Origin of the sequence: Paraburkholderia sp. GAS333, assembly GCF_050435665.1 — a bacterium.
GTDB classification, from domain to species: Bacteria; Pseudomonadota; Gammaproteobacteria; order Burkholderiales; family Burkholderiaceae; genus Paraburkholderia; species Paraburkholderia fungorum_A.
Genome location: NZ_JBNDKS010000004.1, coordinates 634,004 through 691,674, shown reverse-complemented (window position 1 = coordinate 691,674; position 57,671 = coordinate 634,004). Strand labels below are relative to the sequence as shown.

Genomic DNA, 57,671 nt, shown 5'->3' with positions numbered 1-57,671 from the left:
TTCCATCAGGATCTGACGTAGAAGACGGGTGCGCGTCAGGCCGAGAACGCGCAGCATCGCGAATTGCGCACGACGTCGCACGACGCTCAGCGCCTGGGTCGAAAACACCAGAAACGCGCCGGTGAACAGCGCCACCAGCGCAAGCACGTTCATATTGATCCGGTACGCGCGAGAGAGCCGGTCGGTGCGGCTTTCGGCATCGCGCGTCTCCGATACAACCCACTGATTACCAAGCCGCGTCTGCAGATCGCGTCTGAACCGCTCGCGATCCACGCCGCGTTTGAGCAGCAAATCGACGCGCGACAGCTTGCCGAGCCGGCCGAATTTCCACTGTGCGGCAGCGATGTCCATCACGGCAAGCCGTTGACCTGGTCGCGTCCTCACGAGGCCGCCCGCCACTCGAAAATGGACGTTCGAGGTGCCGCTTTGCAGCGCCAGGTCGTCGCCGGTTTTGACCTTCAGCCATTGCTGTGCGGCCGCCGAGAGAAACAGCGTGTCGGATGCGAGCGTGTCGAGAGGACGATCAGGCGAAGGCACGCCGGTCAGATCGGGCGCGATGCGGCTCGCCTTGAACACGTCGATGCCGAGCAGGGGCAGCGCGGCGCCATGCTCCGGCACGGTGGCGTCGAGCGTGAGCACTGGACTGGCCAATGCCACGGCCGGGTCCGTCGCAAGCTGGGGATAAATGGATTCATCGATTAGAGGCTGCGCGCCGTGCACCTGCAGATCGGCGTCGCCGGAAAGACTGCGGGCCGCCGCCGAGAACTCGTTGAAAGCGGCACTGTTGATCAGTTGCACCGCGTAACCGAGCGCCACGCCAAGCGCGATCGTCGCGACGGCAACCAGTGCGCGTCCGCGATGGCTGCGCCATTCTGCGCCGAGCAGCCAGCGCGCGAGAACGCGATGTCCGCGTGAGCGAAGCAAGGGGCGGGCATCAGCGCGCATTATCGGCGGAGCGGGCGGTGGAATAAGCAGCCTCCGTCGCCGAGGCGTGCAGACCGCCGTCACTCAGAATCAGCACACGATCCGCGACCGCCGCCGCGGCTTCCGAGTGCGTGACCATGATCGTCGCCGCGCCGGTCGCCTTGCTTTGCGCACGGAACAGGCTGAGGACGTCGTGCGCGGTATCGGGATCGAGGTTGCCCGTGGGTTCGTCCGCGAGAATCAGTTTCGGCCGATGCACGAGCGCCCGCGCAATCGCGACGCGCTGGGTTTCGCCGCCCGAGAGTTGCCGTGGGAAATCGTCGCCGCGGCCGTTAAGGCCGACAGCCGCGAGCATCTCGAGCGCGGCGTCGACGGGCAGATCGTTCAGCAATAACGGCAGCGCCACGTTCTGCGCGAGCGTCAGATGAGGCAGCACGTGAAACGCCTGGAACACGAACCCCAGCTTCTGCCGACGCAACCGGGTGGCAGCGTTGTCGTCCAGACGCGCCACGGGGCTGCCGTCGATGATCACCTCGCCGCTGTCCGCGTGGTCGAGCCCGGCTATGAGGTTGAGCAGCGTGGATTTACCGACGCCGGAATCACCCATGATCGCGATGAATTCTCCGGGCCGCAGCGTGAAATCGAGCCGTGCGAGCACGATGCGACCTTGGCCGTACTGCTTGCTCAGTCCGCGGCATTCGAGTGCGGGAACGACAACTTCGTCGCGAAGCGTCATGCGTTATCCGAAAAAGGGGGCTGCCGGGAGGGGATCGGCGCGGCAACTTCAGTGTGCCTTGCCGGACGAAATTTCGCTCGCATGGCCGCATTGCATGTGAATTTTGTAATGCAATAGAAAGGAATTCCCGGCGATCTGCCCGGAGTCGGCGGTCATCGCAACAGAAGGAAAGCAGGATTTTTAAGGTACTTGAAAGCGCCTGATTTAGAGTGCCGGACCAAAATTTATTTTTGCCTGAAAACGCGAGAAATTTTATCGACGCGTCTGAAATCGGCGTTCATTAGAGATGGGCTGTCAGCACTAACCATTCCCGTGCAAAAAGCGACTCCGGCAATTTTTGCAAGAGTCGCTAAGTAGCGGTCAAAATGTTTTCTTCTGTTTGTAAAATTCGGCACGCATATTACGCGGATACAACTTTGTGCAGGTGCACATTTTTTGATCTTCTGCAATGGCACGTGTGGCAACAATGTATTGTCCGCCGCCCCGGTGCGCTGTTGCGCTGCAAAAGTATTCGTATCTTGGTAATCTCCCACCCTTGGTCACTTGGCTGCGGGTAAACGTGTACGGGCCATCACCGCTTACACGTCCATTTCAGCGCAATCCAACTTACATATCCATTTCAATGCTTTCGGGCCTGAAGGTATTGACGTGGCGTTTTGTACTTAAAGTTTTCGACAGAGCACAATGCCATTGCCTCTTCTTAGCCTACTCATCTGGATCCCTATTGTCGCCGGACTCGTGGTTTTGCGTGCCGGATCTGACGCGGCACGTGGTCGCACCCGCTGGATCGCGCTGATCGGCGCGGTAGCGGGGTTCCTGCCGGTGATCCCGCTGGTCGCGAATTTCCGCAACGACGTCACGTCGATGCAGTTCGTCGAGAACATGCGCTGGTCGCCCACGTTCGACATCGCGTGGCATCTGGGAGTAGACGGGATTTCGCTGTGGCTGGTGGCACTGACCGCGCTCACCACGATCATCATCGTGGTCGCGTCGTGGGAATCGATCACGCAGCGCACCGCGCAGTACTACGGCGCGTTCCTGATGTTGTCGGGCTTCATGCAGGGCGTGTTCACGTCGCTCGACGGCATGATGTTCTTCGTCGCCTTCGAAGCCACGCTGATCCCGCTGTACCTGCTGATCGGCACGTGGGGCAACAAGAACCGCACGTACGCGGCGGTCAAGTTCTTCTTCGTCTCGCTGCTCGGCTCGCTGATGATGCTGATGTCGATGCTGTACCTCTACAGCCAGACGCACAGCTTCGACCTCGCAACATGGCGTGAGACGCACCTCGCCACGATCCCGCAGATCCTGATCTTCCTGGGTTTCCTCGCCGCGTTTGGCGTGAAGGTGCCGATGTGGCCGTTGCACTCGTGGCTGCCGGACGTCCACCTCGACGGTCCGACGGGCGCTGCTGTGATGATCGGTATGTTGAAGCTGGGCGGTTACGGTCTGCTGCGTTTCGCGCTGCCGATCGCTCCGCAGGCCAGCCACTTCTTCGCGCCGATGATGATCACGCTGTCGCTGATCGCGGTGGTCTATTCGAGCCTGGTCGCGCTGGTGCAAACCGACATGCGCCGCCTGCTCGCATATTCGACGATTTCGCACATGGGCCTCGTCACGCTGGGCCTGTTCGTGTTCAACCGCATCGGCCAGGCCGGCGCGATCGTGCAGATGCTGTCGTACGGCATCGTGTCGGGCGCGATGCTGCTGTGCACGGGCATGCTCTACGACCGTACCAAGACGGCTGCCATCGCCGAATACGGCGGCGTTGCCAACACGATGCCGCGCTTCGCCTCCTTGCTGATGCTGTTCTCGATGGCCAACATCGGCCTGCCGGGCACGTCGGGTTTCGTCGGCGAGTTCATGGTGCTGATGGGCGCGATCCGTTTCAACTTCTGGATCGGCGCAATGGCCGCCACCACCCTGATTCTGAGCGCCGCCTACACGCTGTGGATGTACAAGCGCGTGATCTTCGGCGCGATCGCGAATGCGCGCGTCGCCAAACTCAAGGACGTCAGCCGCCGCGAATTCGCGCTGCTCGGCGTGATGGCGCTGCTGGTGCTCGCCATTGGTCTCAACCCGAAACCGTTCACCGATGCAATCGATCCGTCGGTCGGCACGCTGCTGGCCCAGTCGGAGCGTTCCGTTCACCCGGAAGATGCGCCGGCAGACGGTGGCGAGCATCTGCAGGCAGCGGCGCCCGCGCCGGTCGTCGCTGCTGCGGTTCGCACGCCGGGTTGATAGAACGAGGCGCGTCGCAATTGCAACATCCGTGTGCGCGGATGCAACGCTCGCGACGCGCTTTGTCGCATCGACAGAATCTCTTTCAGATACATGCCGCGCGATGCCACCTTCCAGGTCGTGTCGCGTTTTTAGCGTTTATTCAAGGGGGTTTTGCGATGCGCCAAGTTTTCGATGCTTCCCGATGAGGCATTGCAAACCTACCGCTTGCACAAAGGTGTGCGGCAACGTGTCGCAATGCGCTGCGGCGCAATAGATCGTTGCAAATTCGAGGGTTTATTACAACTCGTCGTGCCCCTATTATGCGAGCGCTTACTAATGGAGAGCGGTCGAATGACGTTCGTGAAAGTCGTAAAAAAGAGGCAATGGATATGAAAGGAAAGACTCTGCGTGGGTCGGTAAGTTTCCTGTCTGCCGGCCTTGCGTTGTTGCTTTCGGGTTGCAGCAACCTCGATATTTTGAATCCGAAGGGTAGTGTGGGTCTGGCGGAACGCGATCTGATCGCGACCTCCACCTGGGCCATGCTGATTGTGGTCGTTCCGGTAATCGCGCTTACGCTGCTGTTCGCGTGGCGTTATCGCGCATCGAACAAAAACGCTGAATACCGTCCGGGGTGGGTTCACTCGACCGGTATCGAAATCGCCATCTGGACGATTCCGACGCTGATCATTCTGTTCCTCGCCGTACTCACGTGGAAAACCACGCACGAGCTGGATCCGTACAAGCCGCTCGAGTCGCAGGTCAAGCCGATCAACGTCGAAGTCGTCGCACTCGACTGGAAGTGGCTGTTCATCTACCCGGACCTCGGTATTGCGTCGGTGAACCAGCTGGCGATTCCGGTTGGCACGCCGGTGAACTTCGTTATCACGTCCGACTCGGTGATGAACTCGTTCTTCATCCCGCAACTCGGCGGCCAGATCTACGCGATGGCAGGCATGCAGACGCGTCTGCACCTGATCGCTGACGAAGCCGGTGATTACGCAGGCACGTCGGCCAACTTCAGCGGCAAGGGCTTCTCGGACATGAAGTTCCGCACGCTCGCGAAGTCGCCGGAAGAGTTCAACGCGTGGGTCGCGAAAGTGCGCGCATCGTCGGACAACCTCAGCATGGACCGCTACCACACGGTATCGGCGCCGAGCGAGAAGGATCCGGTGCGCTACTTCTCCGCAGTCGATCCGAAGCTCTTCCACAACATCATCGCCCGCTACAACAACGGTAATGTCATGGACAACATGAAGGACGCCAACTGCGCGCCCAAGGTTAAGGGGTAACGCATGTTCGGAAAACTCTCACTAGACTCGATTCCGTACCACGAGCCGATCATCATGGTGACGGCCGCGGGCATCGCCATTGGCGGTGCTCTGGTACTGGGTCTGATCACCTATTTCGGCAAGTGGAAGTACCTGTGGACCGAATGGCTCACGTCGGTCGACCACAAGAAGCTCGGCGTGATGTACATCGTCGTTGCGCTCATCATGCTGTTCCGCGGCTTCGCGGACGCGATCATGATGCGTACCCAGCTAGCGCTGTCGTATAACTCGCCTGGCGTCCTGCCACCGCACCATTACGACCAGATCTTTACCGCGCACGGCGTCATCATGATTTTCTTCATGGCGATGGCGTTCATGGTCGGCCTGATGAACATCATCGTGCCGCTGCAGATCGGTGCCCGCGACGTCGCGTTCCCGTTCCTGAACTCGCTGAGCTTCTGGATGACCGCAATCAGCGCCATCCTGATCAACATCTCGCTGGTGATCGGTGAATTCGCGCAAACGGGCTGGCTCGCTTATCCGCCGTTGTCCGAATTGCAGTTCAGTCCAGGCGTCGGGGTCGACTATTACCTGTGGAGCTTGCAGCTCTCCGGTATCGGCACCTTGCTGACCGGCGTGAACTTCTTCGTGACGATCGTGAAGATGCGCGCTCCGGGCATGACGTTCATGAAGTTGCCGGTGTTCACGTGGACCGCGCTGTGCACGAACGTGCTGATCATGGCTGCGTTCCCGATCCTGACCGTCACGCTCGCGCTGCTCGGCCTGGACCGTTACCTCGGCATGCACTTCTTCACGAACGATGCCGGCGGCAACGCGATGCTGTACCTGAACCTGATCTGGGCATGGGGTCACCCTGAGGTGTACATCCTGATCCTGCCGGCGTTCGGTATTTTCTCGGAAGTCGTCGCCACCTACGCCAAGAAGCCGCTGTTCGGCTACAAGACGATGGTGTGGGCAACCTGCGCGATCATGGTGCTGTCGTTCCTCGTGTGGCTGCATCACTTCTTCACGATGGGCTCGGGCGCTGACGTGAACTCGTTCTTCGGTATTGCAACGATGGTGATTGCGATCCCGACCGGCGTGAAGGTGTTCAACTGGCTGTTCACGATTTACAAGGGCCGTCTGCAGTTCACGACGCCGGTTCTGTGGACCCTGGGCTTCATGGTCACGTTCACGATCGGCGGTATGACCGGCGTGATGATGGCGATTCCGGGTGCGGACTTCGTGCTGCACAACTCGCTGTTCCTGATCGCTCACTTCCACAACGTGATTATCGGTGGCGTGCTGTTCGGCTACCTCGCCGGCTTCAACTACTGGTTCCCGAAGGCCTTCGGCTTCAAGCTGAATGAGAAGTGGGGCAAGGCATCGTTCTGGTTCTGGCAGATCGGCTTCTGGGTTGCGTTCACGCCGCTGTACGTGTTGGGCTTCATGGGCATGACGCGTCGTCTGAATCACTATGACAACCCTGCGTGGCACCCGTGGCTGCAACTGGCGTGGGTCGGTGCGGTTCTGATCGCAATCGGTATTGCCTGCCAGGTGATCCAGATCGTGGTCAGCCTGCGTGACCGCAACAAGCCGGAAAGCCTCGACCTGTCGGGCGACCCGTGGGATGGTCACACGCTGGAATGGGCCACGAGCTCGCCGCCGGCGTCGTACAACTTCGCGATTATTCCGGAAGTGCGTGAACTCGACGCTTTCGCTGAAATGAAGTCGCGCAAGAACCAGCCGAAGCCGGTGTACACCGACATTCACATGCCGTCGAACACGTCGGCAGGTGTGGTGGCAGCGATGTTCTCGCTGGTGCTGGGTTTTGCCGCTGTGTGGCACATCTGGTGGCTCGCTATCGTCGGTCTGGTCGGCGCGATCGGAACGGTGATCGTGTACAGCTTCCAGAAGAACGAAGGCTTTTACATCCCGGCCGCTACGGTCGCGGCGATTGAAGAGAAACGCTCCGGCGCCGGTGCGCAGGTCGCGTTGGAGGTGGATTGATGTCAAACACTACGCTTACGGCCGACGCGCATCATCACGATGACGCGCATCACGCCGATCACCCGCCGTCGCATTCGGTATTCGGCTTCTGGCTGTACCTGATGACCGACTGCATCATCTTCGCGTCGCTGTTCGCAGTGTTCGCGGTGATGAGCCACCAGTTTGCCGGTGGTCCGACCGGTAAGGATCTGTTCGAGATTCCGGGCGTCGCGCTCGAAACCACGATGCTGCTGCTGTCCAGTATCACGTACGGTTTTGCGATGCTGGGTGCGTACAAGAACCGCAAGGGCGCTTTGCTCTTCTGGCTCGCCGTGACGTTCCTGCTGGGTCTGTCGTTCCTCGTGCTGGAACTGCGCGAGTTCTCGCACCTGATCGCCGAAGGCGCAGGTCCGAGCCGTAGCGCGTTCCTGTCGTCGTTCTTCACGCTGGTCGGCACGCACGGTCTGCACGTGACGTTCGGCCTGATCTGGATGGTGGTGCTCGCCATTCAGGTGCTGCGTCACAAAGACCTGACCGAACGCGACATGATCCGTCTGACGTGCCTGAGCCTTTTCTGGCACTTTCTGGACGTCGTGTGGATCGGCGTCTTCACCTTTGTCTATCTTGCGAGCGTGATCTAAATGGACCATAGCCATAACGCACACTCGGGTGGAAGCCACGGCAGCTTCGGCAGCTACATGACGGGCTTCGTGCTGTCGGTCATTCTGACTGTCGCGGCATTTGCTCTCGTCCTGACGGGCACGTTGACGGGGCAGGACGCTTTGTACGCGATCTCGGGCCTCGCGCTCGTGCAGATCGTCGTGCATCTGGTGTTCTTCCTGCACATGAACACGTCGTCGGAACAGCGCTGGAACGTGACGGCATTCGCGTTCACGGCGTTGACCGCGGTGATCGTGATCGGCGGCACGTTGTGGGTGTTGCACAACGTCAGCATGAACATGATGTCGCGCTAAAGCGTTTAACGCTTCTAGCTTGAAAAAAGCCCCGCAAGACGGAAGTCTTGCGGGGCTTTTTGTTTGTGGTCGCTGGAGTAACTGGTTTCTTTCTTCAGATGCCGCCACGCTGCTGCGGCGAGGCAGAAGGGCGAGCAGGCTTTTCATCGTGTAGATCACGATCAGTGTTCCGAGCAGATCGCCGGCGAACGAGCGGAATGTATCGTTCGGAAAGAAAGAGAAGAAAACGACCAGCCAGCTCGCGCATAGTAAGCCAGGTGCGCTATCACCGCCGAGTAGCAGTGCGGTGAGAAGGCAGGTGCCGGCGCGCAGATAATCCAGTTCACGCCAAGCACGAATCCGCTGTGCGTAAAGATTTTTCTGATTAGCTCACAGAGAGAAGATGGATACCTTGGCGGTGTCGACAACAGGCAAAAAATGCAGACTCACGCCTAACATCGATTTGCTCAGGGCAACATCGTTGAGCTTTAATTAGTGAGCATCGCTATGCTAATGCACGCCTTTTTTATTCAGTTTGAATAATCTGACGGCGCAATAATCTATGGCCGCGCCCTGCGGATACCTATCTTCGCTTCCATCAATTAACCGATGCATTGCGCGGCTACCGTCGCTAACGTCGCTCGATCCGCTGGAGGAATGTGTTCTTGCGCTGGTCGCGCGAACCAGTCAGACGCGTACGCGGTTGTCGATCAAGAACATGATGGCGAAAAGCAAGTTGGATTCGCCCACCATGCTGCATGCGCGTTTGAAATCGATGCGGGAAAAAGGATGGCTCGTTCTCAGCGATAGCGAAGATGCGCGGCGCGAGCAGATCGAACTCTCACAAGCAACATTGCGGCATTTCGATCAGCTCTCCGAGTGCTTTTTTAAAGCGGCAAAAAGCAGATAGTGCGATGCATTTCTCTTCGTTGCAGGACCGCGAAATGCCGATCACGCAGCCTCCCTGATAAGCCCGGCAAGCCGACCCGTGCCCGCCAAGTCTCATCCGAATCATTGTATTTTTTATAGCAAAAAATAGAACCTAAAAGATTCAACAGGAAGGCGCGAGTAGACCGAGCGCCGTCGAAGTGTCTTTAGCGACGCTTCGGCGGTCTCTCTTTTTCGGGGAGAGAAATGCGGTGCCGCTGCGGTTGAGGCGAGAGCATCTGCGCGACAAAACAGGCACATTAGAAGAGTACCCAGCGTGGAATATTTTGCAAGTTTCTTGTGGTGTCGAGTAAGGGGCGACAGCGAAAAGAATGGCTGCTGTTATTTGTCGTAATACTACAGTGGTGAGAAATCAAGGGCTTGCGGGTAGCGCCTGAGATTCACGATGATGTAAGATTCTGAAATAGCGATGTAAAAAAGGTGGTGTAGCCGTGTTGTGCATGGCGTTTGTTTTTGCAACTCCGTAGTCCGGTAATACATACATTCGTTGCATCTGCAACGAATATTTCACCGTATTTGTCTCATCGCACATGTCATTCAGTGAGTGACGGCGAACGTGATCCTATCCACTGCAAATCATTGCATGACGGGCGATGGCCTTCCCATTTTCTGCCTGACTGGCGTACCCGGCGGCATATGGTATTTGCGGCTTTTCGAAAGCGATGGATAAATTGATTTAAACATTGGCCGATTGTATTTATCGACCATGAGATACCGAGAATGTTGTTTGCAAATGGGGAAATGAGGTGAGCGTAAGCGGGCCACGCGTGGTCGTCGTTACGGGTAGCAGCGCCGGACTGGGGCGTTCGCTGGCCTTGTCTTATTCCGCGCCCGGCGTCACGCTGGGCCTGATCGGAAGAAACCGCGAACGCCTCGAGGCTGTGGCCGGCGAGTGCCGTGCGCGAGGCGCCCAGGTCGAAACCGGTTGCGTCGACGTACGGGACGCGGCCGCCATGCAAGCCTGGCTGTTCGAGTTCGACACCCGTCATCCGCTTGATCTGCTCATCGCGAACGCAGGCGTTGCCAGCACCATCCAGTCGCTCGACGATTGGGAAGGTGTCGAGCGCACCGCAGAAGTAGTCGACATCAATCTATACGGCGCACTGCATACGGTGCTGCCCGCTGTCGAACGCATGCGCGCGCGCCGACGCGGTCAGATCGCGGTGATAAGTTCGCTCGCCGGTTTGCGCGGGATGGCGATTTCGCCGGCTTATTGCGCGAGCAAAGCCGCGCTGCTCGCCTATTGCGATTCCGTGCGTCCGCTTCTCGCGCGCGATGGCATTGGCATTTCAATGGTGATGCCAGGTTTCGTGCGCACGGCGATGAGCGACGTTTTCCCCGGTAACAAGCCGTTTATCTGGAGCGCCGACAAGGCCGCGATCTACATCCGCAAGCGACTCGCGCGCCGCAGCGTCGAAATTGCATTCCCGTTCAGTCTGGCATTCGGCACAAAACTGTTGCGTCTGTTGCCGCCCGCGATCGCCGATTTCATCCTCGGGCGCCTGTTCTACATTCCCCATCAGAAGACCTGACGTGCAGCCCGGACCCACACTCCCGATTGCTGCGCTCGTCTGCTCGTTTGCAGCCGAGGCAATCGCGGTCACCCGCTCATCGCCGCGTCGTCCGTTCGCCGCGCTGATGTTGCACTGCGCGGCGTTCACGGCGATCGCGCTCGCGTGCGTCGCTCTCACCGGCAGGCCGCTTTTCTCCGCGTGCGCGACGCTCGTGCTGATCGTGTTGCTGGCGGTGGTCGGCAATGCCAAATACGAGTCGCTGCGCGAGCCGCTGGTATTTACCGACCTGAGTCTTTTCAGCCAGGTATTCGCGCATCCGCGACTGTATTTGCCGTTTCTCGGCGCCGGCAAGATTGTCGCGGTGATCGCTGGTATTTCGTTGGCCGTCGCAGGATTTCTGTTCGAGCAGCCCGTGGCGTTCCCACAACGTGGCATCGCGGGGTTGCTCGTGGTGCTCGCTTTGCTGCCCTGTTTTGTTATCGCGCGACGTTTGCCGCTTACATTGCAGCCATTTTCGGATCAGCGGCGCTTTGGCTTTTTCGCGGCCTTCGCCGCTTATCTGATCCAGGGGCTCAGCGGCTCGCAGGTGCGTGCGTTTGCGCGTGCGCTCGGCGCGGGGCCGTTCGCGTCCGGCACGCCGCAAGCGCGGCCGGACGTCATCGTGATCCAGAGCGAATCGTATTTCGATGCGCGGCGCCTCAGCGCATGCGTGCGTCCCGAACCGTACGCGCAATTCGAGCGCATACGGCGCGAGTCTTTCGAGCAGGGCGAATTGAGCGTGCCGGCGTGGGGCGCGAATACCATGCGCAGCGAGTTCGCGATGCTCACCGGTCTTGCCTCCGCCGAACTCGGTTATGCACGGTTTTATCCGTATATGTTTGTGCGCCGCGCGTGCGCTTCGCTGGCGGGTTATTTCCGGCGCGGCAAATATCGCACGGTGGCGGTGCATCCGTATTACGCCGATTTTTTCGGCCGTGACCGGGCCTTCGCGCACATGCAGTTCGATCGCTTTCTCGACATTCAGAGCTTTAAAAGTGCCGCGCGGGTAGGTCCATACGTCGGGGATGACGCGGTAGCGGATGCGCTTATCTCGATCCTTGAGGAGCGTGACGACAACCCGCTTTTCGCGTTTGCGATCACGATGGAAAATCACGGCCCCCTGCATCTGGAGACGGTTTCTCCAGGTGAATCCGGATCGCGGCACACGCTCGGCGAAGACGCGCAATGGCGCGACTTGACCGCCTACCTCCGGCACGTGGAAAACGCGGACGCGATGATCGGCAAATTGACCGGTTACCTGCGCGAGCGTAATCGTCCGACCATCCTGTGTTTTTATGGTGATCACGTTCCCGCGCTGACCTCCGTGTTCGACGCGCTCGGCGCGGAGCCGGTCAATAGTGACTATTTTATTTGGCGCAATTTCGGAACCGGTTCTGGCGAACGGCGCGACGTTCCCGTCGAAAGCCTCGGTTCCGCAATACAGCGGGCGATGAGCGGTGCGAATTCACCTCGCGCCGAATCGCGAAACGAATTGCGGCAGATGCCGGCATAAAAGATGGATAAGAAAATAGCAATTGTGGGGATGGCATGTCGCTTTCCCGGTGGCGTCGAGAAACCTGAAGATTTCTGGCAACTGCTCTGTGACGAGCGGGACGCAGTCACTGCGATTCCGCCAGAGCGTTTCGGAACAGCTTTCTATCAACACCCGTCGAAGCGCGAGCCGGGCAAGAGCTACACCTTCGCGGCGGGCGTGCTCGACGACGTCGCCGGTTTCGATGCGTCGTTTTTCGGTGTGTCGCCGCGCGAAGCCACCCAGATGGACCCGCAGCAACGTCTGCTGCTCGAACTCGCGTGGGAAGCATTCGAAGACGCCGGCGTGCTTCCGGCGGACATGCGCGGCCGTAACTGCGGCGTGTTCGTCGGCGCGGCGAGCATGGACTACGCCAATCGCAGCATGGACGACCTGAACTGGATCGATCCGTATTCAGCGACCGGTAACGCGCTCAGCATCGCGTCCAATCGCGTGTCGTATCTGTTCGATCTGCGCGGCCCGAGTATGTCGGTCGATACCGCGTGCTCGTCGTCGATCGTCGCGCTTCATCAGGCAGTGCAGGCGCTGCAGTCGGGCGAAACGGACATGGCGCTGGCCGGCGGCGTGAATCTGCTGCTTCATCCGTTTGGCTTTGTGAGTTTCGCGAAGGCGTCGATGCTGTCGCCGCGCGGGCGTTGCCGTGCGTTCGACGCGAGCGGCGACGGCTATGTGCGTGCCGAAGGCGGTGCATTCGTATTGCTCAAGCCGCTTGATCGCGCGCTCGCTGACGGCGACACGATTCATGCTGTGATCGCCGGTTCGGGCGTGAACTCGGATGGTCATTCGCAAGGCGGCATCAGCGTGCCGACCACGGCCATGCAGACCGAACTGCTGAAGGCCGTCTACGGGCGCGCGGGCGTCGATCCGCATGCGCTGGCTTATCTGGAAGCGCACGGCACGGGCACGTCGGTCGGCGATCCGATCGAAGCGCGTGCATTGATCGACGCGCTCTCGAACGGCCGTTCCGCCGACGATCCGCTGTTGATCGGTTCGGTCAAGACCAATATCGGGCACCTCGAAACCGCATCGGGTATGGCTGGCCTTTTAAAGGCTGTCCTGTGCCTGAAGCACGGTGCGGTGCCGCGCTCGCTGCACTTCGACACCCCCAATTCCGCGATTGATTTCGACGGCGGCCGCCTGCGCGTGGTCGACCGTTTTACGCCGCTCGTGCGCCGCGAGAATGAACCGCTGATGGTCGGCGTCAACTCGTTCGGTTTCGGCGGCACCAATGCGCACGTGGTGCTTGCCGAGGCAACGCCGTCCGCGACCGCGACGGACCATGCTGCCAAGTTTCCCGAGACCACTTATAACAACAACGCAAGTCTGCCGCCGCTTGTGCTCACGGCACGTTCGTCGGCCGCGCTCGCGGCGCTGGCCGCGCACTATCTCGCGCGCCTCGAAGACGGCGCCGATTGGGCGGAACTCGCGGCGAGCGTCGCGCGTCGCCGGCAATGGCTTGAGGAGCGCGCCGTGATTGCGCCGCGCAATGCCGCCGAGGGCTGCGCCGCGCTCAGACTGCTGCAGGAGTCGTCCGATCAGCCGCTGCCGACGCACGTCGTGCGCGACCGGGCGGTGGAGGCGGGCGCCAAGGTGGCGTTCGTCTACGCGGGCAATGGTTGCCAGTGGGCAGGTATGGGCCAGCAGCTCTATGCCGAGGACGATGTGTTCCGCGCCGCGCTCGACGAGGTCGATGCGCTGTGGCGCGCGGACGGCGACGATTCGCTGGTCGACGTGCTGCGCGCAGGAGCGAGCGCCGAATGGCTGGCATCGACCGAGAACGCGCAGCCGCTGCTATTCGCGATCCAGGTCGGCATTACGCGCGTGCTCGAAGCGCGCGGTATCGGTTTCGATGCTGCATTCGGCCACAGCGTCGGCGAAATCGCGGCCGCGTGGGCCACGGGCGCGCTGACGCTCGCGCAGGCAGTGCGGGTGATCCGCATTCGCAGCGGCGCGCAGGGTCTCACGCGCGGTACTGGCAGGATGGCGGCGGCGGGCATCGGCGAGGCCGACGCCCGCGAACTGATCGCGCGTCTCGGTTTCGAGTCGACGGTCGAAGTGGCCGGTACTAATAGCCCCGAAGCTGTCACGCTCGCGGGTTCTTTTGAAGAACTGGAAGCGATCGACGCGTCGCTGGTCGCGAGCGGCAGCTTTTTCCAGATGCTCGATCTCGATTACGCGTTCCACAGCAGCCGCATGGACGCGATCGAGCCGGTCGTGCGCGACGGTCTCGCCGATCTCGCGCCGGGCGACGGTGACAAGCACTTCGTGTCCACCGTGACCGGCGGTACGCTGTCTGGCAGCGCACTCGACGCGGGTTACTGGTGGCGCAACATCCGCGAGCCGGTGCGTTTCAGCGATGCAGTCACGTGTCTGGCCGAAGCCGGAGTACGCGTCTTCATCGAAATTGCGCCGCATTCCATCCTGCGCCACTACGTCAAGCAGACGCTTTCAGCGCTCAAGCTCGGGGGCGCCGTCGTGTCGACGCTCAAGCGTCATCACGACACGGCGGAGATGCTCGCGCATTCGATTCTGTTGGCCGTCGCGCAGGGTGCGCGCGTCGATCTCGAGCGCTTCGTTCCGCGCGCGCCGGGCAACGGCCCGGTTGCGTTGCCGACTTACCCGTGGCAGCGCGAACATCACTGGCAGAAGGCGACCGTGGAGGGCTATGACCTCACGAACCGCCGCGTCGATCATCCGCTGCTCGGCTACCGTCTGCTCGAACACGCGTTTGCGTGGGAAAACCAGCTCGATCCGCAACGCGTGCCGATGCTGGCCGATCACGTCGTCGACGGCGGCGTCGCGTTTCCTGGCGCGGGCTATGTCGAGATGGCGCTGGCTGCGGCGCGAGTGTTTTTCCGCACCGCGTCCGTCGCGCTCGAAAACGTCGAGATCCGCATGCCGGTCGTGTTCCAGCCGCAGCATGCGAAGCTGTTCCGCTTCGTGATCGACGCACGCACCGCGTCGTTCAGGATCGAGACGCGCGACAGGATGACCGACGGCCCGTGGAATCTCAACGTGACGGGGCGTCTGCTCGAAAGCGGCAGCACGCTCGATTCGCAAAGCACGGTCGACGACTCGGTGCTGGCGCGTCTGGAAGCGCAACCCGCAATGCGCGGCGACGCGCTCTATGAGAGTACGGCCGGGATCGGCCTGAGCTACGGCCCGGCGTTCCGTTGGGTGCGTCGCGTGCAGATCCACGGCGACGACGCGCTCGCCGATGTCGAAACGCCGCAAGCGCTCGGCGGCGCCCAGGCGCTGGCCGGCTGGCTGCTGCATCCCGCGTTGATGGACAGCGGTTTTCATCCGCTCTTTGCCGTGCTCGGTCAGGCCGGTGCCGCGCTGAATACGGCACGCGCGGCTTTCGTGCCGGTGCAGATCGGCCGCGTCGATTTCCTGCGCGGCGATACGGTGCGCCGCGTGCTGGCCCGCGTGCAGCGCCGTAGCCCGCATTCGATCGTGGCGTCGTTCGAGTTTCTCGATGCCAACGACGCCGTCGTCGCGCGTCTTGCCGTGTGCCGTTTCCGCCGCGTGGATTTGATCAGCCGGCGTCACACCGCACCTGCCCGCTATGCGTACGCGCTCGAGGCGCGACCGCTGCCGGGTGACTTCACGGCGGCGGCGTTGCCTGCGCCCGAAGCGCTCGTCGAGCGTGCCAGCGCGCGGCTCGGGTCGCAGATGGACGGCGCGCAACGCTCGCGTCATCTGACCGAAACGCTGCCGTTGCTCGACGTGCTCGCCGGTCTGTATGCGTTGCAGGCGTTCGATACGCTCGGCGCGTTCGGCCAGCCGCGGCTTCCCGCATCGGCTCAGGCGCCGTTGCTCGCGCGCCTGGCGCAGATCGTCGTCGAAGACGGTTTCGCACGTTTTGACGGCGAGCGTCTCGTACGCGACGACGCGGCGTGCGCCGATATGCCTGCGCTCGGCGACGTCTGGTGCGACGTGCTGGCCGCGTCGCCCGCGCATGTCGCCGAGCTGACGTTGCTCGCACATGTCGGCGCGGCGTTGCCGCGTGTGCTGACCGACGCAGCGTCCGCTGATGCTGGTGCTGCCGTGACTGCGTTGCTGTCGTCGACCGGTCGCAGTCTCATCGAACAATTTTTCGACGCGTCGCCGACGTGGGCGCATGCGCGCGCGATGCTGGCGTCGTGCGTGACGGAAGCGCTCGCTGCGTGGCCGCGTGCACGCCGTCTGCGCGTGCTCGAAATCGGCGCGACCACGGGCGACGTGTTGCAGCCGCTCGACATCGGCGTTCCGGCATCGCAGTGCGAGCATGTGCTCGCGGGCACGCATCAACAACTCGCCGCGCTCGATGCCGACGCGCAAGCGCATGTGCAAACGCTGCTGCTCGGCGAGAACGAACCGCTGTTCACGCATTGCCGCGACGCCGCGCCGTTCGACTTGATCGTCGTCAATCGCATGATCGGCGAACAGGCCGATCCGCACGCGGCGCTCGAAGCGATTGCCGAACGGCTCGCGCCGGGCGGCCTCGTCGTGCTGGCGGAAGCGTCCCGGAGCCGTTTCTCGGACATCGTGTTCGGCGTCGCAGGTCATGAAGTCGGCGCGCAGACTCACGGTGCGCTCACGCCGGCTGCGCTGCAGTCGCTGTGCGAGCGTGTGGGGCTGCACGATGTCGTGCGTCACACGGAACAGAATCTCGATCTCGAAGGCACGCCGACGCTGATCGCCGCGCGCAAACCCGCGCGCGATCCACTTGCCGCGCCGCAGCCGCAAACGGCGCTGAATCCGCAGCCCTGGCTGATCGTCAGACATGGCGACGACGCTTTCGCTGCCGCGCTTGCGGATTCGCTCGCGCAACTCGGCTGCGAGGTCGAAACGTCGTCCGCATCGAAGGCGGCTGCGTGGCTCGAACGCCGCAAGACAGCATCGCAGATCGTGTTTGTCGCGCCGGTCGCGCAACTCGATCACGCAAGCGGTGCCGACGTCATGCGCGCGCAGCAGGGTGGCGCGCTTGCGCTCGCCGCGCTCGTGCGCGAGATCGACGCAGCCGGACTCGCTGCGCAGGCGCGTCTGTGCGTGGTGACGCGCGGCGGTGCGCCGTTCGCGCTGGGTCAAGCGGTGCAGCCCGACCAGGGCAGCCTGTGGGGTCTCGGTCGCGTGATGGCGAACGAGTATCCGGCGCTTGCACTGCGTCTGATCGACCTCGCATTCGCGGAAGATGAAGCGGTCGCACAACTTGCACACACGCTCACCCACGACGACGGCGAGGAAGAAGTGCTGCTCGGCGCGCAAGGCCGCTACGTGCCGCGCATGTTGCCCGCGCAGATCGCCGAACGGCAGTCGCCGCGCGACGACGCTGCACCTGCAACCGGAGCTGCAACCGCACCCGCCGTGCTGGCGTTCGACATGCCCGGCTCGCTGCGCAACCTCGAATGGTTCGCGTTGCCGACACGGCAATTGCAGCCCGGCGAAGTAGAGATTGCGCCGATGGCGACCGGCCTGAATTTCCGCGATGTCATGTATTCGATGGGCCTGCTTTCCGACGAAGCGGTCGAGACTGGCTTCGCGGGTGCGACGATCGGCATGGAACTGTCGGGCCGCGTCGTGAGCGTCGGCGCGGGCGTGGAAGGTTGGGCGCCCGGCGACGCCGTACTCGGTTTTGCACCGGCGTCGTTTGCGACGCGCGTGGTCACGCGGGCGAGTGCAATTGCGCGCAAGCCCGAGGCCATGTCGTTCGAAGAAGCAGCCACGATTCCCACCACGTTCTTTACTGCCTACTACGCGCTGTGCGAGCTTGCACGGCTGCGTCGCGGCGAGCGCGTGCTCGTGCACGGCGGGGCGGGCGGCGTCGGCATTGCGGCCATCCAGATCGCGCGGCATCTCGGCGCGGAAGTGTTCGCCACGGCTGGGGCAGCGGAGAAGCGCGAATTCGTGCGCCTGCTCGGCGCCGATCGCGTGTTCGATTCGCGCAGCCTTGCTTTCGCCGACGACGTGCGCGCCTGCACGAATGGCGAGGGCGTCGACATCGTGCTGAACTCGCTCGCGGGCGAAGCGATGGTGCGAGGCATCGACACGCTGCGTCCGTTCGGCCGATTCCTCGAACTCGGCAAGCGCGATTTTTACGAAAACAGCCAGATCGGTCTGCGTCCGTTCCGCAACAACATCAGCTATTTCGGCATCGATGCCGATCAGTTGATGGGCATCCTGCCCGAACTCACCACGCGTCTGTTCACGGAAGTGATGGCGCTGTTTGCGGACGGCGTGCTGCATCCGCTGCCGTATCGCGCGTTCCCGGCCGCGCGTGCGGAAGAGGCGTTCCGCTACATGCAGCAGGCGCGTCAGATCGGCAAGGTGCTCGTCACCTATCCGTCGGGCACGCCCGCGCCGACGCGCGGCGTCGTGCAGCCGGAGTTGCGTCTCGATGCGCAGGCGGCGTATCTGATCGTCGGCGGCACGGGCGGTCTTGGTTATGCGAGCGCGCGCTGGATGATCGCGCGTGGCGCGCGGCATCTCACGCTGGCCAGCCGCGGGGGCAAGCTCGACGCGGCGAAGCAGCAGGAACTCGAACGTCTGCGAGTTGAACACGGGGTGCAGGTGACGCTGGCATCGTGCGACGTGGCCGATGCCTCGGCAATCGAACGCCTCATCGACAGCATAGAAGCGCGCGGTACGCCGCTCAAGGGCGTGCTGCACTCGGCGATGCGAATCGACGACGGCCTGCTGAGCAATATCGACGACGCGCGGCTCCTTGCCGTGCTCGAACCGAAGGTCGCGGGCGCGTGGAACCTGCATCGCGCGACGCAACGCTGTGCGCTCGACTTCTTTGTGCTCTATTCGTCGGCGACGACCTATCTCGGCAATCCGGGTCAGGGGGCTTACGTCGCCGCCAACACGTTCCTCGAAACGCTCGTCGCGCATCGCCGCGCGGCTGCGCAGCCGGCCACCTTCATGGCATGGGGGCCGATCGAGGACGTCGGTTTCCTCGCGCGTAACAGCACGACGCGTGAAGCGTTGCAGGCGCGCATCGGCGGTGCGTCGATCACGTCGGACGAAGCGATGGCCGCGCTCGAACGCGCACTCGCGAACGGCGTAACTGGTGAAGCCGTGGTGCGGATGGACTGGGCGGCGATCGCGCGCGGCATGCCCGCCGCGCGTGCGCACCGGTACATGTCGCTGCAAGGCGGCGCGACCGAAACGGCGAACGAAGACGGCGCGCTGCTCGAACAATTGCGCTCGCTGGCGAAGGTCGACGCGGTCGGGCTGGTCGAGACCGCATTGCGAGGCCATATCGCGCGAATTCTGCATATGTCGCCGGAACGGATCGCGCTCGACCGCTCGGTCCTTGATCTCGGCATGGATTCGCTGATGGGCATGGAGCTCGGCATGGCGGTGCAGGAATCGTTCAACGTCAAGTTGTCGATCATGGCGATTGCCGAGGGCGCGACCGTGCACACGCTGGCCGTGCGCATCGTCGACATGCTTGACGACAGTAATGCCGACGGCGAGCAGGCCGCGTCGAACAGCGTGAGCGACCAGGTCGCGGCGCTCGCCGCGCGCCACGCACTCGACGAAGACGAGGCGCGCGCGTTGCTCGAACGCGACCGGAACGCTGGCAATCACAACGAAGCTCAACAGGGGGAGGAGCCATGTCAGTCGACACCGGCGTTTGCGGAGTGAAGCTGCCAGCCGGCTGGCAGGCAAGCGAAGGCACGCTCGCGCGTCCTCTCGAACTGGCGGGCCATGGCCTGCATACCGGGCGACGCGTGAACGTGCGCATTCTGCCGGTCGAGTCGGCGAGGGTCGAGGGTGAGCGGCACGGCATCGTGTTCCGGCGGATGCAGCGCGGACACGAACTCGGCACGGTCGCCGCGCATCCGTCGTTGCGGCGCGGTCAGCCGCTCTGCACGATGCTGCGCGCAGATGAAGGCCCAGGCGTGCGCACGGTCGAACATCTGCTCGCGTCGCTGCTGGCGTGCGAGATCGATCACGCGATCGTCGAACTGGATGCCGAAGAGGTGCCGATTCTTGATGGCAGCGCACGACCGTGGATCGATGCGATCCGCGCGTGCGGGCGCACTGCGTTGCCGCAACCGAAGCTCTTTTTGCGTGTGCTCAAAAGCGTGAGCGTGGCCGACGGCGAGGGTGCCGCGCGCCGCGAGATGCGCGTCGAACCCGCCGATCACTACGCGCTCAGCGTGCACAACAACGATCTCAAGGGATTCGGCGACATGGAATGGCACGGCCATCTCACGCCGCGCGCTTTTGCCGACGAAATCGCGTCGTCGCGCTCGTACGGACAGATCAAATGGGCCGTGCCCGCGATCGTCGTCGGCTATCTGCGCGGCTGGCCGATTCTGCGTGGCGCGCGGTTGTCGTGCACGGCGGCGATTGTCGGCAAGCGCGTGGTCGGCGGACTGCGTCAACCCGACGAGTTCGTGCGTCATCGCGTGCTCGATCTGGTCGGCGATCTTGCGCTGGCTGGTGCGCCGCTGCTCGGGCACGTGACCGCCCGGCGGCCCACGCATGAAATGAACTACCGGCTGCTCGCCGCGTTGCTGGGCACGCCCGGCGCGTACGAATGGGTCGAGGCGCACGCGTAACGCGTGCCGCACACAAAGGTTAAACAGACAGATGGGACTCGGGGAAACACTACGTCAGCAGCTTGCGGCCAAGGCGCTGAAGCGTCAACTGGAGCGCGCGACCGATGCGGCTTCAGCACCAGGCGTGCCGATCGCGGCTGAGCAGCAGAGCGCGCAGCCGCTGTCCGCGCGCAGCCGCTTCGAGGCGATGCCGCAATTCCAGCAGGTCAGACTGATGCGCGAAATGGGCGAGACGCTGCGCGTCGAGTCGCCGTTCTTCCGCGTGCACGACGGTATTGCGGGCGCGACGACGCAGATCGGCGGCCGCGAGTATGTGAACTTCGCGAACTACAGCTACTTGGGTTTCGCAGGCGACGCCACGATTGCCGAACGTGCGAAAGCGGCGATCGACCGCTATGGCACGTCGGCATCGGCGAGCCGCATCGTCGCGGGCGAACGGCCCGTGCATCGCGAACTCGAACGCGCGCTTGCGGCGTTCTACGAAACCGACGACTGCGTCGCGTTCGTGAGCGGCCATGCGACGAACGTGACGGTGATCGGCGCGCTGTTCGGACCGGGCGATCTGATCGTGCACGACACGCTCGCGCACAACAGCATCGTGCAGGGCGCGCAACTCAGCGGTGCGAAACGTTTGAGCTTCGCGCACAACGACTGGCGCGCGCTCGACGAACTGCTCACGCGTGTACGTCGCGAATATCGGCATGTGCTGATCGCGATCGAAGGTCTATACAGCATGGACGGCGATTTTCCCGATCTCGAACGCTTCTGTGAAGTGAAAGAGCGGCACGGTGCGTTCCTGCTCGTCGACGAAGCGCATTCGCTCGGCGTGCTCGGCGCAACCGGACGCGGCATTCGTGAACATTTCGGCGTGGCATCGGATCGCGTCGATTTGTGGATGGGCACGATGAGTAAAACGCTGGCGGGGTGCGGTGGTTTTATCGCCGGATGTCAGCCGCTTGCGGATATGTTGCGTCATCTGGCGCCGGGTTTTTTGTATAGCGTGGGTCTGGCACCGGCGCTTGCGGAAGCGTCGCTTGCTTCGCTAGAGGCGTTGATTGCGCAGCCTGAGCGTGTTGCGCAATTGCGCGAACGTGGTCATCAGTTTTTGTCGGAGGCGCGCGCGGCCGGACTCAATGTCGGCACGAGTGCGGGGTATGCGGTGGTGCCGGTTATTACGGGTAGTTCTCTGAAGGCCGCGCAGTGGGCGAATGCGCTATTCGAAGAAGGGATTAACGTACAGCCGATTTTTTATCCGGCGGTTGAGGAGAAGGCAGCACGGTTGCGGTTCTTTATTTGCTCGACGCATGAGGCGGAGCAGATTAGTCGGACGGTGGGGGCGGTGGCGCGGTTGGCTCGCTAAGCCGCTTTAACTGATGCATTGAGCGTAGCTAGCTCGATGGAGTTGTTTTCGTACTGTGTAGACGGTTGGCTGTAACTGATTCATTCCTGCGCGAAATTTTGTGGTGTTGTCGCCGCGTTTTTCACAGCAATGACTTTCACGAGGACAAAGAAAATGTACTCTATGCGATAATCTGAAGCTAGGGTACGCGCGATTCATGACATCTTTATGTATGTCGTGAAAGAGGGTCGAAGGTGAGGAGCACACACCGGTATTCGCGTCCAGGATAACAGCCATTCGGGCAATTAGAAGAACGAAAACAATAGTCGCAGAGCTTTCCGCAGGCGTGTCGCGAACGACTGCCAGGTTTTCTGTGGTGTTGTTGACCAATCGCAGGCCGGGTCCACGAATAGCGTAACCCGGTCGGTTCAAGCTCCGAAAAATTTATTAAAAGGCGCGCTCACCAAAGCGGGCTTGCCATGTGCATGCGTCGGCCGAAAGCGGTTGCGCATCGTCAAAGTTGTGGCAGACCCCGGCGGGAAAATATCGCCAAATTGAGATTTCAAGTTTAATGAAGAAGAGTCTTTTAGTAAGTTGCCTTTCGACGGTGTTGACGCTGTCGGGGTGCGGGACATTCCCGGGCTGGATTCCGTCGTCGGGCGCGAGCCGCGAGCAGGTTCTTGAAAAAAATGATTCCGGCCGCGTCAAGGGCATTCAGGTCGTCGACGTGAACGACGCGATCGCGCGCAAGCTGGCCGCCGGGAAGCAACTGGATCAGTTCTCGAATACCTTCACGAGCAAGACGGCGAACAATTATGTGATCGGTCCGGGCGACGTGATCGAAGTGACGATCTGGGAAGCGCCTCCGGCCATGCTGTTTGGCTCGAAAGTGGACTTGTCGCAGACCAGTTCGGGCGCATCGAGCGTCACGTTGCCGACGCAGATGGTCGCCGCCGACGGCACCATTTCCATTCCCTTTGCGGGACGTGTGAATGTCGCGGGACGTACTACCGAGCAGATCGAGTCGAGCGTAGTCGCCTATCTCAAGGGCAAGGCGAATCAGCCGCAGGTACTTGTTGCTGTGGCAAAAAACAACGCGTCCAATGTCACCATTGTGGGTGAGGTCAACAACAGCAGAATGATGCCGCTCACGCCAAAGGGCGAGCGTCTGCTTGACGCGCTGGCATTTGCTGGTGGTCTGAAGCAGACCGTCAGTCACATGGCGGTGCAGCTGTCGCGCGGCGAGACCACGGCAACCATGTCACTCGACTCGGTTATTCGTGATCCGAAGCAAAACGTCATGCTCAAGCCTGGTGACGTCGTGACGGCGCTATTCCAGCCGCAGACGTTTTCGGTGCTCGGCGCGACCGGGAAAAACGACGAGATTCCGTTCGAGGCGCAGGGTATTTCGTTGGCGCAGGCTCTGGCGCGCTCGGGTGGTCTCAATGACAACCGCGCGGATGCGCGCGGTGTTTTCGTGTTCCGTTTCGAAGATGCGAAGCTGGTGGATAACGTTGATCCTTCGGTCAAGGCGGAGAACGGTAAAGTGCCGGTGGTGTACGAGATCGATTTGCGCGACCCCGCAGCGTTTTTCGTGACGCAGAATTTCCCGATTCAGAACCGCGACGTGGTTTATGTTTCGAACTCGCCGGGCGCGGAGTTCAGGAAGTTCCTCACGTATGTCGTGATGGTGGCAACGCCGGCTGCGGCTGCCACTTACGATGTGGGGCGTAGCGGGTTATGACGGTAAGAGTTCGTTCGCCGCTTGAGGTCGCCTACTCGGTCTGGCGGGCTCTATTCGTGCGAGAGGCGCTCGACCGTCTGTTCGAGGCGCGGGCCGCATGGTTGTGGCTGCTCGCCGAACCTATCATTTATATCGCGCTCCACGCTTTCGGGCTGGAGACATTCCACATTCATCAAGTCGGTGGAATGGCGATCAACATGTGGATCATTGCTGGATTCATCGGCTTTCTTCTCTGGCGTCACACTTGGACACAGGTGATGTACGGAGTCGAGTGCAACAAGGCGTTTTTTGCCTATCGGCAGGTTAAGCCGTTCGATGTCGCCATCGTGAGAGCGCTGATCGAATTCTTTCTCATGATTCCGATTTCGATTGTGATTATCGCGGTGGCGATTCTGGCCGGGCACGGCGTTACGCCCGATACCATCAATCCGTCCTGGCTGCCTTCGGACCCGTTTCTGGTTATAGAGAGCCTGTTCGGCCTCTGGGTGCTTGGCTTCGCGCTCGGCTTGATCACGTCGGTGGCCATGCATGCCGTTCCGGAAGTGGGCCATATCTTCAAGCTTCTGTACCTGCCGCTTTACTACATCTCAGGCGCGCTGCTTCCACTTTCGCTTTATGTGCCGGAGCCTTACCAGTACATATTTCTGGCCAATCCCGTGGTCAACGGGCTCGAAACGATGCGGCAGGGATTCATGCCGACCTATCACGGGCTCCGGGGGGCGAGTCTGGCCTATCTCTACGTTTGGGCATTGGGCACATTGCTCCTCGGTCTGGCGATGTATAAGCGCTCCTCTAGAAAGCTGGTGATGCAGTGATAGTGATTGAAGACGTTCACAAGCGTTACATGACCGACCATGGTGTTGGGAAGTGGGTCCTGAAGGGAATCAACATGACGATTCCAGCGCGCCGCAGTGTCGCCCTGATTGGGCGCAACGGTGCGGGCAAGTCCACGTTGCTGCGGATCATTGGCGGCATCGACTTCCCCAACAAAGGTCGCGTGGTACGCCAGTGCCGCGTGTCGTGGCCGATGGGGCGGGGCGGTCTGGAAGGAACACTCACGGCACGCCAGAATGCCAAGTTCGTCTGCCGGATTCACGGCTGCCATCGGAAGGAACTGGCAGAGCGGCTTGCGTTCATTCAAAGCTTTTCGGAGTTGGGCGATGCGTTCGAGGAGCCGGTGCAGACATATTCCTCGGGTATGCGCTCAAGACTCCAGTTTGCCTTGTCACTGGCATTCGATTTCGATGTCTATATTTCCGACGAGGTGACTGCGGCGGGCGATGCCCGTTTCAGAAAGAAAGCGGCTGATGCCTTCAAAAGCATGGCCAGCAAAGCGAGCGTGATTATGGTGTCGCACGATGAAAGCACGCTCAAGCAATTTTGTCAGTCGGCGATCTGGATTGACGAGGGCCAGGCATACTGGTTCGACGATCTCGCTGAAGGACTGGAAGCCTACAAGACCAAAACCCTCCCATGAAAGAACTGTCGGCAACTGAATTTACACGCTCGGGTGGCAGGTGGACCGCTGCCTACGAGAAAACCAGAAACACTCTGCTTTCCATCAGGATATTCAAGCTGATCATACGTCTCATGGTCATCTTTGCGATCCTGTCCGTGCCGTATTGGCTGTTCGTAGCGTCCGATCGTTACGTGTCGCAAGCCACTGTGCTCGTCCAGAGAACCGATCAGGTGGACGGTCCGACTGTGGCGCTGCCGGCCGGCGCCGGAGCTCCGAATAGCGCCGATCAGCTATTGCTGCGCGAATATCTGCTGTCGGACGACATGCTCGATAAACTCGACGCAAAATTCGATCTCCGCTCGCATTTCAGCAACGCGCGCCGCGATCCCATCTCGCGTATGTGGTTCAAGAGCGCGCCGCACGAGTGGTTCTATCAATACTGGCTGAATCACGTCGATATTGAATACGACGATTACGCTGGAGTGTTGCGCATCAAGGTGGAAGCGTACGACGCTGCAACGGCGAAATCCATTGCGGATATGCTGGTTCAGCTTGGCGAAGCGCACATGAACGCAATGGGGCACAAGCTGGCGCAGTCGCAGGTGGACTTTCTTTCGAAGCAGGTCGCGTTCGCGCACGACAGTATTTTGTCGGCATCGCAAGATCTGATCAATTTCCAGAACGCAAAGGGGCTGGTAGCGCCGGCTTCGACCGCGGATAGCATCAACGCGATCATTGCGAAACTCGAAGGCCAGAAAACGGACCTGCAGACACAGCTTGCGTCGTTGCCGGCCAATATCAATCGGGATCAGCCGGTGGTGGTCATGCTTCGCAAGAACCTTGCAGCGGTCCAGCAGTTGATCGAAGAGAAGAATGCCGAACTGGCATCCCCAAAAAGCCGCACGCTCAACTACACCGTTGCGGAATACAAGCGCCTGGAAATGCAGGAGCAGCTTGCACAAGATTTGTATAAAACGGCGCTCCAGACTTTGGAGCAAGGCCGGATGGATGCCGCTCGCAAGCTCAAGATGGTGTCGATTCTGCAGGAGCCGACCATGCCGGGCTATCCGACGCAACCGCAGCGCTTCTATAACGCGTTTGTCACGCTGCTGATCGTGTTCTCGCTGATTGGCGTGATCAAGTTGCTGGAAAGCATCATCCGCGATCACGTGGATTAAGAGCGCACGACAGTGAGATTCCTGCGTGTTATGGGAGCGCGTCTTTGGCCGTATGCATTGAGAAAAAACTCCGCATGACGGCACGTCGCCTGGCGGCAGACGCGTTCGTTGGTTGCCCTGGCTGCGACCCCGGCATCCTTGCGCTTAAACAGACGCTGCTGGCTACGGCCAGCAAGACGCGGGCCGCGTTCAACACAATGTGGAGCGAGGCAAGGCCTCTAAACACATCGGCGATACTCTGGTGAGTGAATGCAAAACACAATTTCAATTATCGGTCTTGGCTATATCGGGTTGCCGACGGCAACGCTATTTGCTTCGCGCAAGTTTCGGGTGATTGGCGTCGATATTTCGCCGTTTGTCGTCAACACCATCAACCGTGGCGATATCCATATCGTCGAACCCGAGCTGGATATGCTGGTTCAGGCGGCGGTCAGTGCCGGATATCTGCGCGCCACGATGCAGCCGGAGTCTGCCGATGCGTTTGTCATCGCAGTGCCGACGCCGTTGACCGACGAGCATGAGCCGGATGTCAGCGCCATCGAGGCCGCAGCGCGTTCGATTGCGCCAGTGTTGAGGAAAGGCAACCTGGTGATTCTTGAGTCGACCTCGCCGGTTGGCACTACGGAGAAACTGGCGAACTGGCTCGCCGACATGCGTCCGGATCTGACGTTCCCGCCGAGCGCCGGAGAAGAGTCCGACATTCGCATTGCGTATTGTCCCGAGCGAGTGCTCCCAGGGCGCATCGTGCATGAACTCGTCGAAAACGATCGCGTGATCGGCGGTATGACGCCGCGCTGTTCCGAAGCGGCGGTCGCGCTATACAAGTCGTTTGTGCAGGGGGGCTGTATTGTCACCGAAGCACGCGTGGCGGAGATGTGCAAGCTGGCAGAGAACAGCTTTCGCGACGTCAATATCGCGTTCGCTAATGAACTGTCGGTCATTTGTGATCGTCAGGGCATCAATGTATGGGAATTGATTCGACTTGCGAATCGGCATCCGCGCGTGAATATCGCCCAGCCGGGTTGCGGAGTGGGGGGGCATTGCATTGCCGTCGACCCGTGGTTCATCGTGCATGGCGCGCCCGCGGACGCCAGGTTGATTCGCACTGCCCGCACGGTGAATGACGCAAAGCCTGAGTGGGTGATTCGTCAGGTTGAACAGATCGTTGCCGAGTTGGTCGATGCGGGTAAGCGGAAAGAAGATATCCGGATCGCCTGTCTTGGCATTACCTACAAAGCCGATATTGACGATCTGCGAGAAAGCCCGGCGCTCCATATCACGCAAGAGCTGGCCTTGCGCTATTCCGGCAATGTCGATGTCGTCGAGCCGAACCTTGAACGTCTCCCTGACAGGCTGGTCGATGCGAACGTCGTCCTGGCCGGCTTGGAGTGGGCGCTCGAACGCGCGACTGTCCTCGTTCTGCTAGTCAATCATGCGCAGTTCAAGGATGTGCGTCCACAGTTGTCCGGCTTCCAGCGCCTTGTCGATACATGCGGCGGATGGGAACGAAGTATGGCGGGAAACGCGTCGCCACTGGGAGTTGCTCGCCGAGAGGTCACTCGAACTGAGCACGTCTAAACGATGAGGTAAAACCGGCATGGTGCCGCGAGCCTGCAGGCACCTGGCATGATGTTTTTTTCCATCGATAATCGTGGTACCGGAATGAACTATGGTTAATCAAATTAACCTCATGGCAGATGAGGGGGACGACGATAAACTGATCAACGCGATAGCGGCGAATGAGCGGCTGGGCGCAATGCTCAGAGTGCGACAGATGCCAACTAGCAAGGCACTGAACGAGGTACTCGGGGATCTCTTGATCACGGGCGTTCGTTCGCCTTGGGCACTGCTGTCTTTGCCAGCGAAACTGATCAAAGCCGCATTGCTCCACTGCCGCACCACGCCACCAAAATCTCTGGGTGGAGAAGGTTTCGATAAAGTAACCGCAGCTTATGACCGAGGTGGATTCGGTGCGGTAGATCAATTACTGTCGTCCCGACCCATTTCTCCCGTCTTGCACGCCAACGCGTATACGGCCTTGGGTAGGCATCTACTCGCTACTGATAGCGCCGCAGCGTCCGAAGCGGCAAGCCGTGCATACCGGTCCGATCCAAAGGCTTATCGTCTGAAGTGGCTCGCCTTCGTACTCTACAAATCCGGTAATTCGATTGACGCAGCGGCAGTGCTGGATCTTCTGTCGTTGGACATCCCGTTTAGCGAGTCCGAAGTTCGTCTGGCAAATCAGTTGCGCATCGACGCGCGGCTTGCGTGCCAGCGAGAAGCAAAGAAAAAGATCGGCCACCCGGAGGAGCGGGCAAAGAGTGCGAGAGCGCTCGCCAACTCGAATAGCGAACGCGATGACACTGACCGCCCGGTTGCCGATGCAGCGGAATTGACGCACGAAAAGGTTCCAGTCGTTCCTACAGTCTCGATCATCATGTCGGTTTTCAACGCCGCTGAACATCTCGATGCAAGTATTGCTTCGGTCCGGTATCAGACCTATCAGGATTTCGAGTTGATCATCGTAGACGATGCGTCTACCGATGCCAGCCGAGAGATCATCGCCGCGCACGCAAATCTGGATAAGCGCATTCGCGCCGTATATCTGGAATATCACACGCCGGGCGGAAGCGGAATTCCGCGCAATATTGGCATGGATATCTCGAGGGGAACTTATATTGGCTTTATCGATGGTGGCGACTGTTTCGCGAAGACTGCCATTGAAAAGCTGATTGCGACCGCCGACGAACATCAGGCCGATATTGTTCTCGGTGACGGCCGAACCTTTATCGAGGATGCCCGTGATTTCGAAGCGTTAGACACGTTGCCAACGGGGGAGGTGTTTTCGGCCACAAACTACCCGGACGTGTTCCATACTTCGGCACTGGTATGCCAGAAGCTGTATCGACGCAACTTCCTCTCGGATAACCGGATTGCATTTCCCGATGGCGACTACGGCCATGAAGACAATGCATGGCATTGGTTCGTGCTTGCGTCGCACGGCAGGATTGTCAAGATAAACGACATCATTAGTTATCGCCACGTGTCGTGTGCAGATCAACGAACCGGCGTGGCGGACTACAAGCTTGTGTCGATATTCTTCCAACTTAACACTATTGGAAGCTTTTTGATAAACTCCGTGGCTTTTTCGAAAGATCAATCCATAGTCGACGCGTTTTACGACTATTGCTATCGAAGCAGATCGGTATGGCAGCGTCAGGAGCGGGGTGATGTCAAAGCGATCCTCGGCAAGCGGCTCGCTCAGATTGTCGAGAAGGGTTGGAAGACGCTTCCGGCAAAGAAAATTCCTGCGGATTTCCCCCATCTGATCAAGGAATTGTCGGGCGGATATCCGCAGCACGATCTGACCATTGTCATCCCGACATTCAATTGTGAGGCTTTCATCGAGAAGGCCGCTCTCTCTGTTCTGCATTTGCCCGGCGTGACGACGAATGTACTTGTCATGGACGACGGTTCAGATGATCGCACAGCGGACATCTGCCGGAAGATAGAAGAGACTTATGCCAATTTCCATTTCTTCCAGCAGAAGAACAGTGGTGCAGGGCCGGCGCGTAATGCATTGATTCCGCTTTGCACCGGAACGTATACGTTTTTTCTGGATTCGGACGACGTGGTAGATGGCGTGCAACTCGCCAGAGCCGTGACGGACGCGAAGGCAAAAGATCACGATCTTTACTTCATGAAATACCAGATCGAATTCTATGAAAAACATAGGGTTGGGGGAATGTTCGGTCAGGACGAGGTCGTGTGGAACGGCTTTCCTGCGGCGAAAGATATCGAGGAGTGCCGCGGGCTGGCGTTGGCGTTGGTGAATTATCCGTGGAACCGGATCATCAAGACGCAGTTGTTGCACGACGCCGCACTGTGTTTCGGCGCGGGCTCGTTTTCTGAGGATGTTCTGTTTAACTGGGAGAGCGTGTTGAGTGCCACTCATATCGGATACGGCAACGAAGTCGTGGTGACACATCGGAAATTCGAGCAGCGGCCACAGCTCACCAATGTGAAAGATCGTCGTCGACTCAGAGCGTTCGACGTGTTGGAGTTCGCCCATAGTCGGGTAGTCAGGCATCCGAACAGCGCAGTTTTGCTAGATACCTGGAACGAAGCGATGAAAAAGCGGATGCACTGGCTTAAAGGACTGACGCCAGACGAGTGTCTTCAGGAGTTTGAAGTTAGAAGGGTGAAGTTGATGGATCTGTTGGTCGGCTCTTGCAATGAAAGAATGCACAGTATATGACGTTGCTGGATCCCTTCTGCACGGCAGAGGACAACAGTCCGACAGCAGGGATATTGTGCTTCGTCCTGTTTTTGAAAAAATGCAGCAATTGATAGGCTTAGCGCTTTCCCGGGTAACCGGTGTTACTGTTTTGAGCGTATTTAGAGTAAATAATGACAAAATTCGTAAATAAATTTCAAAACTTGCGCACCAATTCGGGTAGGTTTTTCGCAGAGTTCATCAAAAACCGGAAGCAACAGATGGCGGTATTTCGGGGCAAACCTAAAACAGCACTGGGGCCGGGGTCGGTGAAGAGCACCCAGCAGTACTCTGTTGTGAGTGCTATTTACAACGTCAGTCCTTATCTGGACGAGTTCTTCAAAAGCCTGTTCCGGCAAACGCTCGACTTCCGCAACTGTATTGAGTTCGTGATGGTGGACGACGGTTCCACGGACGATTCGGCACGGATCATTAAAGAGTGGCAACGTAAGTATCCGAATAACATCAAATACGTTCGAAAGGAAAATGGAGGCCAGGCGTCTGCACGTAACCTTGGATTGCAACACGTCACCGGTCGTTGGGTGACGTTCATCGATCCGGACGACTTCATTGCGGCAGACTACTTCGCGGAAGTCGACGAGGTGCTGGCGGCGTCCAAAGCGCCGCTTGGCATCGTGTCGTGCAATTTTATTTTTTACTTTGAGGACGACAAGCGTTTCTCGGATACGCATCCGATGAAGTTTCGCTTCGCTAAAGGTACCCAAACGGTCGATTTCTCCAAGCCGACGTCTCATCTTCAACTGTCGGTGAATTCAGCGTTCTTTGATGCGCAAATCATCGAACGTCATGAAATTCGATTCGATGAACGGGTCAAGCCGAATTTCGAGGATGCGCAGTTCGCCAATCTTTATCTGATGTATGTCAGGGACCGCAATTCCGTCTTCTGCGCGTCGGCCAAATACTTCTATCGGAAGCGCTCCAATGGCACGTCGTCGCTCGATACGGCGTGGGAAAAAGAGGGGCTTTATGGCGACGTACTCGAGCATGGTGTGCTGGCGCTCTTGCGTGCGTGGGCGGAACATACCGGCAGTGTGCCGGTATTCGTGCAGCGCGTGGCGCTTTACCATTTGACCTGGTATTTCAAACGCCTGATAAACAAGGACGATGGTCTGTCATTCCTTGACGATCGCGCGAAGGTGCGCTTTGTTGACCTCGTGCACCTGATTTTTGCCTATATCGACTTCAGCACGATTAACGCATTCGAATTGGCCGGTATCTGGTTCATGTACAAGGTCGGCATGATGTTGACCTTCAAGGGAGAAGAGCCGACTTACCAGATCGTCTATGTCGAGTCGGCCGATTTGCCGAGAAAGCTGGTCAAGGTTCGCTATTTTTCGAAATCTGTTGGCTTCGAGTCGTTCAAATTCAATGGCGCCGAAATCCAGCCTGTTTTCACGACGAGCCAGATCCACACTTTCGCGAACTCGCCGTTTGTGCAGGAGCGAATTGTATGGCTGCCACTTCAGCAGCATGCAACCCTATCGGTCGAGCTTGGTTCTAAAAAAGTCACGATATCGTTTAACAAGAAACAGCATTCGTCTGTGCCGATGGCCGATATCGCCAAACACTTTGCATTGGTTAGCCGGAGCCTGTCACGCGCTGCGAGCCTGTCCGACAAGTCGGTGGCGCGACTCGCGACGCGGCGCAATGTGCAGGAGAAATATGGCGATGCGTGGGTGTTCGTGGATCGAGATATTCAGGCCGATGACAACGCCGAACATCTGTACCGATATCTCCAGAGCGCACGGCCGGACGTGAATGCGTGGTTTGTTCTGAGGCGCTCGTCGCACGACTGGAAACGCCTCAAACAGGATGGCTTCCGGCTGGTTCCATTCGGCAGCGTTCGTCACAAACTGCTTATGCTGAATGCAAAGCACCTGATCTCATCGAACATTGACAACTACATTGTCAACGCCGTAAAAAAATCTGTATTTGGTGGTCGCTTGAACCATCGGCTGATTTTCTTGCAGCACGGTGTCATTCTGAATGACCTTGCTGACTGGCTGAATAGTAAGGACCCTGATCTTTTCGTCACCACTGCGCCCCGTGAGCGCGATGCGATCATTGGAACCAATAGCCGGTATAAGTTCTCGGGCCGGGAAGTAGTCATGACGGGTTTGCCTCGTCATGACAGGCTGCTTGCGTCCGCGTCGGTGGAGAAAATGATCCTCATCATGCCGACGTGGCGGAAATCGTCGTTGGGCGCATCCAAGCCCGGCACCTTTGCTCGCGAAATTAACCCGGAGTTCACGTCGAGCGAGTATTTCAGGCAATGGAGCGCTCTTCTCCAAAACGAGGCGTTGCTGGCTGTCGCACGCAAACACGGTTACAAGATCGTGTTCTATCAACATGCGAACATGCAGCAATACGATCATCTGTTCCGCGTGTCCGATAACGTCGAGGTGCGTTCCCATACACATGGAAGCATCCAGGATATGTTCAGGTCCGCAGCGATGATGATCACGGACTACTCGTCCGTGAACTTCGAATTTGCACACTTGCGCCGCCCGCTGATCTACTTCCAGTTCGACCGGCAAGAAGTGTTTGCTGGTACTCATAGTTGGAAGAAGGGGTATTTCGATTACGAGACCGATGGTTTCGGTCCTGTCCTTGAACAATGCGAGGAAGTGGTCGCAGAGGTCAGCGCGGTTCTGCAGCGCGGCGGTGCGATGGCGCCGGAATATTTCGCGCGCGCTGAAGCCTTTCTGCCGCTGCGCGATGGTCGCAACTGCGAGCGTACGGTTGAGGCCATCTTCGCGCTCGACAAGCCGGCGGTAGCTTCGCCAGTGCGTGTCGAGGATGCGCTGGAAGCACTTGAACAGGCGGTCGCCGTGGGCAAGTGGAGCGTGACAGCCGAACGCGCTGAACGGATTCTGGCGATGAGCGGCATCCCGGCGGCACAGCGCGCTCAGGCCGCCGGATACTGCGCTCAGGCCTATCGTGAACTTGGTGATCTTGATGCGGCACAACGTGTGCTCGAAAGCGAAAGCCTGGAGGTCCAGAACGATGTCGCGGTGACGCTGGCATTGGCGAAGATCGCAACGATGCGCGCCGATTGGAGCGAGGCCGTTGCGCGTTGGGAGTCGGCATTGAATCGGCTCGGCGAGGCCAGGGAAGAAAAAAACAAACAGCACCTGTATGTACAGAACGAGTTCATTCGCGCACTGCTGCATGCACGGCGCGAATCGGATGCGATTGCCGTTGCTACGCGACTCCTTGACTCGTCGGGCGAGGAAGGCGTCGTGTTGCCCGCGTTTGCGGAGATCAGTCACGTTGCGCTGGGGACGGGCGACCTGGCACTGGCAAGGCGCTTTGCTCTGGCCGTGCTCAATTCGCCGGTCACGAGTGCCCACAAGCCGAGCGCGGCGTGTGCGATAGCGACGCTTGCCACGGTTTTCGAACAGCGCAACGACCTGATGATGGCGCGCAGTTTGTGGATGCGCGCTGTGCGCTCGGATGAATCCGGCGAGACGTACGCAGCCGGATTCGACGCGGTCGTCGATCAACAGGAAAACTGGTCTGCCGCTCGCTGGACAGAAGCGCGTGAAACGTCGTCTATGTTCGCCTATTCGCTCGACGCCCCGGCAACGAGCGAGGCGGCATCTGAACTCGATGCCGCGTTGACGCTCTGCGCAATGCACCGCGCGCGCGGCGAGATGGATGCTGCGACACAGGTGCTGAATCGCGTCAAGCAAAACCATCCGGACGACCTGTTCGTGCACCTTGAAGCAGCCGAACTCGCACTGGCTGTCAACAACCTGGTCGACGCGGAGGAGCAGTTCGCCAAGGCATACGGGACCCCAGGCGCAGCAAGCCTGAAGCGCGTGGCCCGTGGTCTCGTCGTTGCGCGACAGACGCTTGGCAAGCTTGATGGCCTGGAGGCGCTCGCTTCGGCTGCCACTGCGCAGAGGACGAACGACTTGCCGCTGGCGCGTGCGTGTGCGCTTCTCGCGTTCGCGGAGTCTCGTTGGGATGACGCGCTCGCTGCCTGGCGCACGGTGGTGGAGTTGAGCTCGCCCGAGGGGATGCTGGCAGATGTCAAGGATCTTATCGGGTTCGCTCAAGCGCTGCGCGGACTTGGGCGACTCGACGAAGCTCAGAATATCGTCTCGGCTCTGCTCGCGAGAATACCGGGTAATGCTGCCGCTCTCGCTGAATTTGCGCAACTGGCGATCGAACGGGAAGACTGGGCGCTCGCCATCGCTGCGTCGGGGGAACTGGAGAAAATCGCTTCGTCGGTACAGGAGCAACGTCACGCTTCACGCATGCTCTCCGTGGCCTTGTGGTGGTCGGGCGATGAGGTGCGGGCACGCGAACGTATGTGGCGAGAATTCGAAGCGTCGGCGTTCACGGCTTTGGCCGACAATAATCTCGATCTCGCTGTGCGGCATATGTCGTGGATGACTTTTGCCGCCAGCCAGGGAACGCCAGCGCGCAAAGCGGGCGACACCGTGCCGGCGAGAACCGGGCGGCGCTCGTCCGTGCCCATTTCGGTTTCTGCCATCAACGACGGGAGCAACTTGCCGGCGGATTTTCCGCACGTCGATATAGCGTATGTCGACGCCGATGGCCACGCGTAGTCTCCGCGCAAAGGTCTGCCCGGGTGGCGGTGAACCCTCGTCGTCTTGAAGTCGAAAAGCAATATGCCGGCATGGCGAGCCGGTGGTTACCTGATTCTTCCGCGGGGCGGGTCGGGACCTGGCATTACAGATATGGAGATATTCGCGAATATGCAAAGTAGAAAATGGGTTGCGGCAGCATGCTGCGCATTGTTGCCGGCGATGTCGTTCGCAGGCGGCCTCGGCGTCGGCACGCTGGAAGGCAGCTATAGCAATGGCAGCGCACCGGTGCCGGTCAAGGGATACATCGCCGTTGTCGAGTTGTCGCACGACCTGGTGCCGGCCGCGACCGAACCGGATCAGACGCAATGTAGTGGCGCTGCGCCACTGCATCGCGAATCGGCTATCGCGTGGCAGATGCAGCACCACATGCTGCTCGCCGTCAACGGCGGATATTTCTGGATGCCTCCGCACAATGTGCCGGATTGTCAGCTTCCTCCGTATCCATATAAGGCAGGGGGTTTCCAGCGTAGTTTGCCGAAGGCGAGCGGTGCAGCTCCCGGCATGCTGGGGCTGACGACGATGGGTAAATCCGAAGTCGGCTATGCGAACAATCTCGAGTCTGATCGCTTCAATGTGATCCTGTCCGGCGACCGGCTTCGCGATAAAGATGCAGGCGTGGTGCACCAGAACCTGCTGGTCAATGGCAGCGACGAAGACGAAACCCTCGATGTTGCGCCGCGCACGGCAGTAGGCATCCAGAAGGAAACCGGACGGCTCATCGTAGTGATGGTCGAAGGACGCCAGGCGGATTCGAAGGGGCTATCGCTCAGTGGGCTGGCGAGCTTGATGCGTGCATGCGGGGTTTCCGACGCAATCAATCTCGACGGCGGCGGCTCTTCGACATTCAGCTATGCCCCCGATCTTCAACCAGCGGCAGTGAAGGCGCTAAGGCCAATTGAGCTGAGCTCGGTCTGCAATGCGGGTGGCTTGATGCGCGAGGGGTTGGCACTCAAGGTTACTCAGCATCCGCTCAACGAGCCGTTGCGTTCGCGCGCTCCTGGTGGCGCCGAAGCATCGACGTCGGGTATCGACAAGGGTTACCGGCGTGTTCTGACGAGTCTCGGGTTTCGCTTTAACGGACTGGCTCAATGATTGGCATAGGTACCGCATTTGAACGAATCCGCGAGCCGGTAGGCTCGCTGCAACGAGACGTGGCATGAAAACCGGTCTGGCGAACGTAGCAGTCAACATGTGCTCGCGCGATCTATTCAACGATGTCGCATGAATGATCTGAATCAGGTTCATCAGGATTCAATCGATCCACCGCATCCGTGCATCCTGTTCTTCAACGTGAATGGCTCGGGGATGGGCCATTTGAATCGTTGTCTTTCCTATGCGCGGCGTTTGCACGGGCGTGCCCGGCCGGTTTTCTTTTCATTGGCGTCAGCGATCGAGCTCATCGAAGACATGGGTTTCGAAGCGGATTATTTCGTTTCGCCGTATTGGTCGGCGAGTTCGACGTTTTCCTGGAATAGCGAACTGGCAGTGCGCCTCGGCATGATGCTCGAACGTGTGCGCCCGGACGTGATCGTGTTCGACGGCACCTGGCCATTCCAGGGCTTTCTTGCTGCGTGCAAAGCGTACGGTTCGCCAGCGCTTGTCTGGTCCAATCGCGGTCTGCTGAAGGCGGGCACGAAGACAGTGCCCGTCGACGAGTCGGGGTTCGATCTAGTCGTTCAACCCGGTGAACTCGGTGCAACTGAAAGTGAGACAGTTCTGGAAGGTGGTGGAAAACGCATGCTCGTGCCGCCTGTTTGCGTGCTCGAAGAGGAGGAGTTGCTTGACCGCGCCGCGGCACGCGATGCGCTGGGTCTCGCGCAGAGTGGCCGCTTCGTGTTGTTTACTCTCGGGCCCGGTAATCTCAAGGATGTGGCTGAGATTGGGCACGGTTTGATCCGCGTTTTCGAAGCGGCGGGTTTCAAGATCGTGTGGGTGCGTGCGCCCATTTCGGTGCGTGACGTCGAATTGCCGGCCGGCGTCATGCCGCTCACGGTATATCCACTGGCGCGCTTTCTGCGCGCCTTCGATGTCGTCGTCAGTGCAGCAGGCTACAACACGTGTTGCGAACTGGTGCAGGCAGGGGTGCCGGCGCTGCTCGTGCCGAATGCCGGACTCGCCGACGACCAGGTTCGCCGCGCACACATGGTCGCTGAAGCCATGCCGGCTGTCGTTTCCGCGTGTGAGACAGATGAACAACGTGAGATCGCCGTTGGCGAATTGCTCGGCATGCTCGGCGCGTCGCATGTGAAGAACGTTGCGATCCCCATGAATGGCGCATCGCTGGCGGCAGAAGCCATCCTTACATTAGCGGTAACGAAGGAGCGCATGCAGTGAGTGTGATCACCGAAGCCAATGCATTGCGACGGGAGTTGAAATCGCTTGCGGCCCAACCAGAGTGGGCGTTGCTCACGCGCTACGATCTGCTCGCTGATAAACCTCCACTATCGTCGAGAGAGCGTGTGTGGCGGGATTTTCGGCGGTGCCTCGCGGCGATGGGCATGATGCCGCCGCAGGTCACGCCATATCCGTGGCTATCTACCCTCAAACACAGGTCCGCATCGTCGGATCTAACGACTGTGATGATCTGGGCGCTAGGCGCGGATCGTCCTGGCGTGCGAACTGCGTGCGAGGGGTTTTCTACGAGGCTAAAAGATGCCGGTCATCTGGCGCCGGTCCTCGTGACCGATATTTCGGACTTCGGCTTTTATTCCCGGCTTGGATGGCTTGTGGAATATCTCCCGAATTTGAGCGGCGCAGGGCCGTCCTTGCTGCAGAGAAAGCAGGCGTACCTTGCATGGCGTTATCGCGATGCATGCATCATGCCGCTGAGCGCAGGATTGGCCAGCGAGTCAGAGTGGAATGCATTGTTGAAATTGAGTTGAGAAGAATGGAAAAGAATCGCTATGCCATGCTGACGGTAGATACGGAGGCGCTGCCCAAGCGCGCGCCGCACGATCACGTCAAACGGCTGATGTGGGGCGTGCACGAACGCGGAACGGCAGGAATTCGTGAAATGGCGGGGATTGGCGATGAATTTGGCGTCAAGCACGTGTTCTTCGTCGACCAATGCGGTGCGTGGTCGTATCTCGACGAGACGCGAGCGGTCGTGCGCTGGCTTGATTCGGTGGGACAAGACGTTCAGTTGCACACGCATCCCGAGTATCTGCCCGATTCGTTCTGGGCCAAGCATGGCCTTCCTCACCGGCCGCAGTACATGAATCGTTATGTCGACGACGCGCGTGCCGAATTCGTCATCAGGCATTTCGGCGACCTCATTTCCGCAGAGACTGGGAAACCGGTGCTTGGGCATCGGGCGGGTTCGTTCCGCTGGAACGCTGCGACGATTCGCGCGCTCGCAACCGTTGGTGTGCCCGTGTCGTTCAATAATTCGATGTGCGCTGTGCACGCGAAGCAGGCTGTTTTCAGCGAGTCGACCAATCTTCCGTACGCATGGTCCAACGGGGTGTTGGAAGTACCGATGACGGAAAAGAAAATCTTGCCGAAAGTTGGCAAGGATGAATGGTGGGCGCGTCTTACGTATCCTGAGTCGCCTTATTTCCGCTTCCGTCCATGGTGGGGAAAATTGCTACTCGATGCGTTCAGCGGTAGTCCGTCGTTTTCGATTTTTCTGCTGCATTCGTGGTCGTTGCTCTATTGGGACGAGAAGGGTCATGCGACGTATCGCGACGATCAGCGTGTTGAGGGTTATCGTAAGCTGCTGCGACGCCTGACCAAAGACTATGACGTGATCACAACCGCGGAATTTCTCGATTTGCATGCGCGCGGAAAAATCAAGATGTCGCAAACCGTAGACCTGGCGCACGCGGAACTCAAGCCGCAGGGGACTGCGCGGGCATGAGCGGTATATTCGAATCTCTGCTGACGTGTGTCACCGAACCCTATCTGGGTTTGAGCCGAAGGCTGACAGTCCGCACGCTCGAGCGCAAGGCGAAGCAGCGTGCGTCTGTCGCAACCCCGCACAAAGGTCACGGTGGCCTTCTGTATGTTGCGGCGAGTGCATTGCCGTATCACACGAGCGGCTACACGACGCGTACGCACGAGGTCATTCGCGCGATGACATCGGCAGGCGGCCGTGTGCACGCATTGACCCGGCCGGGATATCCATTCGATCGATTCGACCGCCTGGGTGACGCAGCGGGCGCGGAAACGCAGGTAGGCGATGTGCGCTATCTGCACTCGGCGGGGCCGGCGAACAACCGTCCCGTGTTGCTGTATGCCATGCAAGCAGCGAGAGTGATCGCTCGCTGGGCGAAACAGCATCGTGTGTCGGTCATTCATGCGGCGTCGAATCATGTCAATGCGTTGCCGGCATTGCTGGCCGCGCGACAACTGGGCATTCCGTTCCAGTACGAAATGCGCGGCCTATGGGAGCTGACGCGCATTTCACGCACGCCGCATTACGAAGGGCGCGAAGGTTTCCTGCAAGGTCTGGAACTCGAAGGCCTCGTCGCTCGCCACGCAGATCGCGTATTTGTGATTTCGGAGCAATTGGGCCGCTTTGCGCGCGCTCGCTGGGGAATTGCAGAGGAACGTATGTTTCTGCTGCCCAATTGCGTGGAACCGGAGCGATTTGCAGCATTTGCGTCACGGGAAATCGAGCATGACACGATCGGCTACGCCGGTTCGCTAATGGCTTATGAAGGGCTCGATACGTTGATCGAGGCCGTCGCGCTATTGCGTGCGCGCGGCGCGCAAACGTCGGTGAACATCATCGGTGATGGTGATGTGCGCGCGTCGCTTGAGGCCCAGGTACAGCGTCTCGGCTTGTCGGAGCATATTCGCTTTCTGGGACGCATGGGACCGCAAAAGGCGCACGAAACTTTGAGCCTCTGCTCGCTCGTGTGCATTCCACGCAAGCCGTTCAAGGTCTGCGAAATCGTGCCGCCGATCAAACTCGTCGAAGCGATGGCGATGGGCAAGCCGGTGATCGTGCCGGATCTGCCGGTGTTTCGCGACGAAATGGGTGAGCGTCCCGCAGGCTGGTTTTTCAATGCCGGCGATGCGACCGATCTCGCGCGCGTGATTGAAACTGCGATGAGTGATCGCGCGGCACTTGCCGCGCTGGGCCAACAAGCAAAAGAATACGCGACCACGCAGCGTTGCTGGCGCGACTTTGTCATCGAAGCACTACCGCAAAGTGCGGGGTAAGGGAAATGGTCGGTAGGGTTATTAGAAAACTGGGTTCAATCGTCTACGATTACCCAAAGGTCGCCGAAGATGTCGAGCGAACCGGCCGCTTCGGCCGATTGAAAATCGCGCTGGTGACGGATTATTTCACTGCGGATTGTCTGTCCGCGGAATGTCGTGTTCGGGTCATGACGCCCAGCAATTACCGCGATGTGATCAGCCATTGGAAGCCGGATTTCGTGTTGGTCGAGTCGGCTTTTCACGGCGTGGACGGCAGTTGGCGCTACGAACTGGCAAAACAGCCAAAGCTGCTGCGTCTGACTAAGCCCACGGCGATTTTCCGTCTGGTCGATTTCGCAAGAAAGGCGGGCGTTCCTACCGTGTTCTGGAACAAGGATGATGGTCCTTTCTTCGACGCGTTTATCGACGTGGCGAAAGCCACGGACTACGTATTCACGACCGACGAAGAATGCCTCGGACGCTATCGCCGACAGGTGCCCGCACATGTGCCGGTGAATACGCTGATCATGCCGTTTCAACCGGCGTTTCACAGCTTCACGGGTTTCAATTTTACGCACAATGAAGTCTGTTTCACGGGCAGCTATTACCGGCGCATCCTGAACGAGCGACGTCGCTTTCTGGACATGGTGTTCGAACTCTGCGAGCACAATGAAATGCCGATCAACGTGTTCGACCGCAATCACGACCGGCTGTCGCGCCATTTCGAGTTTCGCTTTCCGAAGACCAGTCAGATGCGCTTGCACGGCAAAGTCGCGCATCGCGAAACCGCCAATGTCTACAAATCGCACGCGGTATCGATCAACGTCAATTCGGTCACGAGCTCTGAGACGATGTTCTCGCGACGCCTGCTCGAGATTATCGCGTGCGGGGGAATCGCGGTTACCAACCCGAGCCGGGCCGTCGACCGTCATTTCCGCGATTTCTGCCACGTTGTGAATACCTACGAAGAGACCCGCGAACTGTTCGGCCGCTTGCGTCACGGTCCTTCGCAGGAAGATCGCGATCGCGCCGAAGCCGGTGCGAAATACGTGCGGGAGCATCACACCTGGGCACATCGGTTGGAGGAAGTCTGCGCGGTCGTGAAGCGGTGAGGAACTGATCACAATGCTTACGTTGCTTTCCTGGTTTTGCCAGGCAGTTTTCTTCGTCGTGGTCGTCTATTTTGCGCTGTATGTTCTGCTCGAACTGCGGGTATTCCTCATTTCGCGGAAGGTCGAACAGCGCAAATTAACTGAGCTTGTGCATTCATCTTCCAGGACACAGACCGATTTCTGCCCGTCGGTGAGTGTGCTGCTGCCGATCTATAACGAATCGGAGGTTGTCGAGCGGTTGATCGATGCTGCGTGCCGTTTGTCTTATCCGTCCGGGTTGCTGGAGATTCTGGTGCTCGACGATTCGACTGACTGCACGAGCGAACTCGCCCGATTGCGTGCCGAACAACACAGGGCGCGGGGCGTCAGTGTTCGGGTGGTCAAGCGTAGCAATCGCAATGGCTATAAGGCGGGCAATCTGGTCAACGGAATTCAGCAGTCGCGCGGAGAATTCTTTGCGATCTTCGACGCCGATTTTGTGCCGCCATCCGATTTCCTGCTTAAAACCATTCCTTGTTTCAAAGATTCGAAACTAGGTTTCCTGCAAACGGGTATTGGTTACGAGAATCGCGATGTGTCGTTTCTCACGCGTTTCCAGGCGATGGAAATGGGCCATCAGCAGTACGTCACGGTGGGCTTGAGCGAAGACGGCGATATGGCGTCGCTCAGCGGCAGTTCCTGCGTGTGGCGCAAGCAATGCGTGGATGCGTTGGGAGGTTGGAACGCGTCGACCGTGACAGAAGACGTCGATCTTGGATACCGCGCGCAATTTGGGGAGTGGAAGTACGCTTATTTGCGCGATGTGGTCTCAATGTCTGTGTTACCCGAAACCGTTAGCTCGTACCGTATTCAGCGAGAACGCTGGGGCCGGGGTTTGATTCACAGCGGCTTCAAGCATGTCAGGCAAATGCTATCGCAACGTATGCCGTTGATAAAACGGATGCATGCGATTTCCACGATGTTTTCGTCAGTGTTGCTTGCATCGATTTATATTCTGATATTGCTGAGCCTGCCTCTAACCTATTTGATGCATTTCGACGGAGCAGGGATGCGCTGGGGCGCACTCATTTTCTTTGGTCTGGTCGTGCTGTGGGGGCTGGAGAATGCGTTCGGTGCGCGCAAGGGCGCCCGCCTGGAGGGCGCGTCGAGTGTGCTGAAAAGCTTGTGGGACACCTATAGATACATTGCGATGTTTTTGCCGATGGCGTGGTACTACTTCGCTGGTGGCGTGCGTGCGCTGTTTGGCGTTTACGGTGATTTTCACCGGACGCCGAAGGGCAAGGAAGGCTATCGCGCCAACTCACCGCGTATAAATTCGGTGTTGCTGGCGGGCGAGATCTTTACCTTTTTCTATTCGGCGACGGCAGTTCTGGTTGCTCTTCAGCACGGGAATTATGTTCTGATTCCCCTGAACGTCACCGTCTGTGTCGGTTTCGGGATGGTGCTGTATTGGTCGTGGCAGGAAAGAAGTAGGTATCGGCGTAAGTAAATGGAAAACCAGGATGTCATCTAGTATCGCTTCGATGTATACGACGCCAGACGTCATGCCCGGCTTGTCGTCGGGTCCGTCTCTGGACGGCGAGCTTACCGCCCCCCGTTTCCGCGCAGCGCGCCCTGACGACGCTAACGCGTGCGCGCCGCTGATTTTCGCGTCGGGCGTACGCGAATTCAGCTTCTTTCTCGGCCAACCGGCCGAGACCTGCATCAGCTTTCTGGCATTTGCGTTCGCATCGAGGTCAGGGCGCTTCTCGTACCGACGTCACCGCGTCGCCGTGAACGCGGACGACTGTCCGGTGGCGGTGCTCGCCATGCATGACGGCCGTCACACATGGTTCGACGATCCGCATGTCGCGCTGATACTGCTGCTGTTTTTTGGACTGATCCAGACGATCCGCATGCTGTTGCGCGGGCTCATACTGGAAAGCGAATTGCTGGCTCCGAAGTCCGCGCAGACGTTGATTGCGCACTGCGCAACGCACGAGCGCCTGCGTGGCACGGGCGTGTTTAGCGCGCTGTTCGCCGATGCAATGCAAGCGAGCGTTACGACGCGGCAACGCAAACGCACTGCAAGTGGTTCGCACGCGCAGCAGCAACTCGTGCTCGACGTGCTGGTGAGCAATACACGCGCATACGATCTATACCGGCGACTCGGCTTCGTCGAGTTGCCGCGCCGCGCGGCGATGTCGCCCCGGTTACCGCGCGAACTCGAGTCAGTGCGGATGGAGTGGCTCGGAACGCATTGAGTGGTTTGTGCATCAGGTTTCCCCATCAGGAAAAGGAGAATGTATGCCCCAGTCCAATCCGGTCGACTACACTGGCGCGCCGCCAGAGGTAAAAGCCAGTCTACGACGACATCAAGCAAACCCGTCAGGTCGATGACGTTAACAACTTCTAGAAGTGCGTGCTTAGCACCCGCCCACGCTCGCACAGACCTGGGACAGTCTGCAGGAGGTAATGGCCCCTGGCGCACTCGATCCGCTCGTCAAGGAACTGCTATACATCGCGGTCAGTGTGACCAATAACTGCGGCTATTGCGTCGCGAGTCACACGGCGGCAGCGCGCCGCGCCGGTATGACCGATGAAATGTTCGGCGAACTGCTCGCGATTGTCGGTATGTCTAATGAGACCAACCGGCTCGCAGTGAGCTATCGAGTCCCGATCGAGCCGGCCTTTGAATAAGCAGGTAAAAAGCACGCTGGGGCCCCGTTCACACGAGCCGAGGCCCCAGCGCCTGCAACACTGCGCGCGCGGATACGAAGCGCAGCATGCACTGCGGTACCGACAACTAAAGTCGCAGGTCCACTCACAGCGGCACGATATGCGGCGGCTGCGGATAGCAGACCGGCGTCCGAACCGGCTCACAGCCATAGTGCACTGGCGGCGAGCAGAGGTTCCACTGAGGAGGGACATACCCCGGCGGTGCTGGATGACACCAGTTCGGTTCTTCGCGGTTGAAGCAGGCACTGCCGCCGCGTACGTTTTGCGCGTCAGCGCGATCGAGTTCGTTGCAATGCGACAGGTCGCTAAAAATGAGGCAGGTCATGGTGGATCTCCGGCAAGGGTGGAAGGGCAACGAGCACGCTTTTGTGTCGCGCTCGTGCGTTCCAGTTGCACGTGTCATGCCATCTGCCATCAAACCGCATGCGGCCGGGATTGAGCGGAAATCGATCGCACGAGCGAACCCGTCAACTGATGGCCGCCGGGCAACTCGCGGGCCCCGACTGTTATCGAACCGCCAACACCTGTTCGTATCGGGAAGGCACCCAACCGGCGCCCGGCCAGTCAGCCCGGACTCGACGCGGTCAGCACTCCCGGCAGCTCAACCATTTCTCTGAAGACCTGCACGAACCAGGTCAACTTTCGAGCATTACATTTTCCCCGGCCTAACGCCTACGCACCGTTGCGGCAGAGACTTCACAGACCGGCTACGCCGGTCCATACACCGTGTTTGTCTGAAGTCATCCGGGAACCGCGTCATCGCACGTACCAGGTCCCATCTCGCGCAATAAGCTCCCATCGACCCGCCGCGCTGTCCTTGATAACCTGAAACAGATTACGTCGCTCCTCCGGGTCGATCGAGCGATATTCCGTTCCTGGTTTCGTCATGCAGCCCAACTGAGTCAGGCTGGCGGCGCGGGCGGCGACCGTCTCGACGACTTTGTTACCGTACGCTTTCGCAATGAGCCCCTCGTGCTGCGCAATCGCGAATCGTTCGACGATCAGGCTCAAATTCTTCACGTGGGCAAACTTCGCCAACAGCGCCTGAAACGCGATTGAGTCGGTCGGATGCTGTCCAACCATCAAACAGAACCTTGCGCCTTCGTATGCGCTGGTCGGCAGTTGGTCGAGATTCACCCGATTTTCAATGGACATGATTCGCTCTGCGTCCTGGGGACGGTCCATCGCCCATAGATCCAGGTTCACCTGCGCATTGACTGCAATCGCAGAGAAGTCAAAGCGACGAGCGAAAAGAATTGCGCCGTAGCCACCCATCGAGCCGTGATAGCACGTCACCTTGTCAGGGGCGAAACGGCCGATCACGCGTTCACGGATCAGGGCGTCGATGCGGGCGACTTCGTCATCGCTGTACCAGTTGCAGACGGGATTATTGACGAACAGAACATTGGTCCGGCGTTCTTTGACAAGGCTCGGAACGGATGGGAAAACGTGATAGCTGAACCGGTCCGCAAACGCAATGATGAGCTCGTCGCTCTCTGGCTCGTCGAGCCATATCCAGTCTCCATGCGGTCCGGACTGGATCAGCGATCCCTGTTGCCGGAAAAAACCGAAGCTCTGCAAACTCGCCTTGAGTCGAGCGAAGGGGGCGGCATCGCCGAAGTGTTCGAAGTATTCCTGCCCGGTCCGGTAGCGCTGAATCTTCAGATGTTGGCCGGGCGAGCACTCACCTCGAATTGAGATTGTCGCAGCTCGCGCGATTGCGAGATGACGCGCGGCCGTGCTGGTCGACTTGTCGGCGAGGTATTGCATTGCCGATAACTCGTCAACGCCGTCAGGTCGAATCCATTGAGGCTCAAGCGCACCAGCGTGGATCTGGGCAAAAGCGCGTTCGCGCGCCGACGCGCCTACCGAACCATGCGCGTACGTATGTGCAAGGCTTTCCAGCATTCCCTTCTGATCCAACGCCAGGAAGATCCGTTGCATCGCCACCGCGACGTCCGGCGAATAAGCGGCTGACAGCGATTCGGTTGCATGCTCGAACGCGGCGAACAGATCCCTTTCAGCGCCATCCAGGTACAGGAAACAGAGCCGCGCGTGGATGTCCGAGAGGAGGCTTTTCAATTCTTCGCGGTCGAGCAAGGAGCGACAATGTTCGATGCTCCGTACCGAGTCAGCGGAAAATCCGATGCTCCAGAATTTTGCGAGGTCGATCAGCAGGGACTCTTGCCGGTTGTCGAGTTGGGCGGCGCTGTCGGAGGACAGTCCGGCCTTCTCCAACAGTGCGGCAAAGGCGCCGGCACGTTGGCCGGCAGCGTATCCGGAAAGCAGGCGCTCGACATAGCGCCAGAACTGGGCATTCAGATAGCGCTGATCTGCCAGGAACAGTTGGTTCAGTTCGCGCGGGAGCCGCGGAAAGGTCTCGGTAAGAATCAACTGAGACAGCAGTTCGCGCTGGTACGTCAGCGCCTGTGGATCGCGCAACGCAGCCAGCAGATTCGTCAAGGCGCCCGATCGGTCACCAAGGAGCAGGCTTGCCTGTGCGTACATGAAGGTGGCGCGATTCTTCAAGTAATCGGTCGCTGCCATGAGGTGCTTCAGAAGAGGCAGGCTGCTGCCGGCAATGACCCGCTTCGAAGCCGGAGATCTGGCTGTGTTCCACTTGTCCTGCAGGAGTGTGGCGTATCTGTAGGACAGGATCTGCGGGAATGCCGCCGGATCAGCCGCGACGCTCCTCATCGGAGCGATCGATTCGAGCATACTCTCGACGAACGGCACATCTTTCGTCACACCGTCCTGGGCCCAACGAAACATGTGGCACAGTTCGAGCAATGCATCCTGGTCGGAGGAGCCTCTGCGTAGCAGATTCAGCAGCTTCTCATATCCTTTCGACCTCCACGCGACGAGAGAATCGAAATCAGAACCGGGGAGACTCGTTACCTCTTCCGTCAGGAAGGCAAGCGTTTCTGAGCGCTCGGCGACATCCATCGTGAAGCGCAACGTGACAAGTGCTGTCTTGATGCCGAAAAGCGGATCTTCCGGATCGGAAACAACCTGGCGCGGTGTATGAACACTTCTTGAAAATTGCGACTCCTGAAACTCGATACCACCTTCCGCCATGCCAGACCCCTCTTTTCATATTTTGTTGAGGTCGAATTATATGCGTGAGCGCATCGGTCCCGGTCAGCGGATTGAAAGTCGCTTTCGCCTTCGAACCCGCCAACTAATCTCCGTCGATCAACTCGCGCGCCCCCGAGTGTCGTTGAACCGCGAACGCCTGCGCTACCCGCCAAACTCAATGCAGCCGATCAGCCCCGCCCCCATCCCAACAGCACCCCCGGCAACTCTGCCATATCCCTGAAAACATGCACCGCGCCCGCGCCATGCAACGCCGTCGCGCTGCTATGACCCAATTCCATCGGGCAATAACCGAACACCGTAGCGCCCGCGGCGACACCTGCAGTCGCGCCCGTCACTGTGTCTTCCACCACGGCACAGCGTGTCGGATCGACACCCAGCGCCGCTGCCGCTGCCAGATAAACATCGGGAAACGGCTTGCTGCGAGGCGTTTCGTGTCCGCTGAAAATACGTCCTTCGAAACAGTCGAGGATGCCGGCCTTGGCGAGTTGCAATTCGATCTTGACCCGGTCGGCACCCGAGGCAACGGCAATGCGTCCGTTCAACAGCGGAAACAACCCGCGCACCGCCGAAGCCGCGCCGGGAATCGCCGCCAGTTCCTTGTCGAGCGCTTCATTGCGACGCGCGCGGAACTGCATGAGCCACTCGTTAGTGATCGCGAAACCGGTGCGCGCTTCGATCAGCGCGGCCTCGTCTTTCACTGCTTTGCCGACAAAAATGCGCATCGTCTCTTCGACGCTCAATTGCCAGCCCAGCTCGCCGAGCATCTCGGTCAGCACGCGGTTGGTGATGGGTTCGGAGTCGACAAGCACGCCGTCGCAGTCGAAGAGTACGGCGTCGAAGGGAAAATCGGCCATCGGGTAGGGAAGAGATGAGAGTCGTGGGACCGTCAAGCATACCGCACCGGCCCGCACGGCTCTCACACTGCGCCGTGACCACGAACGGGTCGACGGTGCGCAGATTCAAAAAACTACTTCAACGTCACAGTTGGCTCAGGGCTTGTAACCGTCATTCAGCGTGTGCAGGAATGCAATGATGTCCTGAATATCCTGATCGCTCATCGCGGGCTGGTCGCCGTATTTCCGGTCGAACGGCGCGTCGGCGATATCGACGTTGGCATGGTATTGAGCCGGCAGATCGTCGTACTTCTGCACCTTGCCCGCTGCGTCCTTCGGATAGATCCTGTCCGGCGACGTATTGCGCAGGTTGTAGAAGTCCATCACCTGCTTGAGGTCGTGATACACGCCATTGTGGAAGTACACGTTGCGATTCGCGCTATTGCGCAACGTCGGCGTGAGGAACATGCCGCAATACTGCGTCTGCTTCGCGAGGTCCTGACGAAGCGGCCCGCACAGTCCGAAGTCGAAGAACTTCGGGTCGCGGTTCGCTTCAAGACGCGTGTTGCGCGGCACGCCGAGCGCCTCGTATTGCGTATCCGTGAACAACGGCGGCAGTCCGTCCGAACTGGGCTGGCTCAGGTGGCAACCTGCGCAGTTCGCTTTCTTCGGGTCGTTGAACAGGTTCAGACCGTGCAGTTCGGCGTGCGTGAGGCGCGCCTTGCCTCGCAGCCAGTAGTCGTACTTGCTGGTGAACGCGTGAAAGTCCGGCTGTTCGAATTCGTAGCGGCCGACGGCGAACATCGCCTCGGCGGTCAGCATGTCCGCGTTGTTGAAGATGCCCGGGCCGAACAGTTTGCGGAAGCTGGCGGCGTAAGGCGCACGCGCGAGTTTGGCGGCGACCGCAGCGGAATCGGCGTTCGCCATTTCGGTCGGGTTGATCAGCGGACCGAGCGCCTGACGCTGATACGTATCCGCGCGGCCGTCCCAGAACATGCCGCCCACCGGCACCATCGCGACGGTAGCGGGCGCCGTGCCCGCCACCTTGTCGGCGCGTTGCGTGCCTTGTGCTGCTTGAGCGAGCGCGTTGAAATCGGGCGGCGCGGCCGCATCGGCGGCATCGGGGCCGATGCTGAAGACGGCCTGGCGGTATAGATACGCGAGCGACGGCGGCGGCCGGAAGCTCTGGCGATCGAGATGCGGGCCGCCCAGTTGCGCGTCGAGATCGTTCGGCGGGCCGTACGCGTGCGTCGGGCTATGACACGACGCGCACGATTGCCTGCCCGACGCGGACAGCGACGTGTCGTAGAAAATCTGCTTGCCGAGTTTCGCGACCGCGCTCAGCGGTGCCTGCGCCGGCAAGACCAGTTGCACCGGGTGCGGGTTCGCGCCCGTCAGGTTTTCGACGATCTCGCCCACGGAGTCGGGCATACGCTCCGGGTACGCGAGTGCATAACCGGCCAGGCCAGCGACGGCGACGAGCGCGACCGTGCAGCCCACCATCAGACGCTGGCGGCCGCGCGGCCGATTGGCGCCAGGAGGTTCGTTGCGCTGGGTGGATCCGGTGGACGGTGTAGGGTGGAGCGGTTGCGTTGACATAGACGAGCGATAAGCAGAGGCCTGCAAAGCCGGTGGAGCTGGCGAAGCGAAGCGAGTGACGATCCGGAAAAATTCAGCAGGAACATGGGTCCGGCGACTGCCGGCGCCATGTGCAAAAAGCGTCCCGACCTTGCTGAACGCGGTCGGGACGCCTGTCGATGCTCTGACGTTTCGTTTAGAGCGACGGTGTCGTAATCGCAGCCGGTGCGGTCGTCAGTGCCGTCCCCAGGTTCGAATCCAGATACAGCGCCGCATTCGGCGTGGTCTTGGTGAAGTCGAACATGCCCATGATGCTGCCGGCGTTCGCATCGTTCGAACCCTGACCGATACGCGTGCCGCTGAGCCAGTTGTCTTCGATGAAGCGAACCACCGAGGACTGCGTGATCAGGTCGGTGCTGTCGACGTAATTGGCCTTCGCATACGGCGAGATCACGACGAACGGAATACGCGTACCCGGACCGCAGCGGCCATTCACCGCGCCGCCGTTGATGCCCACGCCCTGCACCGCGCCCGCGGCGTTACACACGCCCGCGCCATTGAGCTGGTCGGCGCCCGTCACCGCTTTCACGAAAGTACCGTCACCCGTCGACATGGCCGAGGTCGAGTCGAACGATGAGGTGGTCGGTGTGGCGTACTGATGGTCGTACCAGCCGTCCGAATCGTCGTAGGTCACGATCACCGCGGTGTTCTTCCAGTCCGGTTGCTGCTGGAGGAAGTTCACCACGCTCGTGACGAACGCCTGCTCGTCGAGCGGATCGGAGTTGCCCGGATGCGCGTCGGCGACAGCCGGTGCCTTCAGGAAGCTCACCGACGGGAAGTTGCCCGCCTTGACGGCGGTAAAGAAGTCGTTGACGTCGTACTGGTGATGCACCGGCGTGGCCGTGTTGTCGAGCGGATCGGTATAGCCGATCTCCGCCGTCGACGAAGGCCGCGTATGCGCGAGGTTCTGCGTGCTCGTGTAGTACTGGAACCACGCGTGATGCTGCACGTAGTCGTTTTCGGACGCACCCAGCACCGACGAATACGTCGAGCGCGAGCAACCCGTGGTGCCGTTCGCGTTGGTGGCCGTCAGGTCGAAGCCGCCCATGAAGCCGCCCCACGTGAGGTTGGCCGAATTCAGCAGATCGCCGATGTTCTTCGAGGTCATGGCCGCTGTCGTGGTCGAGCCTGCCTTGATCGTGCACACGTCGCCGGTCGGGTCGAGGTCGCCGATCAGCGACCAGCCGCCTTGCAGGTCATACACCACGTCGGTCGACGGGCTGGTCGTCGCGCTGCCGGCGACCACCGCGCCGTTGCTCGTCACCACGGCACCGTTGTGCTGGCCCGACACGACCGAGATCGCGCCCGGTGTCGACGGACCATACGTGTCGGTATAAGCGTTGTCGCTCATCGCGAAGTGCTGCGCGTAGTTCCACATCGCCGTCACGGTATTGCCGTCGTAGTAGCCCATCACCAGACCGGCCTTGCCGAACTCGGTGGCGGTCCCCGTCGACGGGTTGCCGGTGTTCGCGGGATACGCATCCATCTTGCCGTTGTCGGCCGCGAGTTGCTCCGGCGTGTAGCTGTGGTTCTGGCTTTCGGTGGACGCCTGCGTGCGATCGAGACGGAACGGATTGATCGCCGAGGTGCCGTTCGCCGTATTCGAGACCGTCGGGTTGTTCGTCAGCAGCGCGGTCGTCAGGCCGTTGACCGTCGGGGTGCCCGATGCGGCAGTGAAGACCGGTTCGCCGTCGGGATTCTGCGCGTTCGGGTAGGTACCGTAGTAATGGTCGAACGATTCGTTTTCACCGAAGATCACGACGACGTGCTTGATCGGCGTTGCCGTCGTCGCGGCGTCCTGGGTCGACACCGCGGCTGCAGTGCTGGCCGACGAGCTGACATTGTTATTACCGCAGGCAGCGAGTGTGAGCATCGCGGCCAACGGGATGGGGAGTAGCGTTCTACGCAACATGTTTGACTGGCTCCAGAATCGACTTTGCCGTGCAGCGACTCCATCGATATACGAGGGGATATTCGCTGGGATCTTGTTAGAGAAACTGCGCATGGTCTTACTGCATCAAGCAACAAAACTGCGCGCATTAAACTCTTTGCCGATTAAAGTTTCGGGGCGGATAAATAACGTCGGCTCTCAATCGCCATTCGTTGTAATAACTAGTGCTGTTATTAAGCTGACAACGACGTTTTTCCGGCTGAAGTTATTACTGCTCGCTTTGGCTCTGGACGGGCGTTTCACGCATCTCACCCACGTGATTGCTTTCATCGTGTTTCTAAATATTTCTCCTGCAGTTTTCTGCGACGGATTTTCGCCGCTGCTGCGTTAAAGCCATAGCGGAGCCGCTTCCGGCTGCGGATTTTTATGGGAGAGATCAACATGACATCAAGAAAACCCGTCGCTATCGCAGGCGTCTTGCTGGCCGTCATGCTCGGTAGCGGAACGATGCTCGACTCGACGTCCGCAGCCGCGCAGGCCGTGGTGATCGCGCCAATGGCGCCGCCGCCTCCACGCGTCGAAGTGGTGCCCGCGCCGCGTGACGGTTATGTGTGGGACCAGGGCCGCTGGCGTTGGGACCATGGCCGTTACGTATGGGCGCCGGGTCACTGGCAGCCGGTGCGGGTCGGCTATCACTGGGTGCCGGGGCACTGGGCGCAGCGCGGGCCTCACTGGCGCTGGATCGAAGGGCATTGGGCCTGATTTGACCCATCTTCGATACAGGCAGGCTGACATGAAAATACTCGTGGTGATTCTACTGGCGATCACGCTCGCCGGTTGTGTGGTGTACCCGGCGCGTCCGGCTTATTACCGGCCGGCGGTCGTCGTATATTGAACGTGGCTCGAGCACAGCGATGAGCCGTCGCATGCGCAGCCTGCGGCATGTTGCGCATGCGACTATCGACAAGACAAGCCAGCGTGAATGGCAGATCAGGGAGCGGCGGTTGATGAACGAGGTTCTTTCTGCTGCGACAGCGGCGCGGTCCGCTCGCGGCGCGCCGGTTGTGCGGCGTGTTGTGCGCGTCTGCGCATGGCGGGATGCGATGACGTGCGCGTCGATGCATATGTCGAGGCACACGTCGTGGAGCGTCGTCCGTTGAGCGAACGCGACCCCGACGCGGAATTGCTGGAACAGATCGGCCGTCAGGACCCGGCGGCCGTGCGTACGCTCGTCGCGCGCAAGCTGCCGCGTTTGCTGTCGCTCGCCATGCGCATGCTCGGCGACCGGATGGACGCGGAAGATGTCGCGCAGGAAGTGTTCGTGCGCATCTGGAAGCAGGCGTCGCGCTGGCGCGAAGGCGACGCGAAATTCGACACGTGGGTGCATCGCGTGGCGCTCAACCTTTGCTATGACCGGCTGCGAGGCCGGCGCGAAGATCCGCACGACGAGATGCCCGACGAAGCCGATCCCGCCGCGCCGCCCGACGCCCGTCTCGAAGCGCGCGCGCAGGACGCGCGCGTGCGTGAGGCGCTTGCCGCGTTGCCGGCGCGGCAACGCGAGGCGCTCGTGTTGACCTATTACCAGGAAATGTCGAACCTCGACGCCGCCGCGCTGATGGGCGTCACGGTCGATGCGCTGGAAAGTCTGCTGGCCCGCGCGCGCCGCAATCTGCGCGCACAACTGGCCGGCAGCGGCCTTAGCAAGGACAAGTCATGACGCCCGAAAGATTTCATCAGATCGTCGAGGCCTACGGTGCCGATCCGCGCCGCTGGCCGTCCCACGAACGCGCGGCGGCGCAGGCATGGGCGCAACGGCATCGCGAGCAGGCCGATGCCGTGCTCGCCGATGCCGCCACCCTCGACGCATTCCTCGCCGCCGACAAGGTCGATCCGCCGAGTGTCGCTTTACAGCAGCGCGTGATCGGCAGTGCGCCGGTGCGGCAACCGCGGCAACCTGCTACGCGCCGGCGGCTCTGGTGGTCCGGTGCGGCGGTGGCCGGCGTCGGACTGCTCGGCGGCGTGGCCGGTGCGTTCGCGGTGTCGTTTTTCGTATTGACGGAGACGGTGCCGCCCATCCACGACGCGTACGAATCGTCGTATCTGACTTCGAGTTTCGGCGGAACGTCAGCCGACTGGAGCGGAGAATGAACGGCCGCTCGTGGAAAATCGTGCTGGCGGTCTCGCTGGTGCTCAACGTCTTTTTGCTTGGCGCGATTGCCGGCGGCGCTTATCAATGGTTCGCGGCGCATCGCGCGAACACGCCCGCGCAGGTGCTGGCCCAGCAGCGCGCGCTGCGCTTCGCCGCGCAGCCGTTGTCGGCGGAAAAGCAGCAGGCTTTTATCGACGGCCTGAAAGACGCGCGCCGCGACGGGCGGCAATTTGCCCGCGAGGGCCGTGAAGGGCGGCGCGAAGTATTGCGCTTGCTGGCCGCGCCGCAACTGGATCGCGCGGCGCTGGATGCCGCGCTCGCCCGCACTCGCGCCGCCGACAGTAATCTGCGCGCGAAGGTGGAAGGCAGCGTCGCGGATTTCGCGGCGACCCTGTCGCCCGAGGAGCGCGTCGAATTCGCCGACAGCCTGAAGTTACGCGGGCAGTGGCGCGAAACGGTGCCGGCGGCGAATGCGAAAGCGCAGGCAAGAAAACAGGCGTCGAGTGAAACGTCGGGGGAATGAAAAAACGCGGACGCCGGCGACGGATTGTCGTCGGGCGGCCGTTTAAAGACTATCCGATGCCGACGAGGATGGTATGGCCAACTCACCGAACCTGAACGCCGCGACGATTGCGTTGAACCGTTTCGGCCTCGGCGCGCGAGCCGGCGAGACGCCGCCCGCCGATCCGAAAGCGTGGCTGCTCGCGCAATTCGACCAGTATCAGTCCCGGCCGGCCGCGTGGGCGGGGCAGCCTGACTCGGCCACGTTGTCGGTCGAACTCGCGCAGATGCGCATGGAGTTGAAGCAGGCGCGCGAGAGCAAGGGGACGGGGGGCGCGCAGGCTAATGCGCAGTCCGTCTCGCCGGGCGATGGGGCCGGCAGTGCGCCACCGGACGCCAAGGCCGCATCACAGTCTGCGACCCAGGTCGAACGCAAGGCAATGCGCGGTGAAATCGTCGACCGGTATCGCGCCTCGGTCAATGCGCGGGTCGTGAGCGCGTTGACTACCCCGACGCCGTTCGTCGAAAGGCTGGTGCATTTCTGGGCCAATCACTTCGCGGTGTCGACGGAAAAGCCGGGCGTGGCGGTGCTGGCCGGTTCATTCGAAGCGGAAGCGATCCGCCCACACGTACTCGGCCGTTTCGAAGACATGCTGGTCGCGGTCGAGCGTCATCCGGCGATGCAACTGTTTCTCGACCAGACGCGTTCGGTCGGGCCGGACAGCGTGGCGGCGCTGCGCGCGGCGCAACGCGATCCTGAGCACAAGCGCGGTCTGAACGAAAACCTGGCTCGCGAAATCATGGAGTTGCATACGCTCGGCGTGCGCAGCGGCTATAGCGAGGAGGACGTCACCGAGTTCGCTCGCGCGCTGACCGGCTGGAGCCTGGCGGCTAATCCGGCCAATGGTTTATCCAATGCTTCGTCCAACCTGCAGGCAGGTGCGGGCAACGCGGCAGGACGCGCCGTCCAGCCGAACGGCGAACCTGGTACCTTTGTCTTTCGAGCCGCGCTGCACGAGCCGGGCTCGCGCAACATCATGGGACGCACCTACGATCAGCCGGGCGAACAGCAGGCGCTCGCGATCCTGCACGACCTCGCGCGCGCGCCCGCCACTGCGCAGCATATTGGCGGCAAGCTGGCCCGTCACTTTATCGCCGACAACCCGCCGCCGGATGCGAGCGCGCATCTCGCCAGCGTATTCGAGCGCAGCGGCGGCGACTTGCCGAGCGTGTACCGCGCGCTGATCGACATGCCGCAAACCTGGTCGCCTGCGGCGGTGAAGTTCAAGACACCGTGGGAATGGACCATTTCGTCGATGCGCGGGCTCGGCTGGCAGGATCTCGGCAATCTGCAGAGCGCGCCGGTCTTCACGCAGCTCGGACAACCGGTGTGGCGTCCCGGTTCGCCCGCCGGATACGACGATATCGCCGCCAGCTGGGCCGCGCCCGACGCGCTCGTGCGGCGGGTCGAAGTGGCGCAGCGTTTCGCGGCGCGCGTCGGCGACCGGCTCGATGCCCGCTCGCTCGGACAGACCTTGCTGGCGGGATCGTTGAGCGAATCGACGGCGACGGCGGTGTCGCGAGCGGAAAGCGCTTCGACGGCGATTGCGCTGTTGCTGGTGTCGCCGGATTTTCAGCGGCGGTAAATCGAAACTGGAAGCCGAAGCCCAAGCCCAAGCCCACGAAACAAAGGAGCCCGCACCATGCTGTCACGCCGCCAATTTCTAAGCGTCGCCGCTGCGGGAGCGGGCGCGATGCTCGTCGCCCCGCAGATCGCGTTCGCCAGCGTCGCCACCGACCGCCGTTTCGTGTTCGTGATCCAGCGCGGTGCCGCCGACGGCCTGAACATCGTCGTGCCGTACGCCGAACCCGCCTACGCGACCTTGCGCGGCGCGCTCGCCATCCATACGTCGAACGCACCGCGCCTCGACGGCACCTTCGCCCTGCATCCGGCGCTGAAGCAGACGGCCGCGATGTACGCGGACCGTCAGGCGCTGTTCGTGCACGCGGTTGCGTCGCCGTATCGCGACCGCTCGCATTTCGACGGACAGAACGTGCTGGAGACGGGCGGCGTGTCGCCGTATCAGCTCAAGGACGGCTGGTTGAACCGGCTGGTCGCGCAATTGCCCGCCACCCGCGAGAACGCGATTGCATTCGCGCCGACCGTGCCGATGGCGCTGCGCGGCACGGCGGCGGTGACGTCGTACGCGCCGTCGGCGTTGCCGCAGGCGCCCGACGATCTGCTCTCGCGGGTCTCGCAACTCTACGATCAGGATGCACAATTGCGCCCGCTATGGGAGTCCGCGATGGCGGCGCGCGGTCTTGCCGGCGATGCAGGCGCACGTCAGAACCCGGCGAGCCTCGGCAAGCTGGCGGCGAGCTTTCTGTCGCGCGAAGACGGCCCGCGAATCGCGATGATCGAAACTGGCGGCTGGGACACGCACAGTGCGCAGAATGCGCGTCTCGCGAATCAGTTGAAGGCGCTCGATACGATGCTCGGCGCGCTGCGCGACGGTATGGGAGAGCAGTGGAGCAGGACGACGGTGCTGGTGGCCACCGAATTCGGCCGGACCGCGGCGGCGAACGGCACGGGCGGCACCGATCACGGGACGGGGTCGGTCGCGATGGTGCTGGGCGGTTCCGTGCAGGGTGGGCGCGTGATGGCGGACTGGCCGGGTCTGGCCGCGCATCAGCTCTATGAGGCGCGCGATCTGAAGCCGACTACCTCGCTTGATGCGTTGATCGCGGGCACCGCGAGCGAGAGTCTTGGACTCGATCCACAGCGCACGGCAACGGCATTGTTTGGGCAGACACGATCAGGTAAGCCGTTGAGCGGCGTCGTGCGCGCATGAGTTGAAGGGGCCTGCGCGGCGTGAGCCGTCGTCATGAGGCCGCCGCTCAGATTCAACTCACGTTCAAGCCTGCCCGTCCGCTGCGCTTTTCGTCGCGGAAAACACCATCCGCACGAACAGGCCGCCTTCGGGGTGGTTGCCCAGAATGAGGCGTCCTCCGGCGTCTGCTACAAGTTTCTTGACCAACGCCAGGCCCAGCCCCCAGTGACGTCCATCGTCGTGCTTATCGGGCGAACCCAGCCGCACAAAAGTCGATGTCGCGCTCGACAACTCCGACTGTTTGATGCCCGCACCATGATCGCGGAAGCTCAAGGTCCACTCGTCGCGGGTTCGGGACGTTTTGATCTCGATTGGCGGGACCCCGTGTTCCAGCGCGTTGTCGACGAG

Annotated in this window: 40 protein-coding genes and 2 pseudogenes (2 of these 42 running past the window's edge); 34 read left to right on the top strand and 8 right to left on the bottom strand. The window is 60.4% G+C overall.

Features of this window, described 5'->3' with window-relative positions; translation table 11 throughout:
- Both ABH945_RS24965 and ABH945_RS24960 read right to left on the bottom strand, forming a co-directional pair.
- On the bottom strand, window positions 1–945 hold the start of the coding sequence (locus ABH945_RS24965) for an ABC transporter permease (RefSeq protein ID WP_429252284.1). Its footprint begins 1,635 nt before the window's first position; only the first 945 of its 2,580 coding nucleotides appear in the window; it begins with the start codon at window positions 943–945; its stop codon lies off the left edge, out of view.
- Window positions 935–1,660, bottom strand: coding sequence for an ABC transporter ATP-binding protein (locus ABH945_RS24960; RefSeq protein ID WP_429252283.1), 726 nt, complete (start codon window positions 1,658–1,660; stop codon window positions 935–937). The genes ABH945_RS24965 and ABH945_RS24960 overlap by 11 nt, the downstream gene beginning before the upstream one ends.
- 684 nt (window positions 1,661–2,344) lie before the next feature.
- On the opposite strand from ABH945_RS24960, the gene ABH945_RS24955 reads away from it, so the two are divergent.
- The 27 genes and pseudogenes from ABH945_RS24955 (at window position 2,345) to ABH945_RS24825 (ending at window position 44,282) form a co-directional block, all read left to right on the top strand.
- Window positions 2,345–3,901 (top strand): complex I subunit 4 family protein, encoded by a 1,557-nt coding sequence (locus ABH945_RS24955; protein WP_429252282.1) that lies wholly within the window; start codon window positions 2,345–2,347, stop codon window positions 3,899–3,901.
- Window positions 3,902–4,272: 371 nt separating this feature from the next.
- Window positions 4,273–5,172: a ubiquinol oxidase subunit II gene (gene cyoA, locus ABH945_RS24950; protein ID WP_074768329.1), complete on the top strand. Its 900-nt coding sequence runs from the start codon at window positions 4,273–4,275 to the stop codon at window positions 5,170–5,172.
- Window positions 5,173–5,175: 3 nt separating this feature from the next.
- Complete coding sequence (gene cyoB, locus ABH945_RS24945; RefSeq protein WP_074768331.1) at window positions 5,176–7,161, top strand: cytochrome o ubiquinol oxidase subunit I; 1,986 nt, start codon at window positions 5,176–5,178, stop codon at window positions 7,159–7,161.
- Complete coding sequence (gene cyoC / locus ABH945_RS24940) at window positions 7,161–7,781, top strand: cytochrome o ubiquinol oxidase subunit III (protein WP_074768333.1); 621 nt, start codon at window positions 7,161–7,163, stop codon at window positions 7,779–7,781. The genes cyoB and cyoC overlap by 1 nt, the downstream gene beginning before the upstream one ends.
- Complete coding sequence (gene cyoD, locus ABH945_RS24935) at window positions 7,782–8,114, top strand: cytochrome o ubiquinol oxidase subunit IV (RefSeq protein WP_074768335.1); 333 nt, start codon at window positions 7,782–7,784, stop codon at window positions 8,112–8,114.
- 593 nt (window positions 8,115–8,707) lie between these two features.
- A pseudogene (locus ABH945_RS24930) lies at window positions 8,708–9,003 on the top strand (winged helix-turn-helix domain-containing protein).
- A gap of 784 nt (window positions 9,004–9,787) precedes the next feature.
- A complete protein-coding gene (locus tag ABH945_RS24925; protein ID WP_429252281.1) occupies window positions 9,788–10,573 on the top strand; it encodes an SDR family NAD(P)-dependent oxidoreductase in 786 nt (261 codons plus the stop codon).
- Window position 10,574: 1 nt separating this feature from the next.
- Window positions 10,575–12,107 carry an LTA synthase family protein gene (locus ABH945_RS24920; protein ID WP_429252280.1) on the top strand — a complete coding sequence of 511 codons (1,533 nt, stop codon included), beginning with the start codon at window positions 10,575–10,577 and terminating at the stop codon, window positions 12,105–12,107.
- A 3-nt stretch (window positions 12,108–12,110) separates the two neighbouring features.
- Window positions 12,111–19,781: an SDR family NAD(P)-dependent oxidoreductase gene (locus tag ABH945_RS24915; RefSeq protein ID WP_429252279.1), complete on the top strand. Its 7,671-nt coding sequence runs from the start codon at window positions 12,111–12,113 to the stop codon at window positions 19,779–19,781.
- Window positions 19,778–20,704 (top strand): UDP-3-O-acyl N-acetylglycosamine deacetylase, encoded by a 927-nt coding sequence (locus tag ABH945_RS24910; protein WP_429252304.1) that lies wholly within the window; start codon window positions 19,778–19,780, stop codon window positions 20,702–20,704. The genes ABH945_RS24915 and ABH945_RS24910 overlap by 4 nt, the downstream gene beginning before the upstream one ends.
- A gap of 31 nt (window positions 20,705–20,735) precedes the next feature.
- On the top strand, window positions 20,736–22,064 hold the full coding sequence (locus ABH945_RS24905) for an aminotransferase class I/II-fold pyridoxal phosphate-dependent enzyme (protein ID WP_429252278.1): 1,329 nt from the start codon (window positions 20,736–20,738) through the stop codon (window positions 22,062–22,064).
- A gap of 550 nt (window positions 22,065–22,614) precedes the next feature.
- Window positions 22,615–23,787: a polysaccharide biosynthesis/export family protein gene (locus ABH945_RS24900; RefSeq protein WP_429252277.1), complete on the top strand. Its 1,173-nt coding sequence runs from the start codon at window positions 22,615–22,617 to the stop codon at window positions 23,785–23,787.
- Window positions 23,784–24,602 carry an ABC transporter permease gene (locus ABH945_RS24895; protein ID WP_429252276.1) on the top strand — a complete coding sequence of 273 codons (819 nt, stop codon included), beginning with the start codon at window positions 23,784–23,786 and terminating at the stop codon, window positions 24,600–24,602. The genes ABH945_RS24900 and ABH945_RS24895 overlap by 4 nt, the downstream gene beginning before the upstream one ends.
- Entirely contained in the window at window positions 24,599–25,264 is a 666-nt protein-coding gene (locus tag ABH945_RS24890; protein ID WP_429252275.1) for an ABC transporter ATP-binding protein, read from the top strand. Before ABH945_RS24895 ends, ABH945_RS24890 begins: the two co-directional genes overlap by 4 nt.
- Complete coding sequence (locus ABH945_RS24885; RefSeq protein ID WP_429252274.1) at window positions 25,261–26,424, top strand: Wzz/FepE/Etk N-terminal domain-containing protein; 1,164 nt, start codon at window positions 25,261–25,263, stop codon at window positions 26,422–26,424. Before ABH945_RS24890 ends, ABH945_RS24885 begins: the two co-directional genes overlap by 4 nt.
- Window positions 26,425–26,673: 249 nt before the next feature.
- Window positions 26,674–28,002, top strand: coding sequence for a UDP-N-acetyl-D-mannosamine dehydrogenase (gene wecC / locus ABH945_RS24880; RefSeq protein WP_429252273.1), 1,329 nt, complete (start codon window positions 26,674–26,676; stop codon window positions 28,000–28,002).
- 91 nt (window positions 28,003–28,093) lie between these two features.
- A complete protein-coding gene (locus ABH945_RS24875) occupies window positions 28,094–30,682 on the top strand; it encodes a glycosyltransferase family 2 protein (protein ID WP_429252272.1) in 2,589 nt (862 codons plus the stop codon).
- A gap of 152 nt (window positions 30,683–30,834) precedes the next feature.
- A complete protein-coding gene (locus ABH945_RS24870; protein WP_429252271.1) occupies window positions 30,835–35,301 on the top strand; it encodes a CDP-glycerol glycerophosphotransferase family protein in 4,467 nt (1,488 codons plus the stop codon).
- A 150-nt stretch (window positions 35,302–35,451) separates the two neighbouring features.
- Window positions 35,452–36,435 carry a phosphodiester glycosidase family protein gene (locus tag ABH945_RS24865; protein ID WP_429252270.1) on the top strand — a complete coding sequence of 328 codons (984 nt, stop codon included), beginning with the start codon at window positions 35,452–35,454 and terminating at the stop codon, window positions 36,433–36,435.
- A 129-nt stretch (window positions 36,436–36,564) separates the two neighbouring features.
- Window positions 36,565–37,677 carry a glycosyltransferase gene (locus tag ABH945_RS24860; protein WP_429252269.1) on the top strand — a complete coding sequence of 371 codons (1,113 nt, stop codon included), beginning with the start codon at window positions 36,565–36,567 and terminating at the stop codon, window positions 37,675–37,677.
- Window positions 37,674–38,225, top strand: coding sequence for a hypothetical protein (locus tag ABH945_RS24855; RefSeq protein ID WP_429252268.1), 552 nt, complete (start codon window positions 37,674–37,676; stop codon window positions 38,223–38,225). The genes ABH945_RS24860 and ABH945_RS24855 overlap by 4 nt, the downstream gene beginning before the upstream one ends.
- A 5-nt stretch (window positions 38,226–38,230) precedes the next feature.
- Window positions 38,231–39,202 carry a polysaccharide deacetylase gene (locus ABH945_RS24850; RefSeq protein ID WP_429252267.1) on the top strand — a complete coding sequence of 324 codons (972 nt, stop codon included), beginning with the start codon at window positions 38,231–38,233 and terminating at the stop codon, window positions 39,200–39,202.
- Entirely contained in the window at window positions 39,199–40,512 is a 1,314-nt protein-coding gene (locus ABH945_RS24845) for a glycosyltransferase family 4 protein (protein WP_429252266.1), read from the top strand. The genes ABH945_RS24850 and ABH945_RS24845 overlap by 4 nt, the downstream gene beginning before the upstream one ends.
- A gap of 167 nt (window positions 40,513–40,679) precedes the next feature.
- On the top strand, window positions 40,680–41,603 hold the full coding sequence (locus tag ABH945_RS24840) for a CgeB family protein (protein WP_429252265.1): 924 nt from the start codon (window positions 40,680–40,682) through the stop codon (window positions 41,601–41,603).
- A 13-nt stretch (window positions 41,604–41,616) separates the two neighbouring features.
- The gene (locus tag ABH945_RS24835; protein ID WP_429252264.1) at window positions 41,617–43,092 is read left to right on the top strand and encodes a glycosyltransferase; all 1,476 of its coding nucleotides are present in this window, start codon (window positions 41,617–41,619) and stop codon (window positions 43,090–43,092) included.
- 55 nt (window positions 43,093–43,147) lie between these two features.
- Window positions 43,148–43,846 carry a GNAT family N-acetyltransferase gene (locus ABH945_RS24830; RefSeq protein ID WP_429252303.1) on the top strand — a complete coding sequence of 233 codons (699 nt, stop codon included), beginning with the start codon at window positions 43,148–43,150 and terminating at the stop codon, window positions 43,844–43,846.
- Window positions 43,847–43,889: 43 nt separating this feature from the next.
- Window positions 43,890–44,282 (top strand): annotated as a pseudogene (locus tag ABH945_RS24825) (carboxymuconolactone decarboxylase family protein).
- A 124-nt stretch (window positions 44,283–44,406) separates the two neighbouring features.
- Here ABH945_RS24825 and ABH945_RS24820 read toward each other — a convergent pair.
- From ABH945_RS24820 to ABH945_RS24800, 5 genes are all read right to left on the bottom strand, one after another.
- A complete protein-coding gene (locus ABH945_RS24820; protein ID WP_429252263.1) occupies window positions 44,407–44,646 on the bottom strand; it encodes a hypothetical protein in 240 nt (79 codons plus the stop codon).
- Between the two features lie 431 nt (window positions 44,647–45,077).
- The gene (locus ABH945_RS24815) at window positions 45,078–47,399 is read right to left on the bottom strand and encodes a hypothetical protein (protein ID WP_429252262.1); all 2,322 of its coding nucleotides are present in this window, start codon (window positions 47,397–47,399) and stop codon (window positions 45,078–45,080) included.
- Between the two features lie 188 nt (window positions 47,400–47,587).
- Window positions 47,588–48,274, bottom strand: a complete 687-nt coding sequence (locus tag ABH945_RS24810; protein WP_429252261.1) for an HAD family hydrolase — start codon at window positions 48,272–48,274, stop codon at window positions 47,588–47,590.
- 135 nt (window positions 48,275–48,409) lie between these two features.
- Window positions 48,410–49,852 (bottom strand): cytochrome-c peroxidase, encoded by a 1,443-nt coding sequence (locus ABH945_RS24805; protein ID WP_429252260.1) that lies wholly within the window; start codon window positions 49,850–49,852, stop codon window positions 48,410–48,412.
- A 175-nt stretch (window positions 49,853–50,027) separates the two neighbouring features.
- Window positions 50,028–51,803 carry a phospholipase C gene (locus tag ABH945_RS24800; protein WP_429252259.1) on the bottom strand — a complete coding sequence of 592 codons (1,776 nt, stop codon included), beginning with the start codon at window positions 51,801–51,803 and terminating at the stop codon, window positions 50,028–50,030.
- A gap of 91 nt (window positions 51,804–51,894) precedes the next feature.
- Here ABH945_RS24800 and ABH945_RS24795 point away from each other — a divergent pair, with 91 nt between their 5' ends.
- The 7 genes from ABH945_RS24795 to ABH945_RS24765 all read left to right on the top strand — a co-directional run bounded on the left by ABH945_RS24795 (window position 51,895) and on the right by ABH945_RS24765 (window position 57,284).
- Window positions 51,895–52,173, top strand: coding sequence for a hypothetical protein (locus ABH945_RS24795; protein WP_429252258.1), 279 nt, complete (start codon window positions 51,895–51,897; stop codon window positions 52,171–52,173).
- A gap of 50 nt (window positions 52,174–52,223) precedes the next feature.
- Window positions 52,224–52,544: a YXWGXW repeat-containing protein gene (locus ABH945_RS24790; protein WP_074768345.1), complete on the top strand. Its 321-nt coding sequence runs from the start codon at window positions 52,224–52,226 to the stop codon at window positions 52,542–52,544.
- Window positions 52,545–52,872: 328 nt separating this feature from the next.
- Window positions 52,873–53,499, top strand: a complete 627-nt coding sequence (locus ABH945_RS24785) for an RNA polymerase sigma factor (protein ID WP_429252257.1) — start codon at window positions 52,873–52,875, stop codon at window positions 53,497–53,499.
- Complete coding sequence (locus ABH945_RS24780; RefSeq protein ID WP_429252256.1) at window positions 53,496–53,930, top strand: hypothetical protein; 435 nt, start codon at window positions 53,496–53,498, stop codon at window positions 53,928–53,930. Before ABH945_RS24785 ends, ABH945_RS24780 begins: the two co-directional genes overlap by 4 nt.
- Complete coding sequence (locus ABH945_RS24775; RefSeq protein WP_429252255.1) at window positions 53,927–54,454, top strand: periplasmic heavy metal sensor; 528 nt, start codon at window positions 53,927–53,929, stop codon at window positions 54,452–54,454. The genes ABH945_RS24780 and ABH945_RS24775 overlap by 4 nt, the downstream gene beginning before the upstream one ends.
- 73 nt (window positions 54,455–54,527) lie before the next feature.
- Window positions 54,528–56,078, top strand: a complete 1,551-nt coding sequence (locus ABH945_RS24770) for a DUF1800 domain-containing protein (RefSeq protein WP_429252254.1) — start codon at window positions 54,528–54,530, stop codon at window positions 56,076–56,078.
- A 57-nt stretch (window positions 56,079–56,135) separates the two neighbouring features.
- Window positions 56,136–57,284, top strand: coding sequence for a DUF1501 domain-containing protein (locus ABH945_RS24765; RefSeq protein ID WP_429252253.1), 1,149 nt, complete (start codon window positions 56,136–56,138; stop codon window positions 57,282–57,284).
- Between the two features lie 63 nt (window positions 57,285–57,347).
- Here the strand turns inward: ABH945_RS24765 and ABH945_RS24760 are convergent, their stop codons facing one another.
- Window positions 57,348–57,671, bottom strand: partial view of an ATP-binding protein gene (locus ABH945_RS24760; protein ID WP_429252252.1) — the end only. Its footprint extends 759 nt past the window's final position; only the last 324 of its 1,083 coding nucleotides appear in the window; its start codon lies beyond the right edge, outside the window — the gene reads right to left on this strand; the stop codon is at window positions 57,348–57,350.

Excerpts from the sequence above, each read along its gene's own strand:
- ABH945_RS24960 (WP_429252283.1), bottom strand. The coding sequence starts at position 1,660 with ATGACGCTTCGCGACGAAGTTGTCGTTCCCGCACTCGAATGCCGCGGA.
- ABH945_RS24955 (WP_429252282.1), top strand. The coding sequence starts at position 2,345 with ATGCCATTGCCTCTTCTTAGCCTACTCATCTGGATCCCTATTGTCGCC.
- cyoA (WP_074768329.1), top strand. The coding sequence starts at position 4,273 with ATGAAAGGAAAGACTCTGCGTGGGTCGGTAAGTTTCCTGTCTGCCGGC.
- cyoB (WP_074768331.1), top strand. The coding sequence starts at position 5,176 with ATGTTCGGAAAACTCTCACTAGACTCGATTCCGTACCACGAGCCGATC.
- cyoC (WP_074768333.1), top strand. The coding sequence starts at position 7,161 with ATGTCAAACACTACGCTTACGGCCGACGCGCATCATCACGATGACGCG.
- cyoD (WP_074768335.1), top strand. The coding sequence starts at position 7,782 with ATGGACCATAGCCATAACGCACACTCGGGTGGAAGCCACGGCAGCTTC.
- ABH945_RS24915 (WP_429252279.1), top strand. The coding sequence starts at position 12,111 with ATGGATAAGAAAATAGCAATTGTGGGGATGGCATGTCGCTTTCCCGGT.
- ABH945_RS24905 (WP_429252278.1), top strand. The coding sequence starts at position 20,736 with ATGGGACTCGGGGAAACACTACGTCAGCAGCTTGCGGCCAAGGCGCTG.
- ABH945_RS24900 (WP_429252277.1), top strand. The coding sequence starts at position 22,615 with ATGAAGAAGAGTCTTTTAGTAAGTTGCCTTTCGACGGTGTTGACGCTG.
- ABH945_RS24895 (WP_429252276.1), top strand. The coding sequence starts at position 23,784 with ATGACGGTAAGAGTTCGTTCGCCGCTTGAGGTCGCCTACTCGGTCTGG.
- ABH945_RS24885 (WP_429252274.1), top strand. The coding sequence starts at position 25,261 with ATGAAAGAACTGTCGGCAACTGAATTTACACGCTCGGGTGGCAGGTGG.
- wecC (WP_429252273.1), top strand. The coding sequence starts at position 26,674 with ATGCAAAACACAATTTCAATTATCGGTCTTGGCTATATCGGGTTGCCG.
- ABH945_RS24875 (WP_429252272.1), top strand. The coding sequence starts at position 28,094 with ATGGTTAATCAAATTAACCTCATGGCAGATGAGGGGGACGACGATAAA.
- ABH945_RS24870 (WP_429252271.1), top strand. The coding sequence starts at position 30,835 with ATGACAAAATTCGTAAATAAATTTCAAAACTTGCGCACCAATTCGGGT.
- ABH945_RS24865 (WP_429252270.1), top strand. The coding sequence starts at position 35,452 with ATGCAAAGTAGAAAATGGGTTGCGGCAGCATGCTGCGCATTGTTGCCG.
- ABH945_RS24860 (WP_429252269.1), top strand. The coding sequence starts at position 36,565 with ATGAATGATCTGAATCAGGTTCATCAGGATTCAATCGATCCACCGCAT.
- ABH945_RS24850 (WP_429252267.1), top strand. The coding sequence starts at position 38,231 with ATGGAAAAGAATCGCTATGCCATGCTGACGGTAGATACGGAGGCGCTG.
- ABH945_RS24845 (WP_429252266.1), top strand. The coding sequence starts at position 39,199 with ATGAGCGGTATATTCGAATCTCTGCTGACGTGTGTCACCGAACCCTAT.
- ABH945_RS24840 (WP_429252265.1), top strand. The coding sequence starts at position 40,680 with ATGACGCCCAGCAATTACCGCGATGTGATCAGCCATTGGAAGCCGGAT.
- ABH945_RS24835 (WP_429252264.1), top strand. The coding sequence starts at position 41,617 with ATGCTTACGTTGCTTTCCTGGTTTTGCCAGGCAGTTTTCTTCGTCGTG.
- ABH945_RS24830 (WP_429252303.1), top strand. The coding sequence starts at position 43,148 with ATGCCCGGCTTGTCGTCGGGTCCGTCTCTGGACGGCGAGCTTACCGCC.
- ABH945_RS24820 (WP_429252263.1), bottom strand. The coding sequence starts at position 44,646 with ATGACCTGCCTCATTTTTAGCGACCTGTCGCATTGCAACGAACTCGAT.
- ABH945_RS24815 (WP_429252262.1), bottom strand. The coding sequence starts at position 47,399 with ATGGCGGAAGGTGGTATCGAGTTTCAGGAGTCGCAATTTTCAAGAAGT.
- ABH945_RS24810 (WP_429252261.1), bottom strand. The coding sequence starts at position 48,274 with ATGGCCGATTTTCCCTTCGACGCCGTACTCTTCGACTGCGACGGCGTG.
- ABH945_RS24805 (WP_429252260.1), bottom strand. The coding sequence starts at position 49,852 with ATGTCAACGCAACCGCTCCACCCTACACCGTCCACCGGATCCACCCAG.
- ABH945_RS24800 (WP_429252259.1), bottom strand. The coding sequence starts at position 51,803 with ATGTTGCGTAGAACGCTACTCCCCATCCCGTTGGCCGCGATGCTCACA.
- ABH945_RS24795 (WP_429252258.1), top strand. The coding sequence starts at position 51,895 with ATGGTCTTACTGCATCAAGCAACAAAACTGCGCGCATTAAACTCTTTG.
- ABH945_RS24790 (WP_074768345.1), top strand. The coding sequence starts at position 52,224 with ATGACATCAAGAAAACCCGTCGCTATCGCAGGCGTCTTGCTGGCCGTC.
- ABH945_RS24785 (WP_429252257.1), top strand. The coding sequence starts at position 52,873 with ATGGCGGGATGCGATGACGTGCGCGTCGATGCATATGTCGAGGCACAC.
- ABH945_RS24780 (WP_429252256.1), top strand. The coding sequence starts at position 53,496 with ATGACGCCCGAAAGATTTCATCAGATCGTCGAGGCCTACGGTGCCGAT.
- ABH945_RS24775 (WP_429252255.1), top strand. The coding sequence starts at position 53,927 with ATGAACGGCCGCTCGTGGAAAATCGTGCTGGCGGTCTCGCTGGTGCTC.
- ABH945_RS24770 (WP_429252254.1), top strand. The coding sequence starts at position 54,528 with ATGGCCAACTCACCGAACCTGAACGCCGCGACGATTGCGTTGAACCGT.
- ABH945_RS24765 (WP_429252253.1), top strand. The coding sequence starts at position 56,136 with ATGCTGTCACGCCGCCAATTTCTAAGCGTCGCCGCTGCGGGAGCGGGC.